Raw genomic sequence first — 57,671 nt, forward strand, 5'->3', positions numbered from 1 at the left:
TCCAAATGGAGAATTTATTTCGTTTAAAAGAAAAGCGCACTCTTACATGATTGGAGAGGAAATCTCGTTTAACGAACAAGAACAAAGAGCACTGCATTTTTCAATCCCTTCTTTCTTAAAGCCTGCATCATTACTTGTTGCTTGTTTTCTATGTGTGTTGCTGTTTTTCTACAACCAACCTGAAGAAAAAGTATTTGCTTATGTCTCAGTTGATATAAATCCAAGTTTAGAGGTGAGCGTAACAAAGGATCTTCGTGTTATAGATTTGCGAGCTTGTAATGATGATGGAAGGCGTATTTTAAATGAAATGAAGCGATGGGAAAATAAACACCTGCAAGACGTAATACGTACTATTATAAAGAAGAGTCAAGAGGATAAGTACTTAACGAATAATAAGCAAGTTATGCTAACAGCTGTTACAAAGGACAAGTCGCTAGAACCACAATTGGAAAAGGCTATGCAAGAATTAAAGAAAGAGTATGAGATAAAACATATTACAGTCGTATATCAAACCAGTACGATGCAAATGCGAGAGAATGCCAAGAAAGCAGGGGTTGGCACAGGTGTTTATATAAAACAAGAGAATGAGAAGCGGAAATCACTTACTCCTCCTGCGCCGCCGTCTAATCAAGAGGAGCGCGATGAGGAGATACATTCGCAACAAAAGTCATCTCCTGATACATCATCGAATTCGTCACCTGTAAAAGAAGAAGGATACGAGAAGCAAAAGTATATAGAACAAAAGCAATCCAAGGAACAGCAACCTAAGCAAATAAAAGAAAATAATAGATATCAGGAAGAAAACAACGGTAGAGGGTCTCAGCAAGGAAGTAATGGAAACCAGCAAGAAAACAACGGTAGAGGGTCTCAGCAAGGAAATAATGGAAACCAGCAAGAGAACAACGGAAGAGGATCTCAGCAAGGAAATAATGGAAACCAGCAAGAGAACAACGGAAGAGGATCTCAGCAAGGAAATAATGGACATCAGCAAGAGAACAATGGTAGGGGATCTCAGCAAGGAAATAATGGGCATCAGCAAGAGAACAATGGAAGAGGATCTCAGCAAGGAAATAATGGACATCAGCAAGAGAACAATGGAAGAGGATTTCAGCAAGGAAATAATGGACATCAGCAAGAAAACAACGGTAGGGGATATAAACAAGAAAATAATGAGAATCAGCAAGGAAATAAAGGTAATATAAACGAAAATAACGGGTCTGAAAATGAGGACGAAAACATTCCTGCCACATAACATCAAGGGAATGGAAAGAAGAATCCATAAAATGTTGAAGATGGGGATTCGTTTAATTTCAAAGCTAAAAGGAATTTATTATTCTATATTCCTATTAAGCTATTTTCGTATCCTATTAATATAGTTTGCGTTTGTACTTAGAATAAGGCGAAAAGGAGTATGTAGAAGATATAATGGAGAAAAAAATTCAACAAGAGAAAGATAAATCAAAACCTGTTTTTTATGATCCTAAAGGAAGAAGAAAAATAGCTTTTAGTTGGTTTCTATGTATCTCAATAGTTAGCATAAGTATTGTATTTTATTTTTTCTTTCAAAGTATTTTTTCAACACCAGAAATTCCAAATATGAATCCTACTGTAAAAGAGGATACTAAACTTGTACCTATTAATCAAAAACTTAGCGACCAGCAGTTAAAGAAAGAAGAATTCAAACCTAATACCGAAATGAAAAACGATGAAAGTTCGGTGAATTCAACGAACGATAGCAAACAACCTAAAGAAGTTTATGGTTTTTATGTAAACTGGGATGAAAATAGTACAGCTTCTTTAAAAGAAAATATCGATTCATTAACCACGTTAGTACCGGAATGGTATCACTTAAAAGCAGACTTAACAATTAGTAGTGAGATAAAAACTGAGATTGTAAAGTTAGCAGAAAAAAATAAAGTGAAAATTATGCCTTTACTTACTAACTATACAGAGGAAGCTTCTGGTCCTGATGGTGGGCTTATTCATAAGTTATTGAATTCCCCAGATGGTGTAAAGACAAAGTTTATTAATGATTTAGTAAAGCAAGTTGAAAAGAATCAATTTTCGGGTATTAATATTGACTTTGAGGCAATACCTGAGGGCGATAGAGAAAACTTAACAAATTTCATGAAAGAACTTACTACGGTCTTTCATAAACATCATTTGCTCGTTACGCAAGATGTCCCTGCTAATGATAAAGCTTTTGATTATGGTGCGTTAGCCAAAGTGATAGATCGAATGATTGTAATGATGTATGACGAGCACTATGGAGCAGGGGCACCAGGACCAATTGCTTCAAATAAATGGTTCGAACATACGCTTAATGAACTAAATATTCCGTCTGAGAAACTTATAGTCGCTTTCGGTAACTATGGATATGATTGGAAAGTAAATAGTAAAGAACCTGCGAAGCCTTTAACTTTCTCAGAAGTTATGACAATGGCTCATGATTCAAATATAAAAATTCAATGGGATAAGATTAGTGGAAACCCTTATTTTAGGTATAAAACAGAGGGGAAAGAACATAATGCTTGGTTCTTAGATGGTGTTACTCTTTATAATCAAGTGAAAATCGCAATGAACAACAATGCAAAGGGGTTTGCATTATGGAGATTAGGAGCAGAAGATCCTACTATATGGAAAGTGTTAAAAAATCCTATTGAGGTACAAAATAATCATGATGCATTACATAAAATCGCTAGTTTGGATGAAGTGAATTATTCTGGACAAGGTGAAATTTTACAGATTGAGAATGAAAGAAAAAATGGATTGAGAGATTATAAAGTAGATAAAAATGGTTATCTTACAGATGAAGTATATCAATCACTACCATCTGCATACGAAGTGCAACGTTATGGAAAACCAAAAGGAAAACAAGTAGTATTAACATTTGATGATGGACCAGATCCTAAATACACACCGGAAATTCTAGATATATTAAAAGAGAATAAAATAAAAGCAGCTTTTTTTGTACTTGGTGAAAACGCTCAACTAAATCCTAGTATTGTTAAAAGAATATACGATGAAGGGCATGAAATTGGCAATCATACCTTCAAGCATCCTAACGTAGCTAATACGTCTTTACTACGAACAAAAGTAGAACTGAATACGACACAACGTTTAATTCAGGAAATAACTGGACATTCTACGGTTTTATTTAGGCCGCCATATGAAGCAGATGCTAACCCGCATTCATCAAATGAAATATTGCCTATTTTGCGTGCACAAAATATGAACTATACAATGGTGGCAGAAAAAGTTGATCCTGAGGACTGGGCAATGCCATCAACCAATGAATTGGTAAAGCGTGCTCTTAACCCCATTTATAAGGGAGAGGGAAATGTTATTCTTCTTCATGATGCAGGAGGGAATCGTACCCATACGGTAGAGGCGCTACCGATTATTATTAAAGACCTTAAAAAGCATGGATATAGTTTTGTAACAATTTCAGATTTAATGAATAAAGAACGAGATGAAGTTATGCCTCCTGTTTCTTCTGAGGGTAAGCAATATTTACTTTACAATAAAGCTATCTTTTCAGGAATGGGATATGCAAAGCATATATTAACAACTATTTTTTATATTGCTATTGGATTAGGTATTTTCCGATTCCTATTTTTAATATATTTTGCATTCAAGCAGAAAAAGAAAGTAAGCGCTCGCTTATTTACTAATTCTTCTTATCAACCTTTCGTTAGTGTTGTCATAGCAGCATATAATGAAGAAAAGGTGATAGCCAAGACGATTCGCTCAATTTTGGATAGTGATTATAGAGAGTTTGAAGTTATTGTTGTGGATGACGGATCGAAAGATGGTACGTCAAAAGTAATTCAAGAAACATTTTATAAACACCCTAAAGTTCGTTTAATTCAGAAAGAAAACGGTGGGAAATCATCCGCAATGAACTTAGGATTTCAACAATCACGTGGAGAAATCATTGTCACTTTAGATGCGGATACTATTATTGCGCAAGACGCTATTTCTCTAATGATTAGACACTTTGAAAATCATAACGTAGCGGCAGTTTCAGGGAATGTTAAAGTTGGAAATAGACGGAATTTATTGACTACTTGGCAACATGTTGAGTATATTACAGGATTTAATTTAGAACGCAGAGCTTTTGATGAGTTAAATTGTATTACAGTAGTTCCTGGAGCTATTGGAGCATGGCGTAAAAAGAATGTAGTTGAATCTGGATATTTAAGCGAAAATACATTAGCAGAAGATACGGATCTTACTATTACGTTTTTATGTGAAGGACATAGAATTGTATATGAAGAAAAAGCATATGCTTTTACGGAATCACCTGAAGATGTGAAAAGTCTTATTAAACAGCGATATCGTTGGTCATATGGTACACTTCAATGTCTTTGGAAACATCGAAAAGCATTGTTTAATACAAAGCATAAAACATTAGGATTTATTGCGTTGCCTAATATGTGGTTGTTCCAATATGTTCTGCAATTCATTGCTCCTTTAGCAGATATATTAATGATTATGGGGATTTTTGGTAGCAATCCGCTCAAAGTGTTAGGATTTTATCTTGTATTCTTTGTCATAGATCTTCTTGCTTCACTATTTGCATTTAAATTAGAGAAAGAGAACCCTAAACCATTAGTATGGTTAATTTTACAACGCTTTATTTATCGTCAATTTATGACTTATGTTGTCATTAAATCTATATTCTCATCGATTCGAGGAGTAGCAGTAGGATGGAATAAACTGAAGAGAATGGGGAGTGTTAAACATTCTCCAGAACATAAGGAGGCATCATAAGAGAGCAGATTATCTGCTCTCTTTGTCATTGATTTTAGTTAGTTGAATCTAGAGTAGATGTAACATAAAACCTTCTGCTCCCATAACGAAATTTCTATTCATTACTGATTATTGATAGTGAGACATTATGCTAAGGCCCCCCTTTAGTTTCGGACTAAAGATTTTTTTATAGTTTTTTTAAAAATGACGGACACAAAATCGTGTATCCTTTCGAATTATATATATGGATATCATTAATGTTTATATAAAAGGGGAGAAAAAATATGAAAGAAACAAAAGAAATGTATGAAGAAATCTCTGAAGTATTAAAGGTATTGGCGCATCCTGTCCGTTTATCCTTAGTAAAAATAATGCTTGCAAAAGGCCCTACTAATGTAACGACAATGTATGGGGATTTACAAATGCCCCAAAGTACAATTAGTCAACATTTATCCAAATTAAAAGCTGCTAAAATGATTACAGGTACTCGGAAAGGATTAGAAATTTATTATGAGGTAACGGACAATCGTACAAAATCAATATTATCATGTTTAGTTTAAATGCTGACTTACTAGATTTCAAAGTAACAAATTATATAACTATCCATAGCACTAATTATGCAAATAGCACAGTCGTCCTGTTGAACAGTTTTTCTGTTTTTCTTAGCGTGAAGCTAGCAAAATTAAACTATTTCAAAATGAAAAAACGCTATTCTTTCTGTAGAATCATAGGAAAGAATAGCGTTTTTTCATTTTAAGGAGTATCTTTTATATTAGCTTGATAGCGATATGGTATTATCTCTAAAATACAAAAATATTGATTTTGCTTTCATTTTCTTAGCTGCATTGGGTATATGCTTTAACATGATTTCGACAAGTGTTTTTATATATTGATTTTTCAATTATTTCACCTCTATTAATAGTTTCACAGTATCGTTGTAATTAATCTGCTTTTCTAACAAACTAATAATAAAATATAAACATCACTTTCCGTAATTATTGATATTTATTTGATTATTACATATATTATAACATTTCTCCTTATTCTGTTGGTAAAATGGCCTTCATATTCACTAAGCTATCTATTCTGTATGTACAAAATTTATGAAACCTCAATTGGCAGCAATAAAATTCATCAAGTTGATGATAATGAGGAGTAACAAATGACCTGGCAAGTGGAACTCATATTTTTGGATAGAGAGCATTATATGTTTTTGATATATTAATAGTTAGGGAACATAAATAAGGGGTGAAGATATAAAAATGGAATTATTTGATTACTATAAGCGAAAAGGGAAGTTTAAACTGCTAATTGGAACGGGTATTTTTATTCTTGCTTTATGCGCTGTATATGACGATTGGGGACATGTTAATTGGGGGCAGATTATCTTTATTGTTATCGCTTCTTCTATCTTTTTTGGAATTGGATTTTGGCAGTTAAGAAAAGGAAATTTGATACAAAAGAATACTATAAGAAGTAATGCAACGTTTTGGGATGTTGATACTTTTGTCGTATTAGAATTACCTAAACGGAACAAGCAATTTGGTTTATATCATCCTGATGGTGAATATATGGCAGGAACAAAGATTGTTTCATCTAACATTCTTTTTTCAGTGATACCTTTTTTACATAATAAAGATGTTTACGGATTAGAAACGAGTAGTGGGGAAATTATAGCATATTTTCATACTGAAGTGGATGGATTTGATTGGGTAATCTATGATTCGAATTATCACCAGATTGGTATGTTTAAAGAAAAAATGATACAAGGATTTACTATGATACGTGGTACTTTGATGACTGATAAAGCTACAAAACTGTCAGATGTAGAAGTTGAGTTTGATTTTATTCAAAGTACTCTCCGTACAATAGATGGACGTACATTAGCGATCGGTAAGCAAGGATATATGCCTATAGAATGGAGTGAAAGGTTTATGGGTTTAAATGTACCGACTATTACATTAGGTTCTAATGCGTCTAATAATGAAAAAATTCTCGGTTTAGGGGTGCTCCTTTATAGCTTACGTACAATTGATATTAGAAAAAGTAGAGCGAGCGTTTAATGAGGAAAATGTAGTATTTATAGACGAAGCCTTATAAAAATTTCATCTTTTAATTATTTTTTGGGGTTGCTATCTTCTTAGCTTGGTGGATGTGGGGGTACATCCACAGTCCAGCAACTTAAGAAAACAAGTTACCCCAAAAAACGATAAATATACAAGTTTTCCATTTTGGGGGATTTACAACTTTAGGTTAATGGCATGTTACAGTACTCTATTATAAAGTTTCAGAAGAATTCTTGTCATAAAAAGATGTAATAAAGTTTGGAAAGTTCTTTTATTCATTTAATCTTTTGATCTGATGATCTTTTCCCCATTCAAATAGTTCATCCATAATTTGCATTAAAGATTTTCCATATTCGCTTATTGTGTACTCAACCTTTGGTGGTACTTCTTGATATACAGTACGATGGATAATTCCATCAGCTTCAAGTTGCCGAAGTTGTTGTGTAAGAACTTTTTGCGTAATGTTTGGGATTTCTCGTTTTATTTCATTCGTTCGCATTTTTCCATCCATCAAAACACATAATATATGAACTTTCCATTTTCCACCGATTACTTCGAGTGTCGTTGCGATTGGACAATCATCATTTTGATTCATATAACACCTCCAAAGGTACTTTAAGGTTCCTATAGCACTTGAAAGTACGTACTTTCCAATTATATGTGACTCATTCATACTAATACTAAAGGGTTTGAATTATTTATAAGGGGGAAGAAAATATATGAAAACACTTGTAATTGTAGCACATCCTGATATTGAAAAGTCTCGAATTAATAAAAGATGGGTAGAAGAACTTGAGAAATATTCGGATGAAATAACGGTACATGAACTATATAAAGTGGCACCAAATTGGGAGTTTAATGTTGAAGAAGAACAAAAGTTGTTAGTAGAGCACGACCGATATATATTTCAATTTCCGCTCTACTGGTATAGCTCACCACCATTATTAAAAAAATGGTTCGATGATGTATTAACATATGGATTTGCCTACGGATCAAAAGGGGATAAAGTGAAGGGGAAAGAATTTGGTGTAGCTATTTCTATAGGTGGATTAGAAAAGGACTATAAAAATAGCGGAATTACGATGGATGAGTTGACGAAACCATTTCACGCTACGTGCTTATATACAGGAATGGAATTTATGCCATCATTTTATTTATATGGTGCGGAGTATAAACTAAGTGATGAAGAGATTAATAAAAGTGCACCGGAGTATGTGCGATATGTGATGAATAAGGAGTATTCTAATATATAAGAGGAAATAGCCATTTACTTGTTAAGTAGATGGTTATTTTTTTATTCACTTTATATTAACTAAGTGTAATCTTTAGTGAATTAATAATTAATCTGGTAAAATAAAACCTAACATATATAAAGGGGAGTTTTACTTGAGAACGATGCAGCAATTATTACAAAAAAGATCCATGCAATCACCAAATTTGGAAGCGCTTGTTGGGGGGGAGAAAAGATATTCGTTTCAACAATATAATGAACGAGTAAATCAACTTGCGCATTACTTGTTACATAGCGGTGTGCAAAAAGGGGATCGCATAGGAGTTTTATGTAAAAACAATCACCCGCTTCCAACAATTATGATGGCAAGTTTAAAAATTGGAGCGGTATTTATTCCGCTTAATCATCAGCTTACTGCTTATGAATTAGAATCGATTGTAAAAGAAGCGAGATTAAAAGTATTAGTTATTGATGATGAATTTAGTGAAGTTGTATTAAAGGTTGATGCAGTTAAAGAAATTCCTAATGTAATTGAAACAACAAAAGAAGGTTTCGGTGCTTTTGAATTAAAACTACAAGAACAGCCAATAACAGAACCGAACGTGGCAGTTCATGAAGACGATGATGCTATTTTCTTATTTACTTCAGGAACGACTGGAAGTGCAAAAGCCTGCGTAATTGGTCATAAAAACTTACACCGCTATTTTACCGAGATTGCGGGGCAAAGAGAAATTCCAGCAGGTGAACGCTTTTTATCAGTGCACCCATTGTTTCATATGAGTGGCGTGCTTTCTATTTTAAATTGTATTTATCATGGCATTACGATGATCTTCTTAGCTGATTCGAATCCTACTCTTATTTGGGATAAGATTGAAGAAGAGAAAATTACTACGATGCTTGCGTTCCCAGCTGTTTATAGTTATATGCTTGATGAACTGAATAAAAAAGAGCGTAACATTTCGACTTTGAAAGTAGCACAAAGCGGTGGTACAAAAGTACCAGAAACGCTCATTCAAAAATATATGGAAAAAGGAATATATATGGTGCAAGGCTATGGTAGTACAGAAGGTTGGGTAGTAACCTCATGGCATCCAAATATGGGGAAAGAAAAAATGTCTTCTGTAGGGAAAACACTTAAACATGTAGAGTTAAAAATTGTTCATCCAGAAACGGGTGATGAACTAGCAACGAATGAAGTTGGAGAGATCCACGTAAGAAGTCCTTACATGTTTAAAGGATATTGGAACAACGAAAAGGCGACAGAGAAGGTAGTGAAAGATAATTGGTTTAACATGGGTGATGCCGGCATGATCGATGATGATGGATTCCTACATATTATGGGAAGATATAAAGATGTTATCGTGCACGGTGGTGACAATGTATATCCAGATCAAGTAGAAGATGTAATTCATGAAATAAATGGTGTTCTAGAAGTTGCAGTAGTTGGAGTCCCAAATGACTTTTGGGGGGAGATTCCAACAGCTTACACTGTAAAAGACATTAAAACATCTTTAACAGAAGAAGAAATTATTCAACATTGTAAAAGAAAACTAGCAAATTATAAAATACCAGAAGTTGTATTTATGGATGAATTACCGAAAAACGCTTTAGGGAAAGTGTTGAAGAGGGAATTAAGAGGAATTGTACTTGTAAAATAAAAAATGATTAAACGATGAGGAATCCAGTTATGTACAAAGCATAACTGGATTTTTGTTTATAAAGAACATAATAATTTACTAGATTTTGTATTTTGTGTAAGATAATAAAGAATATTCAATTAATAATCGAGGGAAGAGATATAAATGAAGCTGCCACTATTACAAGTAGAGACAGAGAGACTTATTATTCGTCCATTTCAAAAAGAGGATTATGAAAGTTGGTTAGATGGATTCAATAAGAGGTTACCATCTCAACATAAATATGATGATGGCTATCATGATATGTCGTCTTCAACGAAAGAATGGTTTACGGAATGGATAAGAGGTTTTGATGAAGCGGCACATCGAGATGAAATGTATGTATTAGGTATATTCCGAAAAGAAGATGGAGCGAATATTGGAAAGCTAGAGCTCATTAAAATTTTACGTATGGACTATCAATGGGCAATGATGGGGTACTCTATTCATAATCAATATTGGAAAAATGGATATGGAGTAGAAAGTGTAAAAGCTGCACTACCGTTATTTTTTAATAGTCTTCAATTTCATAGAATCGAATTACATATAAATGTTGAGAATGAGCCATCCGTTCGTCTTGCAGAAAGAGCAGGATTTTCCTTTGAATGTAAGAGAAAGGCTTTTTCTCTTGAAAATGGTAAGTGGGCAGATTTTCTTATTTATTATAAAAATAAGGAGATGGATATATGAGGGTACTTATTACAGGTGGAAATCGTGGATTAGGGGTTACAGTTAGTAAAAGTATTTCTGAAAAATGGTTGTTCCATCAAAAATGATGAATTTCCATCGGTATTAAAAGAAATACCAAATGTCTCTATTCATCCACTTTGCATAGAAACATATGATGCAGAAGCAAAAATGCACGGTCGTCATTTTTCATCACCTTATTCTGGAACGATTGAAGATCCGGTGACAGAAACGGCTTCAGGTGTAATGGGAGCGTATTATGCGACGTATTTGGAGAAAGATTTTGACCACGAATTGGAGTTAATCGTTGAGCAAGGACAGGAAATAAATAAAGATGGTCGTGTAACGGTTTATGTAACGAAAGATGTAGAAAATGAGAAGTTACAAATAGATATTGCTGGAACTGCTGTGTATGTGAAGGAGTTTGAAGTTTCAATTTAAAAGAGAAAAGCCGGTCGTATAGCCGGCTTCCTTATCTGTTCAACACTTCAATATACGAAGCGTCTCCAGTTGTTCTTATAGTAGAGCGGAAATTGTTATTTTCTAATGTTTCAGCAACTTGTTTTAATTGCTGTGCATCATCATGGTGAATGAGTAAACTATCTGCACCACTTTCTTCTATATGAATATGTTCGACATTTCCAATCGCTTCATGTATAGCTTTTAAAAATTCTGGTTTCATAATGTCCTCCTATATGTATGTAACGTTGTTATTTAGTATTTCCTTATTTATGAAATATAAAAGTAAATGAAAGGAGAAATGAAAATGAATATAACGCAGTTTAATGAACATATTACATCACTTTTTCAAGAACACCTTAATAAATACGGTGATGATGAGTATGGTTTTACTCACATAAGTAAAGAGGAATTTCACAAAATAGGTTACACAACAAATTTGACGCTAGAAACAATTGAAGAAGCATGCAGAAATGGTGTCGATATGATACTTACACATCATGCACCGTGGAGCTTTTTATTCGGTATGGAAGAGGCTTGTATTGAGAAACTAAAACAATATGAAATGAATCATTTTTGGATTCATTTGCCGTTAGATTTCGTAAAGTTTGGCACGTGTACGTCGTTGTTTAAAGAAATTGGGATAGATACAATACTGGAATATTCCACGTATGAGGAGGAAGAGCTACCGGGAATAGGAGAATATGAAGAAGCGATTCTATTTTCAAACTTAGTTGAAAAACTTGAAGAGAGAATGGAAGAGAGTGTGAAGAGTTGGGAAAATCACGATAGACCAGTGAAACGAATTGCGATTTTAACGGGTGCAGGGAACAATACAAATCTTATTGAACGTGCACTAGCAAAAGGTTGTGATACGTACATAACAGGAGAAAAAACATTATATACAGTGCAACATGCAAAATTTAAGGGGATTAATTTAATTATAGGTAGCCATACGTTTACAGAAGTATTTGGTGTAGAAAGTTTAGCTCGTAAATTAAAAGGAAGAGATTCTACAATTGAAATTACTAGATTAAATGAAGAGCATTTGGAGTAAAGAAATAGCATCGCATTATCATAAATGGAATGAATTATGTGATGAAATATTGAAAGAGGCAGTCTTAATAAAATAAAAATCAATCTTTGTTATATTAAGATTTTAGGAGGTTTTTCTTTATATTTGTCAAATAATAGTAGGGGTGTCTTTTGAATTGAGGGAATCTTCGGAATTAAGGGTGGGAGAAATGGACATTTCAATAATCGCTGAACAACTAGTTAATGAGAAGATTATTTCATATTATCCGAAAAGCATTAAAGTGTTGAACGGGGGAACGACAAGTACTGTATATTTGTTGGACGAAAAATACGTTGTAAAGTTAAATAAATCGGAAGTGGTACGTGAAGAAGCTGATTTTCTTTCTTTTTATGATGGGAATACTTTATTTTCAACACTTTTGTTTAAGGATCCTTTAAACAGATATATTGTGTATTCCTTTCTTGTAGGGACTACCTCGTGCGAACTTGGGTATAAGAGGAGAACACTTTGTACACTTGTAAAAGAAGTAATTAATACGTATGAAATAGTTCCAGAGGAAGATGGATGGGGATGGAAAGATAGTCCGGTTCAATCTTGGGCAGAATTTTTATTAACAAATGTAATGGAAGCTCGTGAAAATTTGAGGCAGTACATAAGTGATGAAGAACATCAGCTTGTTCTTACACTTGTAAATAGTCCAAAAAGAAGTACTGGAATGGATAGGCCGTTTTTAATACATGGTGATCTTGGATTCCATAACTTTATATTTCGGGATAATAAGTTATATGGTGTGATAGATCCTTTACCAGTCTTAGGAGATCCTATATACGATTTAATTTACGCGTTCTGTTCAACTCCGGAAGATTTAACAAAAGAAGCGATTGGTTATGCGATAAAACCATGTATATTTCATAAAAAAGAACGAGATTTATATGAGGAAATAGTCATAGGCTTATATTTACGTATAGATACGTGTATAAGACACCACCCAAAAGATTTAGAAGATTACTTAGTAGCTTGGCGTTATTGGATGAATGAGATTTAGCTTATCAATTGAAAATAAAAAAGCAAAAAACTATCAACAAATATCGGCTTAGTAAAAAATATCGAGATAGGAGAATAACTATGAAAAATTTTGTTTGTACAACGTGTGGCGTTCAGTATGCAGCGAGTGTGGAAGAACCAGTAAGTTGTCTTATTTGTGATGAGGAGAGACAATATATTAATCCGAAAGGGCAGTCTTGGACGACTTTAGAAAACTTGCAAACTAGTGATACATATAAAAATGAAATTATAGAAGAAGAAAATGGGCTTTATAGTATTACGACAAAACCAGAATTTGCGATCGGTCAAACGGGATATGTAGTAAAAACGGAATCGTATCGTTTACTATGGGATTGTATTACTTATTTAGATGAAACGACAATTGAGAAGATAAAAGAGTGGGGCGGATTAGATGCGATTGCACTATCTCATCCGCATTATTATTCAACCCAAGTAGAATGGGCAGAAACATTCGATGTACCAATTTATATACACGAAGACGATAAAGAGTGGGTTATGCGTCCGAGTAGTCGTATTATTTATTGGTCTGGTGAGTCTTTACAATTAGCGGATGGAATTACTGTACATCGTCTCGGAGGACATTTTAGTGGCGGTTCTGTATTACATTGGGAAGAAGGAAATGATGGGAAAGGTATTTTATTAACAGGTGATATTATTCAAGTTGTAGCGGATCAGCAGTGGGTAAGCTTCATGTATAGCTATCCAAACTTAATTCCATTACCGGCGAGAAAGGTTGAGGAAATGGCGAATCGAGTGAAGCCGTTACAATTTAATCGTCTATATAATGCTTTTCATCGAGTAGTAAAAGAAAATGCAAATGAGGCAGTTGAACGTTCTGCGGAAAGATATATTAAAGCGATAGAAGGAAAGCTGTTTCATACGTAAAGGAGTGCTAGATTAATGAAAACGTTAGTATGCTTTGGTGATAGTATTACAGCTGATGAAACATTTTTTGATGGAACGCCAAGATTAACACCACGTTTGCAAGAGATGTTTCCAAATTGGAAGGTGCTTAATGCAGGTGTTCCAGGTGATAATACGTTTGATGCACTACAAAGGATTGAAGCGGATGTATTATCGCATGAACCAGAGACTTTGTAACAGTTTTTCTTGGTACGAATGATGCAGTTTCTTTTGCTCAAGTGTCATTACAAGCATATAAAGAAAACTTAGAGAAGATTGTAAGCGCGATTTCATCAGAAAAAGTACTACTTATTAGTCCTGCGCCAGTTGATGAAGCAAGGCAACATAATAGAACGAAGGAAGTACTCGGCCAATATGCAGACGTGGTTGAGGAAGTGGCGAAAGAAACAGGAAGTCATTTTTTAAATTTGTATGCTGAAATGATCCAAGAACAGCATTTTGAACTACCCCCACTTAACACGCTAACGAGCTGTTTGAAGTGGGGGATTCCTACGAACACCAAGGTATCCCTCAGTTATATGAGTAGGCTATCTCCGTAGTCCCTACGGTTAGAAGCCTTAAAGCTTCTTTTCTCAGATTTTGTCCTGCATTCACATCCCTGTCATGATGCATACCACAAGAAGGACACGTCCATTCACGCAGCTTCAAATCTTTCACGCCTTTGTTTTTGTTGCTACAATGTGAACAAATTTGAGAACTAGCGAATGTTTTCGATACTACAACCACTTGCTTTCCATACCACTGTGCCTTGTACAACAGTATCGCTCTGAATTGTGACCAAGATACTTCTTGAATCACTTTCGCTAATTTACCGTTTTTCAACATATTGGTTACTTGCAGATCTTCTACCCCAATCACATCGTGGTTTTTGATGATCATAGTAGAGAGTTTTTGTAAGTAATCCGTTCTTGCATTTTTGATTCGTTCATGAATGCGAGCGACTTTGATTCGCTGTTTATACCAATTCGCTCCTCCTTTTGTACGCCGAGACAAAATACGCTGAGCATGAGCAAGTTTATTCTCTAATACCCGAAACCATTTTGGATTGTCAAATACCTCGCCAGTTGATAGCGTCGCAAAGTGTTTCACACCAACATCTATACCAATAGAGGAACCTGTCTTCTGTAATTTTTGTACTTCTACTTCAACTTCAACAAGAATGGAGACAAAGTATTTTCCACTTGGATTCCTTCTAACAGTAGCGCTCAAAATTCGTCCTTCTACCTCACGACTTTTGGCAAATTTGACAAGACCAAGTTTTGGTAACTTCAATTTATTATCTATAATCGCGATGTTCCCATTTGTGTGTTTCGTTGTATAGGATTGGACTTTATTACTTTTCGACTTAAACCGTGGGGCTTTGTTTTGTTTTTGGAAGAATTTTGCATACGAGTCAGCGAGGTTGTGAAGAGAAGATTGAAGAGCAATACTGTCCACTTCTTTTAGCCACACAAATTCTTTTTTGAGCGTAGGTAATTGCGACGAACAAGTACCATACGTTAATCCTTTTCCTGTTTCTTTATATCTATCATTCCACTTTTCCAAAAAGTAGTTGAATACAAAACGAGAACAACCAATTGTTTTCGCAATTCGTATTTTTTGTTCTACACTAGGATAAATCCGAAACTGATACGCTTTATGGGCGAGCACTACTTTTCACCTCACTTCCTATTTTTATTTGTTTACAATCTTTTTCATGATATGTATGAGAACGATATCAGAATATAGCAAAAAAATACTGCTCACGTATTATTTCTTCTTTTTTGTCGAAAGTCCTCTGTCCCTTTCAAAAAATATACAAATGAAAGAATTTTTACAATGGAACAATTCCATAGATGTAAGAATACTTCGGATATACAGCATTTTCTTTCTATAGGAACGAACGGATACGGATACCTTATACTGATTCTTCAACAAGAAGAACCTTTAGGCTTTTGCCTAACCGCCATTCATCTCCCACCTACTCATTGGACCATGCCCTATCCATTCCTTGAGGTGGGAGTTTTCTGTCGGGAAATGATAAAAAATTTGTAGAAAATGATGAAAAAGACGGTTTACACTTTGGACCACAAGGTTATGAATATTTAGCGAAGTTAATTTGTAAAAAGTTAAAAGGGATTCTGTAAGAAGCAAAGCGTGGGCGCTTTGCTTTTTTTGTATTTCTTATAATGAATTTTACCAATGTATGCGACTCGTAAAGTAGCAGTACTAGCATTGTAGCACTGCAAAAATGCAAACAACTTAATATATTTTAATTAATCAAGGAAGTAGGCAATTCCTGTACCAAATGTTTAGTACCTATAGCACTTTAAGTACATACATTTTTAACGTGTTAAATATAATTCATAATAGCACCAGTAAGAAAAAAACAAGCTTTATGGTACTAGTTACTAACGAAGTTACAGCAGTTTATTTAGATTCAGAATTATTGAAAGGCGGTACTATAGAGTCTGGTAATTTCAAAAAATGCCAATGTGGTATAAAACGATTAGGGAGGTTAAAGATATGAGTACTTCAAATATGAATGAAATAAGTAAACAAATTTTAATGGAGGAGGAAACACTTCAATTTTCCTCTTTTACAAATGAAGATGCCTTGCAATTAGGTTTATTTATCGTTGAAACAGCGAAGCGAGAGGGGAAATTGATTGCTGTTGATATAGCCAAAAATGGTGTGCAATTATTTCATTTCAAGATGACAGGGACAACTGAGGAAAATACTAAATGGATTGAGCGTAAAAAACGGGTCGTTTCTCTGCATAATCATAGCTCGTATTATATGCAGATAGAAAGTGAAATAAGCGGAATTCCATATCATGAAAAATACCGTTTAGATGGCTCGGAATATGCTGCGTTTGGTGGATCCTTTCCTATCCAAATAAAAAACGTAGGGGTTATTGGAATGGTAACAGTCTCGGGATTACCACCAGAAGAAGATCATGAATTGGTTATAAGAGCAATTAAAAATCATTTAAATCAATAATAGAAGTAATTATAATGGTTACATAAAAAGGCGGAAATGAACATATTCCTGTTCGTTTTTGCCTTTTTATTATTTGTTTACTGTAATAAGCAAGGACGTATTCCTATTCTTTTCGAGATGATATTCTTAAAAAAGTACAAAGAGAATCTAGTATGGATTCTAGAGGACAACCGTAATCAGTTAAAGAATATTCTATTTTCGGTGATACGCTATTCTTTGGATTACACCGTCTTCTTCTAATACATAGACAAACACTGAAAGATATTACGGGATAAAAAATCTTCAATTCAAGATGTTTTTCTTGACGATAATAATATATGTAGTTAATATACTAGACATAACGTAATCTAATTACTAAAAGTAATTAGATTACGTTATGTAAGGTAGGGTGGATAAGTAGGATGTGGTAGAAATGCTTTGAATTGCCACTATTAATATTGGGGACAATTAGAAAGCGACAAATATAAAGATTTGAAGTTAATAACTCTTTACTTTTTTATAAACCGTGCATTTAGAAGTTAAGAAGCAAGAATGAATCAACAAGAGTATTAGCTTCTGTACAATTCATTTTTACTATATTGACAAGGATTAAACACCAAGAGGGGGACTGAAAGTGGAATCAATGACCTTTGTTTTATTTGGAGCGACAGGGGATTTAGCGAAACGAAAAATTTACCCCGCACTATATAACTTATATAGAGATCAAAAGCTTCCAAAGCAAATATCCGTTATCGGGCTTGGAAGACGTGAAGTATCTCATATAGATTTTCAAAAAAGAATAAAAGAATCAATAGAGACGTTTTCTCGTCATAGGGAAGAAGGTACTCCAGAACTAGAAGGTTTTTTAGATAATTTTCGCTATTGTCCATTAGATGTGAGTAAGCCAGAAGACTATGAGAGGTTATTACAAGTCGTTCGTGAAAGGGAAGAAGAACTACATATAAAAGGTAATAGAATGTTCTATCTTTCAGTTGCTCCTGACTTTTTCGAAACAATTGCTTTAAATATTAAGGAAAGCGGACTGGATAGAACGGATGGATGGAAACGCCTGATGATTGAGAAACCGTTCGGGCACAATCTCAAATCTGCTCGTGAGCTGAATGATAAGCTAAGTCGAACGTTTGAAGAAGACGAGATATACCGTATTGATCATTATTTAGGTAAACCGATGATCCAAAACATTGAAGCACTAGAATTTGCAAATCCTGTTCTCCAATCAATTTGGAATAAAGAACATATAGCGAATGTACAAATAACAGCTAGTGAAACGGTTGGGGTTGAAGAAAGGGCAGGATATTATGATCAGGCGGGAGCCATTCGTGATATGGTTCAAAATCATATGTTACAAATATTAATGATGACTGCTATGAATCTGCCGGAAAAAATTAACGCATCTGAAATTCGAGAGGAAAAACGAAAGGTAATGGAGACGCTTCGTAAAGTGAAAAAAGAAGACGTTCAGAACCATATCGTTCGCGGACAATACGGCTCAGGAGAGATAAATGGTCAACAAGTTGTAGCATATAAAGAGGAGCCAGGAGTAAATCCTTCTTCTAACATAGACACATTTGTTGCCGCTCGCTTATGGATTGATAATCCATTTTGGACTGGCGTTCCCTTTTATATACGAACAGGAAAAAGAATGAAAGAAAAGTCTACTCGTATTGTAATCGAATTTAAAAATACGTTAAAACAGCAATATCAAGATAATAATCCAAATGCAGAGCCTAACTTATTAATAATTGAAATTAGCCCAGGTGAGAATGTTTCATTACAGTTAAATAGTAAAAACCCATTGAAAAATGGAGAGATTGAACCGATCCGTATTAACTTTACTTGCGAGCAAGCGGATGTGGGAGTACCTGAAGCATATGAAAGACTCATCCATGATGCTGTGAGTGGAGACTCTACATTCTTTGCACATTGGAGAGAAGTAGAATTGTCATGGGAGTGGGTGCAGCCAATTCTTGAAGCGTTCGAGGAAAATTTATTGCCACTTCATGAATACGAGTCTGGTTCATATGGCCCAGATGCGGCTAATGAATTATTGCAAGAAAGTGAATTTAAATGGTGGTTAGATCAAAGAACGGAAAAATAAGTACATTCTGAAATGAAGGTATTTAGGGGGACGATTACTATGACACAAAACATAAATCAATTAGCAGTTAATACACTTCGTACGTTATCTATTGATGCTATTAATGCGGCAAATTCAGGTCATCCAGGTCTTCCAATGGGAGCAGCACCGATGGCTTATGCATTATGGGCGAATCATTTAAATTACAATCCTAATCACCCGGAATGGTTTAACCGTGATCGTTTCGTTTTATCGGCGGGACATGGATCGAGCCTATTATATAGCTTACTTCATTTAGCTGGATATGACGTTTCAATTGATGACTTGAAAAGTTTCAGAAAGTTAAATAGTAAAACACCGGGACATCCTGAATTTGGTCATACTCCTGGAGTTGAAGCGACTACAGGACCGTTAGGACAAGGGATTGCAAATGCTGTAGGGATGGCAATGGCAGAAGCACATTTAACAGCGAAGTTTAATAAGGATGGTCACTCTATTATAGATCACAGTACGTACGCTTTAGTTGGAGACGGTGACTTAATGGAGGGTGTTGCTTATGAAGCAATGTCAATGGCAGGGCATATGAAACTTGGCAAGTTAATTGTACTATACGATTCAAATGAAATTTCACTTGATGGAGAATTAAACATTGCTTTCTCTGAAGATATTCAGAAAAGGGCAGAATCTGTACATTGGCAATATGTAAGAGTTGAGGATGGAAATGATGTTGAGGCTATTACAAAAGCTATTCAATTAGCGAAAGAAAATACGGACCAACCTACTCTTATAGAAGTACGAACGATTATTGGTTATGGAAGTCCAAAAGTTGCTGGAACAAACAAAGCACATGGTAATCCGCTTGGAGTAGAAGAAGCAACAGCGACAAAACAAGTGTATGGTTGGCATTATGAGGAAGACTTCTTTGTGCCGGAAGAAGTAACAGCTCATTTTAATGAACTGAAACAAAAAGGTATTGAAAAAGAAAACGGCTGGAATGAGCAGTTCAATCTATACAGAGAGTCGAATCCTGCACTTGCAGATGAATTAGAAAAAGCGATTACAGGTGAGGTTTTAATTGAAGCGAAAGACATTCTATCCTTTGATACTGAAAAAACGATTTCAACTCGTGTTGCAAGTGGGGAAGCTATTAATCATTATGTGAAATTGATTCCTTCTATTTTCGGTGGAAGTGCAGATCTTTCTCATTCCACTATGACAGATATAAAAGGTGAAGCTGTGTATGCAGTAGAATCGTTTGCTGGCCGAAATATATACTTTGGTGTACGTGAACATGCAATGGGAGCGGCAGCGAATGGACTGGCTCTTCATGGAGGAGTAAAACCTTTCGTAAGTACATTCTTTGTATTTAATGATTACCTTCGTCCATCAATTCGACTTGCTGCATTGCAAAAATTACCTGTTACTTATGCATTTACACATGATTCGATTGCTGTGGGAGAAGATGGTCCAACGCATGAACCAATCGAACACTTGGCAGCTCTTCGGGCAATTCCTGGTCTAATAGTTATCCGCCCATCAGATGCAAATGAAACAGCGAGTGCTTGGGCTTATGCTTTACAGCAAACGGATGGTCCAGTCGTTTTAGTACTTAGTCGTCAAAATTTACCGGTGTTTAATGAAACTAAAGCGAACATAGAGAATCTTTCTAAAGGAGCTTATGTATTAACGCAAACAAATGAAAATCCGGATGTGATTTTAATTGCGACAGGTTCTGAAGTTTCTTTAGCTGTTAGTGCGAAAGAAAAATTAGAAGAAAAACATGCTTCTGTTCGTATCGTTGCAATGCCGAGCTGGGAGTTATTCGATCGCCAATCGAAAGAATATAAAGAATCGGTTCTTCCGTCTTCTGTAACGAAACGGGTATCTCTTGAGATGGGTGTATCTCTTGGATGGGAGCGCTATGTAGGACAAGAAGGAAAAGTATTATCGATTGAAACATTTGGAGCTTCAGGAACTGGGGCTGAAGTCATGAATCTATTTGGATTTACGACAGAAAATGTTGTTCAAATTACACAAAATGTATTGAATTCTTAAACTATGACTGTGAATACCTTTCTGAAAATACCAACTTATAAGTGTTGAAAATGATATGTCAAAAAGGTATTCAAGATTATAGTGATATCTATTTTTAATAAAAGGTGATTTGAGGAGGAATTATATTATGCAAGTAGGATTAATTGGTTTAGGTAAAATGGGATTAAATTTAGGGAAAAATTTAATTGATCATAAACATCAAGTAGCAGCATTTGATTTAAATACGAGTGCAGTGGAAGAAATGAAAGAGTATGGGGCTACAGGTGTATCTAGTTTAAATGAACTTGTTCAGTCGTTAGAATCACCTAGAGTTCTTTGGGTTATGGTACCGCACGCTGTTGTTGATTCTGTTATTGATGAGGTTACACCATTGCTTTCAAAAGGAGATATTTTAATTGAAGCTGGTAATTCACATTATAAAGAGTCGATTCGCCGATATGAGCAACTAAAGCAAGATGGCATTCACTTTATGGATGCAGGAACTTCTGGCGGAATGGAAGGCGCTCGTAATGGTGCTTGTTACATGATCGGAGGAGATCAAGAAGCTTGGGACATCGTTGAACCTATCTTCCGTGATACAGCTGTAGAAAATGGATACTTATATGCTGGAAAAGCTGGTAGTGGTCACTTCTTAAAAATGGTTCATAACGGAATTGAATACGGTATGATGGCCGCTATTGGTGAAGGATTTGAGATTTTAGAGAAAAGTGAATTTGATTACGACTATGAAAAAGTATCAGGAGTATGGAACAACGGTTCAGTAATTCGCTCTTGGTTAATGGAATTAACTGAAAATGCATTTTCTAAAGATGCAAAACTGGATGACATTAAGGGCGTTATGCATTCTTCTGGTGAAGGAAAATGGACAGTAGAAACAGCATTAGATCTTCAAACAGCGACTCCTGTTATCGCAATGTCTCTATTAATGCGTTACCGCTCATTAGACAATGATACATTTACAGGAAAAGTTGTAGCAGCTCTGCGCAATGAATTTGGCGGACATGCAGTAGAAAAGAAATAAACATCTTAAAATTATAACTCATTAACGTTTAAAAACTGGAGGGAATTGATCATGAAATTTTTTATTGATACTGCAAATCTTGAGGACATAAAAAAAGCATATAAACTTGGAGTTTTAGCTGGTGTTACAACGAATCCTTCTTTAGTAGCAAAAGAGGGCGTTAAGTTTGAAGACCGTATCGCAGAAATTTGTCAGGCAGTACCTAAAGTTGAATCTGTTTCGGCAGAAGTAACGCCAGATGCTGTTACAGCAGAAGAAATGATCGCTCAAGCAGAAGAATTAATTAAAATTAATGGTGGCGATAAAAACGTCACGATAAAACTTCCGATGACGTTAGCAGGATTAGAAGCTTGTCGTTATCTTACTGAAAAAGGTGTGAAAACGAACGTTACACTTATTTTCACTGTGAACCAAGCTCTTTTAGCGGCCCGAGCAGGTGCAACGTATGTTTCTCCATTTTTAGGTCGCTTAGATGATATTTCTGAAGATGGCGTATTATTAGTTGCTAAAATTGCTGAATTATTCGATGTTCATCAATTAGATACACAAATTATTGCGGCTTCTGTCAGACACCCAGATCATGTAACTCGTGTAGCAATGGCAGGTGCTCACATTGCAACAATTCCTTATAAAGTAATTGAACAACTTGCTATGCATCCATTAACGGATCAAGGTATTGAAAAGTTTGCTGCGGATTGGGCAAAAGCGCCTAAGTTATAATGAAATGAAGCTTTCACTAATTGCTTTTTCAAGAGAGAACCGCTCCCTATGTAACTTTGTTGTTTTCGGGTTTGAAGTCTTATTACATGAAAACAGCAAAATAAAAGGAGTCATTCATTTTCCAAAAGTATTAGTTTCGTTTTTCAAAATAGCACTATAGTTATGAAAAGGACCCCTTTATGAGAGAGAAGTTTGTTAAAAACTCACATAAGGGAGAGTCTTTTTTCGTATAAATCATGGTGCTCTCAAGTATGTATATTTAAATATCCTTCCAGCTCAAGAAAGAACTTTGTGTGGGGGGTTTTTTGTTATAGGAATATTTCGAAAGGGGTTACATAGTGAACTCAAAATATATGATTGGTGTAGATATTGGGACAACTAGTACAAAATCAGTTTTGTTTTCAATTGATGGATCTGTTATTGCAAGCCATGGGATTGAATATCCTTTACATTCTCCCACGCCAGAAACAGCAGAACAAGATCCAGAAGAGATTTTTCAAGCAGTGATACATACGATTAAAGAAGCTATACGATCAAGTAATGTACAACCGATTGATATTCTTTGCGTCTCTTTTAGTTCGGCAATGCATAGCGTCATTGCTGTAGACGAAGAAGGGAATCCGTTAACGAGATGTATCACTTGGGCAGATAATAGAAGTGCAAGCTGGGCAGAGAAAATAAAAAGTGATATGAATGGTCATGAAATATATCTTCGTACTGGGACACCAATTCATCCTATGTCACCACTTTCGAAATTAGTTTGGCTTCAGAATGAGCATGCAGAATTGTTTGCAAAAAGTTATAAATTCATTTCTATTAAAGAGTATGTTTTCTATAAGTTATATAAGGAATATGTAATTGATTATTCTATAGCATCAGCAACAGGAATGTTCAATTTAAAATCTTTAAAATGGGATGAAGAGGCTCTACATGTTGCAGGGATTTCAGAAGAAAAGCTTTCTAAACTTGTTCCAACGACACACAGCTTAATAGGATTAAATGAAGAACTTGCAAGAGAGATGAATTTACTTGTGTCTACTCCTTTTGTATTAGGAGCGAGTGATGGAGTACTATCAAACTTAGGTGTAAATGCAATAGAGCCTGGGGTTGTAGCTGTTACAATTGGTACGAGCGGCGCGATACGTGCTGTAACAAATCGTCCTGTAACAGATCCAAAAGGTAGAATTTTTTGTTATGCCTTAACTGAAGACCATTGGGTAATTGGTGGACCAGTTAATAACGGTGGTATGATTTTCAGGTGGGCTCGTGATCAATTAGGTACTTCAGAGATTGAACTTGCAAAGCGTTTAGGAAAAGATCCATATGAAGTGCTTACTGAAATAGCAGGAAAAGTTAATCCTGGATCTGACGGTTTATTATTTCATCCGTATTTAGCAGGGGAAAGAGCTCCTTTATGGAATGCAAATGCGCGAGGATCTTTCTTTGGACTTGGATTGCATCATAAAAAAGAACATCTTATCCGTGCCGTATTAGAAGGGGTAATTTATAATTTATATACCGTTCTTCTCGCTTTAAAAGAGCTAATTGGTGAACCGAAAAAAATTCAAGCGACAGGCGGTTTTGCAAGGTCGGAACTTTGGAGACAGATGATGGCAGATATCTTTCATCAAGACGTATATGTTCCGGAAAGTTTCGAAAGCTCTTGCTTAGGAGCTGCGATTCTCGGTTTATATAGTCTAGGTGAAATAGATTCATTACATGTAGTTTCTGAAATGGTTGGGGCAAATTTTTATCATAAACCAAACATGGAAAGTGTGGAAAAATATAAAGATTTAACACCAATCTATATTCGTCTGTCCCGTCACTTGGAAGAAGAATATGAAAGTATAGCAGCTTATCAGAAAAAATGGGTTTAAAGGCTATTTAGCAGGAAAATATGGTAACGTATAAAGAGGTACCCTAATTTTTTAGGATATTCTTTCAATATAAAATAGTTTAAGGCTACTTAGTAAGAAGTTTGATGAACAAAAACTATAGGGAGAGGGTTATGAAAATGATGGATAACAAAGAGTTTATTGGATATGTTGGAACTTACACGAAGGAAAATAGCGAAGGAATATATACTTTTACTTTAGATACGGAAGCAAAAAAAATTAGTAGTGTAACACTTGCCGCTAAGCTGGACAACCCTACATATGTAACGATTAACCGAAATAATGAATATCTCTATTCTGTTGTTAAAGAAGGCGAATCTGGTGGTGTAGCTGCTTATTCGATTGACAGTCATACTGGAGAACTAAAGGCGGAAAACAGACAAGTAGTAGAAGGTGCTTCTCCTTGTCATATTAGTGTTGATAGTAAGAATCGCTTTGTAGTTACAGCGAATTACCATAAAGGAACGATTGAGTCTTTTGAGGTAAATGAAGAAAATGGAACTGTAAATCCTGCTTCATCTGTTATTACACATGAAGGTTCAGGTCCGAATAAAGAAAGACAAGAAAAACCACATGCACATTACGCGGGATATACCCCTGATGAAAAATATGTGGTGGGTGTTGATTTAGGGATTGATAAATTAATTACGTATGAAATAAAAGATAGTACATTAATAGAAGTGAATAGCCTGTCTGTAAAACCAGGAAGTGGTCCAAGACATATTACTTTTCATCCGAATGGAAAGTTTGCGTATGTGATGACTGAGCTAAGTTCAGAGGTCATTGTGCTAACATATAATTCGGAAGAAGGGTCCTTTACAGAAGTACAGTATATTTCTACTGTTCTAGAAGAATTTGATGAAAATAGTCAAGGAAGTGCTATTCATATTTCTTCTGACGGCCAATTTGTGTATGCAGCCAATCGAGGTCATAACAGTATCGTTGTTTTCAATGTGGATCAAAATTCAGGTCAGCTTACATTTGTTGAACATACATCTACAGAAGGAAATTGGCCGAGGGATTTTGTATTAGATCCTACTGAAAAGTTTCTTGTTGCTACAAATGAAAAGTCACATAGTCTTGTGCTATTTTCAAGAAATGAAACTACAGGGAAGCTAACTCTTTTACAATCGGATGTTGTTGTACCAGAGCCTGTTTGTGTTAAATTTTTAAATGTTTAACGTGCGTTGATAAAGGGCAAGGGATGGAAGCTCAATTCATGTAGAAATGTAGTTCTTTGTCGAAATGTCGATATAATTTCATATATCAAAAAAGAAACGTAAAAAGCAAAGCGATCATCGCTTTGCTTTTTATTGTTTCTTTTTTGGTCTACGTACTAACTCGCCACCACAGTTCGGGCAAACATTTTGTCTTTCTTCTGTACATGGTGCACAAAATGTACATTCATACACGCATATGTATGCTTCAGAATCGGGCTGAAGGGAATCGTCGCAAATTTGACAGTTTGTTTTCATTTCTAGTGCCATAGTATCTCTCCTTGTTATTTGAAAGTTCTTAATTTAATTATAATTAATATTGTAGAGGAAGTCCTTTTTAAATGAAAGGAAATAAACGGATTAAGTTGTTGTTTGAGATGAAATATGCCGGTTTATTTTAAAATTGATTATTTAGTGCAGTTGGAATATTATGAAATAGTCAAAAGACAACAGGGGGTATATATTTTGACTAATAATAACGATTATTTTTATGTAGAAGAGACTATAAATTACAATAGTTTAAAAGCAGACTGTGAAAAATGTTTTGGTCTATGCTGTGTAGCATTACCGTTTGCGGCATCAGTAGATTTTGCGGTGAATAAAGATGGTGGTAAACCTTGTTCAAATTTACAATCAGATTATAAATGTAGTATACATAAAAGTCTTAGAGGAAAAGGGTATAAAGGTTGTACTGTATTTGAATGTTTCGGCGCTGGGCAAAAGATTTCTCAAGTTACGTTTAATGGAATTGATTGGCGGAAAGATGCTCAGCATGCTAGAAAAATGTATGATGCTTTTCCGGTTATGCATCAGCTTCATGAAATGCTTTGGTATTTGAAGGAAGCCGTTCTTTTAAAGGCGACGCAAACGATTCATCATGAGCTTAGTAAAGAGATTGAAGAGACGGAACGACTTTCAAATTTAAGTGCAGATGAGTTAATGAAAGTAAATGTTCCATTACATCGTACAGAAGTGAATGTTCTCCTTCTGGAAACGAGTGAACTCGTTTGGAAGGAAATAAATACTGCAAATAAGAAAAGAATTAGTCACCGAGGTGCGGACCTAATGGGAGCAAATCTTAAAAAGAAAGATTTACAAGGAGCGAATTTAAGGGGAGCTTATCTTATTGCGGCAAATTTACGCGATGCTAATTTAAGAGGTGCAGACCTTATAGGCGCTGATTTGCGTGATGCAGACATTAGAGGAGCAGATTTTACAAATAGTATTTTTCTTACGCAAGTCCAGATTAATGCAGCAAGAGGGGACAAATATACGAAATTGCCGAAAATGTTGTCCCGTCCAGGCCATTGGACTGCGTAAATTGCATGTAGTGGTTTGCAAAGTAATATACCAATTTGTACTGGATTTCACAAACAAGATCCAATTATACGAACAGGCAGAGATTAAATCTCTGCCTGTTTTTTCTTTTCAAGAGTAGTAATTATAACGCTGCATATAATAAGAATACCACCAATGAAAAAGTTACTGCTTAACGTCTCATTTAAAAGAAGCCAGCCGAGTAATGATCCAACGATAGGTTGGAAGAAGAAAAATAATGAACCGATGCTAGCATCCATTAACTCTAACCCTTTATTCCAAAGGAAAAATGCACCTGCGGTTGAGACGATTCCTAAATAGAGTACGCCTAATAATACGTACATGTTCACATGTTCAATAGGAGTTGATTGAAATTCCCACACCATACAAGGTGTTATAAAAAAGAGTGAAAAGAATATAGCGTACGTTGTAATAACTAAAGATGAAAATCGAGCTGAAGCGATTTTTACATAAATGGATAGTAAAGCCCACGTAATAGCGGCTCCAACTAAAATGATTGTACCGATAAAATAGGAGCCAATTTCAATATCCCATCCGATAACGATAATGACACCGATTGTTGCGATGGTAGTTGATAACAGTCTACGAGCAGTTAGTTTTTCTTTTAAAATGAGCGCTGCAAATATGACCATAAATGCAGGTGTAGCTGACGTTACTAAAGAGCCTGTATGAGCGTCGGATAATTTTGTTCCGATAAATTGACATGTGATCGAAATGAAGTACCCGATGAATCCAATCCAAGCGAATAGTAACCAATCTTTTTTCTGGATGGTTATTTTTTTCTTTTGCTTTCTTTCTGTTGTTTTCAAAAGCACGTATAAAACAACAAAAGCGATAATAAAGCGTAGCCAAACGAGTGTTAGTGGCGGGATAAAGTCGAGTACATATTTGCTAACAACATACATACCGCCCCAAATACTTGCTGCTAGTGATAAACATATAGCTCCTAAAATTGTTTGTTTCATTTGAATTACCTCCGTCTATTTTTAGGGTGATGATAGATTCCCTAAGACGAGGCATAGTGTATGTGTTATATGAATGCCCGTCTTAGTTTATAGACGGCCTACAGGTTGATCGTTTTCGAATGAAGTGTTGTAGTACATATGCATATTCCTCCTCCTGTATTTATAATGATATTATAACTTAATTTTCAGATTATTGGAGGGTGTTATGAAATATATTGTTATGAAATCACATGTTAGTAACTATCCTGACCCAATTTGTTTAGATGAGGGGGATTTCGTTTCTATTGGTGAAAAGTATAAGGGACCAGAAAACTGGGATGGCTGGGTGTATTGTTCAGAAGAGAAATATAAAAGAAAAGGTTGGGTACCAGAACAAATTATAAGTAAACGTACTGATGGAAGTGGAGCTATTATAAAGAGATATACTGCAAAAAAATTAAATGTGAGTAGTGGAGAAATACTTATTGGGTTAGAAGAATTAAATGGATGGCTCTGGTGTGAAAAGATAGATGGTGAAGTTGGATGGGTGCCGAAAGAAAAATTGAGGCGAAATTAGGACACATATCTTTTGTTCATGAGGATATTAGTTGTAGATTAAAAAAAATAGATTGCTAGAGAAAACGATAGTTTATATAATTTTTGAATAGTAATAAGATGAGAAATGAAATTTTGTATCTCGTGAATAATAAACCGTCACGTTTGACTGTACAGTTTATGTATTGTATGATGTTAGTAATATAAACAAGGGGGGAAGATCGTTGGGAAGGTGTATCGAATCGGACAGTTGGCTCTCATGGCTCACGTGTCGAAACGAACGATTGATTATTATACGAATCTAGGTATCTTAAAAGCGGAGCGATCTCAATCTAATTATCGCTATTACGACGAAACAGCATTTGAAACATTACAATTTATTGAGAAGTGCAAAGAAATGCATATGCCGCTTTGTGAGATTAAAGAGAAAATCGAGGAGAAGAAGAAGCTGCTCGGTATCAATGAACACGTTTCGAAACAAGTGAATGAAGTGACAGACCATATTCATAGATTAGAAGCAGAGCTAACGGAGTTAAAGCCTCTTTTAGATGAATTGACTGATTCACAACGTGAAAAAATATCGAAATCTTTATCAGGTCAAACGACAGCTTTAATACAGACACTTGCTCTATTATTATAGAAAAAGTGAAATCCGACCTCTTTAATTTTTGTATCGGGCTATGTTTTCTAACGAATAAATAAGAAAACATTATAGTATACAGGAGGTGGACACCTTAGTTTTTTAACTAAGGGTATTCATTGGAAATATTTAATTTAGTCATGGTTGCGATTTTAATCGCATTTACTGGATTTTTCGTAGCAGCAGAGTTTGCGATTGTAAAAGTACGTTCAAGTCGCATTGATCAGCTTGTTGCGGAAGGAAAACGCGGTGCATTAGCAGCGAAAAAGGTAACAACAAATTTAGACGAATATTTATCTGCTTGTCAATTAGGTATTACAGTTACAGCGATGGGACTTGGTTGGTTAGGTGAACCGACGATAGAAAAATTATTACACCCGTTATTTGAGAAATTGAATTTAAATCCTTCTATTTCACAAGTATTAACGTTTGGTCTTGCATTTATGACGATGACGTACTTGCACGTTGTAGTCGGGGAATTAGCTCCGAAAACGATGGCAATTCAAAAAGCTGAAAAAGTGACATTGTTATTTGCGGGTCCGTTAATGATGTTCTATAAAGTTATGTATCCATTTATTTGGGTATTGAATAGTTCTGCTCGCGTTGTAACTGGCTTATTCGGTTTGAAACCAGCTTCTGAACATGAAGTAGCTCATACAGAAGAAGAGTTACGTCTTATTCTTTCAGAGAGTTACGAAAGTGGAGAAATTAATCAAGCTGAATACAAGTATGTAAATAATATCTTTGAATTTGATAATCGCATTGCGAAAGAGATAATGGTACCACGTACAGAAATCGTTGGTTTCTATCTTGAAGATTCAGTAGAAGAACACATGAAAGTAATCCAAAGTGAACGATACACACGTTATCCGATTTTTGGAGAAGATAAAGATGATATTATCGGTATGGTCAATGTAAAAGATTTCTTTATTCGATATATGAACAACGATAAAGAAGATTTATCATCGATTCGCACGTATATGCGTCCGATTATTGAAGTTATGGAAACAACTCCAATTCATGATTTATTACTGCAAATGCAGAAGAAGCGAATTCCAATGGCTGTTTTATATGATGAGTACGGAGGGACAGCTGGAATTGTAACGCTTGAAGATATATTGGAGGAAATCGTCGGCGAAATTCGTGATGAATATGATGAAGATGAAGCACCACCAATTCAGCATGTGAACGAGTACCATAAAATTGTTGATGGAAAAGTGCTCATCACAGAAGTGAAAGATTTGTTTGGATTACACATTGAAGAAGACGATGTGGATACAATCGGTGGATGGATTATGATGCAAAATCATGAAATTGAAGAAGGACAATACGTTGAAGCAGAAGGCTATGAATTTAAAGTGTTAGAAAAAGATGCTTATCAAATTAAACGTGTTGAAATTCGGAAAATGGACCATCAACAAGAGAAAGCAGTAACTGTGTAAGTTGCTGCTTTTCTTCTGACACATAATAAAATGTGAAATTAGGAGCGGATATTTTGATTCAAGTAGCCTTACGTGTATATCGATTACAATTGTATACGATCTTTAGTGGTTTACTACTAATGTGGGCGGTTACTCCGTTTGGAAAACAAGTGACAGGGTTTGGTATTGGTTTAGCGGTAAGTGCATATTGTCTTTGGTTATTAGCTCGCAGAGTGGAGAAAATAGGAAGAAGTATTGTGCTGAAAGAAAAGGCTCCTGGATTAGGAGTTTTAAACCGATTTGCAGCCGCGATATTAGGGGCTATCATTATGTATGAAATTGAGCATGAAATGGAAATGTGGGCATTTGGTACAGGGATTTTAGGTGGGCACTTTTTAATGATTGCGAATTTAGCCTATGCGAATATGCAGCTAGTGAAAGAAGAAGAGAAGCAAAAGAAGAATGCTTCACAAAAAATAGAGTTATAATGAAAGGAACCTTATCGGGTTCCTTTTTTGAGTTTGATAATAAATTGCACAATAGTTAATATAATGTGTACGATTCAATGGTGCAATCGAATTAAAGATAAATATAATACGCTCCTTTTTTAGGTTTTTCAATAGTATGGAAAATAATAAAAAAAAATTTAAAAACCCATCGATTTCTAAAGCTTATGTATGTTATCATGACAAAAGAATTTGTGAAAGAGGTGGATACCAATGTTACAAGCGTTACTTATTTTTGTGCTTCAAATTATTTACGTTCCAATTTTAACAATCCGTACGATTTTGCTTGTAAAGAATCAAACAAGATCCGCTGCTGGTGTAGGATTGTTAGAAGGAGCCATTTACATTGTCAGTTTAGGTATTGTGTTTCAAGATTTATCAAATTGGATGAATATTGTTGCCTATGTCATCGGCTTTAGTACGGGACTTTTATTAGGCGGTTATATAGAGAATAAATTAGCAATTGGATATATTACGTATCAAGTTAGTTTACTAGACCGTTGTAATGAATTAGTAGATGAATTACGCCACTCTGGATTTGGCGTTACAGTATTTGAAGGCGAAGGAATTAATTCAATACGTTATCGCTTAGATATCGTTGCAAAGCGTTCTAGAGAGAAAGAACTGTTAAAAATTATTAATGAAATTGCGCCGAAAGCGTTTATGTCATCTTATGAAATCCGCTCATTTAAAGGTGGATATTTAACGAAAGCGATGAAGAAGAGAGCGTTAATGAAGAAGAAAGATCATCATGCATCGTAAATAAAAGGGAGCAGCTGAAAAGCTGCTCCTTTTTATTTTATATAAACTAGCGGTCATCCAATAATTTAATTGGGGGTAGCGTCAGGGCTTTGCGCTTTTACAACTGTATATCTAACCTGTTTAAAGTTTATCATTAACATAAAAGTAAAACTTTCCGTTTTGTTGTTTCCAGCCATTTAAGTGGTACAAAACTTTGTTCAATAAGGAATCAGACTTTTTCCCGCACGAAGGATTTGCAGAATGGGAACGTATTCAAGGCTGCTGGATACAGATTACAGAAGGCATACCTTCTGCAGGTAGTGGACCTCTTCGTTTAGCGATAATGGATATTGAGGCTGAACGGACAAGGATAGTCAGGGAATTAAATGTAGCAAAATTCGAGATTCATTCTCGTAAAGAAGTACCTGTAAAATGGGGAACATTTAGTGAACTGTGGGGAAATCGACTAGGATTTTTTGAATACTTAGATAAAAAAGAACAAAATGAACGGATTAAGGCGATTTTCAAATTAACCTAATTAGGCTGCTGAATAAAACAATAAATTCGATTATAGTCTAGAGTTTAGGAAGATAGTTAAAGTTATAATAAAAATTTCATTTTAGCAGAAAGTGAGAAGGTGATAAGCGTTCTTTTTTCTAATTACTTTTTAATGGCTTTTCAAGTTAATATATTAAAATTTCATGTTCTGGTTCTAAATGTATTAGTATGTGAGCACGATTAAATTGTTTCTTAATATTTTGCTCTATCCGATCACATAACTCATGTGCTGTTTCAATGTTATAGTGAGATGAAACGACAAGATGAAAATCTATGTATTCAGTTGGACCTGAACGCCTTGAACGAAAATCATGAAACTCAATATATTCATCTTTATAATATTCTATAATTTTTATGATTTTTTGTTCTTCTTCTGGTAATAAACGTGCATCAATTAATGGGGGAAAGGACTCTTTCATTAATTTGAAGGCCTCAGTCATAATATAAACAGCTAAAATAATTCCAATGATTGGGTCTAGAAAACTCCATTCAGTTAGACTAACTAGAAATAAGCTAATTGCAACACCTAAGGAAGTGTAAACATCAGTGAGTAAATGTAGTGCATTAGATTTCATTGCAATAGAATTTGTTTTTTCAGCAGTTTTGTTAACAATTCGTGATACTACAAAATTGATGAGTGCTCCAATCAACATAACAACTATTCCTAAAAATGGGAGCCGAATTGGTTCGGGGTGTATCAATTTAAGGACACATTCATAAATAATCCAAAAACCAGCTATAAAAATTAGTAATGTTTCGATTGTTCCAGAAATATTTTCTACTTTTCCATGTCCATAGGGATGTAATTTATCCGCCGGTTTATTTGAAATTCGGACAGAAAAGAAAGCGATGATTGAAGCTAATAAATCTAAAGAGGAATGAATGGCTTCGGAAAGAATAGCTACTGAACCAGTAAATATACCAATAACAACTTTTAAAATAACAACAAAAGAGTTACTTAATACTGACAAAAAAGCTACTTTTGATGAATTCATTGTTACATATTCCTCCCATCTTTTATTAATTAATTTTTATGTTATCAGTTCAAAATACAGTGGGTCTATAGCAATCTTTTTGCAAAAGACAATAAAAATTGAAGCGGTTTCAATATGTTTCCCTTGGGCATATTTAATTATTAATGAAAAAATTGAAATATAAGTTAGTAGAATGAATTAAAGAAAGGCAATAAGAGGAGCCTAGTGCTTTTGATAAGTCATCTTCGGTGCAAAATTAAAAGCTAACTGCTCCAATCACGGCAAAAGGCGTTTCTAAAGAACGAGCTGTAAGGGAAATCTGCACTCAAAATAACATTTCTATGAGTAACATAATGGTCTTTGGAGACGATTGGAATGATTTTAGCTGCTGTGGGACCTGCGTGAGGGACTGCACTTAATCAAATAGCTGAAGAAAAGGCGAAAGTAAAATAAAAAAGGAAGTAAGGGGTGTATTATACTATCTCTTACTTTCTTTTATTTTAAATTTCGATGTAACGAATTGTTTCACTGTAGTGGAATTTCTAATAGTTTAAATATATCTTTATACTGTTGGGAAAGTTTGATTGCTCATGCCTCTAAGCGCTAACCATTGCGAATAAAGATGTCATGTATCAGTTATACTATGTAATATTTCTTCATTACAAAATATGGTGGTAAGTATGACTAAGCAAACAATTACTTTATTTCAAGTTTCTATGATACTCATTGGTAGTATCGGGATAATCAATCATGTCATTATGATTCCTATGTTATTAGATAGCTCGGGTAGAGATTCGTGGATTTCAATCCTATTAGTAAGCGTTATATACTTGATTTGGATTTCATTAATATTCATCATTTATAAAAACATAAAAAATGAACATTTGTTTTTGTGGTTAAAAATTAATTTTGGGAAATTCATTTTATATCCAATAATATTCATGGTTGTACTTTATTTGATAACAATTGGTGTCGTTGCACTAAAAGAAACATTAACCTTTTTCTCTTTTTATTTACCAGAAACACCTCGGTTTGTATTAGGAATACTTTTTTCAATGATTTGTTTCTACAATGCTGAAAGAGGAATTCAATCTATTGCACTTACAACAGGTGTTTTGTTACCTATTGTATTTCTACTTGGTTTTTTTGTAATGTTTGCAAATATTCCACATAAAGATTATTCTTTACTTCAGCCAATGATGGAAAATGGAATGAACCCAGTATTTAAGGGGATGGTTTATCCTGCAGCAGGATTTCTAGAGTTAATTTTTATTCTTTTTTTACAACATCATATTTGCTCGAAAATCAAATTATATCAATTGATTGCTTTGGGTATTGTTATTATTGGTATCACAATAGGCCCAGTTATGGCAGCTATTATAGAATTTGGTCCTTTCGTAGCAGCAAACCAACGATATCCAGCATTTGAAGAATGGAGACTTGTGTCAATAGGAAGGTATATTGAAAATTTAGACTTTCTCTCCGTGTATCAGTGGCTTGTAGGGATCTTTATTCGTCTGTCACTTGTTGTTTTTCTTATTCCAGATTTGTTATCAATTACAAATCGGAAAACGAGAAATGGGGTTATGTTTGCAATACTTTCATGTATTTTATTAATAAGTATACTACCCATCAGTGACTCTAGTTTCTATTGGTTTGTATCTCAAATTGTTTTACCAGTTTCAGCATTAGGGCTATTTTTGTTTTCTATCTTACTAATAGTGTTTGTATGGGTTGTTACATATAAGAAAAGCTCTTGAAAGAGTATGAGAATGTATTTTATATAAGGTTGCTGAGTTTGAAGGAGACAACGTAGATGAACAAACGAGTAGAATTAAACGAGAAGATAATACTAGAGTGGTTTGAAGGATGCAACGATGTAAAAGTAATAAAGCGTGAATTGGATGAGAAAGAAGAAACGAGGTCAGTATTGTTTATGTATTGTCAAAACTTAATTGACAATACAAAATTAAAACAAGCCACATCATCTCAAGTTTGCAAAGAGCTTTTAAGTAATTCGATAGAAGAATTTAACCTTTCAACATTAATTCCCCAGTTATCAGTAAAGAAATTAGATATAGTAAATTCGAATGAAACTATCTCTCAGATTATATTTGAAGGTAACCTCCTCATTATTTTTGAAGAATCTAAACAAGGATATATAGTTGATATTGCCCAAATACCTACAAGATCCGTTGAACAAACAAATACAGAGATGACCATTCGTGGTGGACGTGATGGATTTGTTGAAGAGTTAAAAACAAATATAGGATTAATTAGAAAAAGACTAAAAACGAGTTCTCTTAGTTATGAAGAATTTATTATTGGAGAAAGAACACAAACTAAAGTAGCACTCTTGTATTTAAAAGATATCGCATCCCAAGATATAATCAATCAAGTTCGATTAAAATTAAGACAAATTAAAATAGACGGGGTTGTTTCAAGTGCACAAATTGAAGAATTAATCACAAATAATCAATTTAGTGTCTTTCCTTTAGTTGAATATACAGGGCGACCCGATTATGCTGTGAATTGTTTGTTGTATGGGCGTTTTATTTTACTAGTTGAAGGGTCACCAACAGCCACTATTGCACCAGTTACATTTCCTTTTTTTGTGAATACATCTGAAGATCAAGATTCTTTCTATATAATCGGTAGCTTTGTACGACTTGTAAGTCTTTTGGGGATAGGAATATCTATATTTCTTCCAGGGATTTGGATAGCGCTAATTACATATCATCCGGATCAGATTCCCTATACATTATTAGCTACATTAAGTTTATCAAGAGAAGGGATTCCTTTTCCTGCTCCTTTAGAAGGGCTAATTATGATGACCTTATTTGAAATTTTGAGGCAAGCGGGATTGCGCGTTCCTGCCGTATTTGGTCAAACACTATCTGTTGTAGGGGGATTAATTATTGGACAAGCTGCTATTAGTGCTGGAATTGTTTCAGCATCTATGGTCATTATAATAGCAATCTCGGTTGTTTCGACATTTGCTTTAACTAATCAGTCAGTAACAGGGATAATAAGTATATTGCGATATGTAGTATTCTTGATATCTTCTTTATTAGGAATAGTAGGATTTATATTCTGTATCTTTGTGATTGTGATACATGTAGTAAATTTACGTTCTTTTGGAGTTCCTTTCTTTACACCATATTCTCCCCCTGTGTTTAAAAGTATGCTAGCAGCCACATTTAGAATTCCTTTCACGTATATGAAGAGAAGACCTAAAGAATTGCATACTCAAGATAATACAAGGAAAAGAGAGAGTACTGATGAAAAAAAATAAAAGAACTGTTTTATTTCTTTTTATGTTGTGTACGTTTCTAACAGGGTGTTGGGATCAAAGAGAGTTGCATCACGTCTTGTATATAAATAGTCTAGGCATCGATTTTAAAGATAATAATTATATCATCCGTCCACAATTTATTAATTTTTCTAACATAGCTAAACAAGAAGGGAGCACTACCCGTAATTATAGCCCGGCTTATATTGGAAAGGGAAAAGGACTCATTTTAGATGAGGCAACATTTGATTTTTATAAGAGTGCTCAACAAGAGATCTCATGGGAACATATCAAAACGATTGTTGTAACAGAGAGGTTTCTAAAACATGGTGATTTTAATCAATTTAATGATTTTTTCTCTCGTTTTTTTCAGTTTCGAGATACTATGTGGATATTTGGAACTAAGGAGCCTTTAGAAAATATATTAGCGAGCAATAATATTTTAAATATTTCTCAATTATATACAATTATTAATTTGCCACAAGAAATAACCAAGCAATATTCAATTATAGATCCTTTACCTTTATATAAATTCCAAAGAAATTATTATGAACCTGGGATGACAACTCGAATTCCTTTCTTAGCTACGACTAAAACAAATTGGAAAAAAGGGCATACATCATTTCCGATGTTAAAATTTAATGGTTATGGTTTTATAAGTGATAAATCCTATATAAATCATTTAAATAGCCACGATATTGCTGGAGTTCGATGGACGGATGAAAATACCAAACGAGCTCCATTGCTATTAAAATTTAATAAAAAAATAATTGGACAAATAATATTAAAAAACCCAAAGATAGATACGGATTTTTTTACAAAAAAAGGGAAGTTGCGCATACTTATGAACATCCATTTCGATGCTGATATTTATCAATTAATAAATTCTATGCCTGTAAATAATTTAAAAAAAATTGCAGAGGACCAAGTTGAAAAAGAAATTAAAAAAACGTACCGAAAAGGAATCGAAAAAGGGATTGACACGTATCAGTTATCACAAACATTATATCGTCAGAATTTTAATTTGTGGAAAAAATATAAAGAAGAGGGGAGAATATCCCTTCAAAATAAAGAAATAGATTTTAATGTCTCGATTAATATAGCTACAAATGGAAAATCTAAAAATATGCGTAATATCATCGAGCATTAGAGTGATTGAAAATGAAAGAAAACGTAAAATTGCGACTCTAAATAGGAGATTCGAAAGGACACACGTATTAGAACTCCTATGTAAATGTAGGCTAACGCAGTAGAAACCGGCTCTGTAATCGGAGTCGGTTTTATTTATTACGTATTTAAATTGGACTAAGTGGGGAATAGGGCAGGAGTTTCTCTCCTTTTCTACCCGTTTCCCAATCAAATTACCGAAATATTCTTTCTTCATTGTATAGGATAATAATAAAAGATGGAATGATTTCCAAATTCACATTATCTTTTTTAAACAACTATTATATTTTTTAATCTATCTTTGGAGTATATATAAGGTGAAATTTTTGTTATGGGGGTACTTTACAATCTTTGCTTGATGGGCATGGAATCCCGCCACATTGCCTATCAATTTAAGAAAAATAAACATTCCTAAAACAAAAAAATGAGCTGATTTCTCAAAATAACTAACTGTGAAGAAAGAAAATTTTCATTTAGGGGCTACTTTAAAATCTTTGCTGGATAGCGCGATGTGATTCTGCCCCAATTGTAATTTATTAAAGATGTTCCGTACCTTTACATAGGGACATGTTTTCTTTAGAGAAAAGGTTTTTCTTATTTAAAATATGTAGTGAAAGAAAGCCAATCAATCCACATGCACCGAAAATAAGCCATGGTACGAACGTTTTCTGTAAGTTCGATGTAAACCATGTCCCTGTGTAATTACCAATAATAAAACCAAATGCGAGTGAAAGTTGATAAAAGCCGAAATATGTAGCTGTGTATGATTCGTTACTGTAATTCGCAATAGCGATGTCAGCGTTAGGTAATACGAGTGTCTCTCCAATTGTAAATAAAATTACACAAATAAAAAGCCAATATGGGTGCTGGAATAAAGGAATGAGTGAAAAGGAAATTCCCATTAATAAAACACCGTATTTAATGATAGAGAGTGTATTGTATTTATGAAAAATCTTTCGGAATAATATCATAAATATGACGCCTGTTATTGCATTTATTGTAATAACTAAAGTAGCGAGTTGGTTACTATGACTAATGTTTTTCATATGAAGTGGAAGTGCGACAGTAAGCTGAGTAAACATAATGTAGAAGAAAATCATAATAAATGAAAATGAAAGAAAAATTTTATTTTGTAAGATGGCTTGTATTCCTAATGTAATAGACGTGTTTTCAGTAGAAACTTGGAAGTGGTTTTTAAGAAAATAAAAAATAAGAGCAAATAATAGCATGAGAAATCCGGCTAGTGCGAAAGCATATATCGGATCTAATAGGAGTAAGAAACCTCCTGCAATTGGTCCGATTATCGCACCGCAATTAAAACTAAGGTTTAAGTATGTAAATAAACTTTTTCTCATATGAGCTGGTTGTGAACCGAATATGGCGCGAGCTGCAGGTTCGTAAAATGCAGTCCCAAATCCAATGAGAGCGGAAGAAATAGAAATTGTATAGAAATCTGAGCATATTCCTAAGAAAATAAATCCAATTCCTCTTAAAAATAATCCGGCTATCATCATAAAGATATAGCCTATTTTGTCAGCGATTAATCCTGAGAATAAAGGGATAACTCTAGATGTAATTGTCATAATCGTTAAAACTGTTCCGACTTGTACAGCTGAAAAGTGTAGAAAATTTAATAGATAAATAGTTAAAAATGCATATACCGCAAAATACCCAAAAGCCATAAAAAATGAAGAAATGAGCATAAAACGAATCGGAATTGAGAAATTTTTCATAGAACTCCTCCTAATTATGTAACCATTAAAATTAATTACTGGTTAACGATTTTATATTATAATTATACATAAAGTCAGAAAAAAGTAAATTTTAGAAAGATGGTGAATATATTTGAGCCAAAATCAAGAGGCACCTGATCAACTTGAGATAATGAGAGAATTTTTAAATACATGGAGAATACCAAATGATACAAGAAATCCTATAGATCAGTTTCAGACGATAGATGATGTTATAACATTTAGGGAGAAATATTGGAAAGAGGAGCTATTGTTTCATACCTTGGACGAGTTAAAGCAATTTAGAGAGGATATTCGTCGTACTGTTGAAGAGCAGGGAATGTTGCAAAAGTGGTTTGAGAAATATCCATTCCGAGTATGTGTGGCAGAAAATATGGAGGATATCGCATATGAACCGATAGGAGAAAATAATTTGTATACGAAGATGTTACAAATTATTTTGAAGGCTATTAATCAAAAACAATGGGGGCGATTAAAAGCGTGTCCAGATTGCCGCTGGGTCTTTTACGACCATTCCCGTAATGGAAGTAAAAGATGGTGTGGCATGTATGCTGGAGGGGAAGAAGGCAGAGCTTGTGGTACAATCGCAAAAGTGAAAAATTATCGAGCTAAAAGAAAAGGAAGATCAGGTTATAACGGTTAATTCGTATAGGAGAAGAAAAAAGAGAGGGGAATGTAAAAGTGGTGGAACAAACAAAAATGTTAGAGCTAAATAAAAAGTGCTGGGACGTAGTAGCACCTCATTTTTTTCAAGTAGATTGTTTACCTAAATACGGACCGTATACGGCATCAGAGGACGAAATCCATTTATTTGATTCAATTGAGAATAAAACTGTTCTCGATATTGGATGTGGTAGTGGGCATTCTTTGCGATACATGGCGGAACATGGTGCAAAGGAATTATGGGGACTTGACCTTTCGAGTACGCAAATTAAAACAGCGAATGAAACGTTAAAGTCTTGGAATCCGAAGTTAATATGCGGAGCAATGGAAGAGGAAGTAAATATTCCGAAAGGGTATTTTGATATTGTATACTCCATCTATGCATTAGGATGGACTTCAGATTTAGGGAGAACATTAGAAATTATTTATTCATATTTAAAGCCAGGAGGGAGTTTTATTTTTAGCTGGGAGCATCCGGTATATTCAAACTTACAGTATGGTACAGAAGAAATTGTTTTAAAGTCTTCCTATCATGAAGAAACTCCTATTACGTTTGAAACATTTAAAGGAGAAGCAGTACAAGCGACATTATATAAAAGAAAAATGAGTACATACATAAATGAGTTAAATAGAGCCGGATTTACAATTGAGAGAATAGAAGAACCTGAACCAGCCAGTAGGTTTGATGAAGAAATGGCAGAGCCTTCTACAAAATACTATTCTTTATATAAAGCTAGAATGGTGCCGACTACTTTTATTGTGAAGGCGAGGAAGTAACTAGTGCTACATAAAGAAGGGGAAGAAATGGATCATATTCATATGGTGAAGATTGGTGAAGTGCGATCTTCTATAGATGAAAAAGTGTACAGTAATTGGGGAAGTGTTATTTCTAACATTAAAATATATCCAGAGTATATTGGAGGATTAGCTGGGCTTGAGGATTATTCTCATGCAATTGTTATTTTTTATATGAATGATTTCCAGGAAGAAAATAACGAGTCGTGGGTTAGAAAGCCAAGGGGATTAAGTGATTTTGATGAAAAGGGATGTTTTGCGCAACGGACAAAGTATCGTCCAAACCCTATTGGAATAACTACTGTTGAAATATTGTCGATTAAAAATAATGTTATTACTGTGCAAGGATTAGACGCTAATGATCGAACGGCTATTTTAGATATAAAACCATACATTACTGCTTTTGATGCAAGGGAAAATGTATGTGTTCCAGATTGGATGAATAAATTAATGCAAGATTATTTTTAGTGGTAATACAAAAGGCTTTGCAATTATAAATTGCAAAGCCTTTTGTATTACATTATATCGTACGTATAATCTATTTATCTTTTCGGCTGAAAAATATGTTGGAAAAAGTATTTGTGATGTAAATTATCGACCATTTTGTTTGCTTGATACGTACGTTGTTGTTCTAATCGAATGCGTTGCTCCATCATTTTTACTTCGTGATCTGATAAACGTAACATTATACATGTCTCCTTTTCTATAAATATAGGTTTCTGTTTGATATCGATTCCATAATTTATAGTTAAGGAGGTATACTGTGTAACATAGGCAAAAAGCACCTTCCTCTCCCATTACGCTTACGAGGTTAGCTGTCGGACTCGGGAAGTGAGAGTTTCCCTACTTAAAAAGATTCGCCCCAAGTAGCAAAAAGCTACATAAATGGTTCCCCCGCTCCAAAAAAATGGACTCAGCAAAAGGTTGTATAAAGTAAAAAATAACATAAAGAAACAACTAAGTCAAATTATTTCGTATTTTCTGTCTTTTTGAGTTGTGTAAGAATCATACCATCAGGGAGTGTTGTATCTATTACTTCAATGAAGCCGTGTTTTTTATATAATGCGATAGCGGGAGTATTTGCCTTACCTGTTTGTACAATATACGTTTCAGAAGAGGAGAACATGTCAAATATATGTAGGAGCAGCTTGGTTGCAATCCCTTTATGAAAATGATCGGGTGAGACTACTAAACGATGAATATCAACTACATCTTCATCAATTTTAAAAGAAATAAATCCGGTGAGTAAGTCTTCATAAAAATATCCGTAAAAAGTTTCATCACAATTTTGAATATCAGTTACAGTATCATATAAACGGGGGATGGCTGTACTATTTATATATTTTGCCTCAATTTCATAAGCGGGAATTTGAATTTTTAAAATAGACGTAGCTGTATCGTAAGAGTTTACTATTAATTTTTGAATCATAGTTTATAATCTCCTTTTAGGCTGTTTTTTCATGCGTTTGACAAGATTTTTCTTTTCTGGATATAATAAATATAAGGATTAAGTAATAAGTTGGTAGCTAAATAGAGTCATACTATTATAGGTACAATTGCAGTTTCTATAACAGGTAAAGATTTTCCTGCTCGTATGTTCGGAAATATAATCGCTTGTTTACTAGGGGTTTGGCTAGGTGATGAATTATTGTGCTTAGTGTCCTTTGTTAGATGGTGTGTATACATAGGGGCGATTGTTCTAATTCTCATTGTATCATTTATCGTAAAGGTCGCAAGAAGATAAATTTATAATATATACAATGATGAAAAGCCCTTTATAAGGGCTTTTCATCATTAACTGAGGTGGTATAGTTGGAGAAAGTAAATTTGAGAAAAAGAGATAAGCTGAAAAAGTTTTTTAAAGAACAAAATTATTTAGCGGTGTTACTTGGATTTGCATTATTGTTCATTAACATATTGTTGCTAACAAAAATTTCATTTGTCTTTACACCGTTTATTGTCTTTTTGAAAACAATCTTCTTCCCAGTGTTATTGGCGGGAGTCCTATTTTACATCTTGCATCCTTTCGTTTCATTTCTAGAGAAGAAGGGTGTTTCAAGAATTGTATCGATAGCTTCTATATATATACTTGTATTAGGGCTATTTGTGTTTTTAGTTGTAACGGTTATCCCGATTATTAGGGACCAAATTGATGCGTTAATAAGTAACTTACCGTATTTCGGTCATGAGATTGAAAGAGCAGCACGTAGACTTGGAGAAAGTAATTTACTTGGTAAAATTCAAGAGAATTTAAATGTTGATGTTGCGAATATAGTAAAAGATTACACAGTAGATTTTACAAAATCGTTATCATCAGTAACGGGAAATGTAACAGGATTTTTAAGCACAGTAACTGAGGTCGTCTTAACATTTGTGATGGTTCCCTTTATATTGTTCTATCTTTTAAAGGATGGCGAACAGTTACCGAATCACTTTTTAAAGTTTATATCTGAGCAAAGGCAACCAGCTGCGAAGAGAATACTAGATGATATGCATTATGCGATTAGTTCGTATATTAGGGGACAAATCATTGTTAGTCTATTTATCGGAATTATGTTATTTATCGGGTATTTAATCATTGGAATTAAATACGCCGTATTACTCGCTATTTTGGCGATGATTGTAAACGTTGTTCCGTATGTAGGCCCTGTTATTGCGATAACACCAGCATTAATTATCGCATTTATTGACTCACCAGCAATGATTTTAAAAGTAATTATTGTAATGATGGTTGTACAACTAGCAGAAGGGAAATTTATTTCACCACAAGTAATGGGGAAAAAGTTAGATATTCATCCCATTACAATCATATTTATCATTTTGACCGCAGGGAATTTATTTGGAATTATGGGGGTTATTTTAGCAATTCCGGGATATGCGATACTAAAAGTGTTAGTGACGCATGGTTATAGATTTGTTAAGTTGAATACGTGAAAAAAGAGCTGAAACAGATAAAACTGTTTTAGCTCTTTTTCATTAACAATTGATTTGCATATTGGCGCGCCCATTGATCAACTTCCAATATGGCATCTAAAGAAGGATCTTTTACGTTATGATGAGCCTCAACTGTTTTGTAAATTGTTTTTTCAATATCGAAAAATGCAATTTCATTTTTAAGAAATAGTGCATTTGCAATTTCATTCGCTGCATTTAATACGGCGGGAGTAGTACCACCGATTTTGCCACATTCATATGCGTATTGTAGACATGGGAACTTCTCTAAATCTGGTTTTTCAAAATGTAAACTACCGATTTCTAGTAAATTTAATTTTTCATAGGAAGAAGGTAGTCGAGTAGGGTAGTGAAACGCATATTGAATCGGCATTCTCATATCAGGAGCACCAAGTTGTGCCATGACTGATCCGTCAATAAATTCGACTAAAGAATGAATAATACTTTCTTTATGGATCATAACATCAATTTTTTCGTAAGGAATATCAAATAACCATCTCGCTTCCATCACTTCAAACCCTTTATTCATTAATGTGGCAGAATCGATTGTTAGTTTTGCCCCCATTAACCAGTTTGGGTGTTTTAAAGCATCCTTCGCTTGTAATAGTTTCATTTCTTCACGTGCTTTATCACGAAAAGCGCCACCAGAAGCTGTAACAATTAGTTTTTCGATTTCTTTATTATTTTCTCCGTTTAAACATTGGAAGATGGCTGAGTGTTCGCTATCAACTGGAATTAAGCGACATCCGTTTTGTTTCGCTAATTCGGTTACGATATGTCCAGCTGCAACTAAAGTTTCTTTGTTAGCGATGGCAATATCTTTCTTTGCTTTTAATGCTTCAATCGTTGGAAGTAATCCTGAAACACCGACAACGGAACTTAATACAAGATTTGTATCAGGATGAGTAGCTACTGCAATTAAACCATCAGTCCCATATGTAATTTTCGTATTTGTTGAAATACGAGAACGTAATGTATCTGCTAATTCTTTTGTCGCAACGTTTACAATATGAGGTTGAAACGTTTCAATTTGTTTTTCGAGAAGATCGACATTATAATTTGCGGTTAAACCGACGATTTTAAAATGTTCAGGATGAGCTGAAACGACATCTAATGCAGATGTGCCGATGGACCCTGTTGAACCTAAAATTGATATATATTTTACCATGAAAAAAACCTCCAAAGATGTTTCAATTATTTCTATAAACCTATATACTATTAAACAATTAAAGTGGAAATTCCTGCTATATAAAACAGAAAATTAGGGTTTATTTGGAAGCGAAGTGTGATAAACTGTGGAGAATAAGTGGAAAAGCAATGAAAGAGAAGAGTACATATTCGAAACTTTTCAGAGAGCTGATATGTGGTGAGAATCAGTAAGGGATGAATATGGAATGGGCTCTGGAGCTTCTAACTGAAATGAGTAGGTTAAAGACGGTTACTTCACGTTATCGAAGTATGAAGTGAGCTAATGATAGCTAATAAAGGTGGTACCGCGGGAGTCTCTCGTCCTTTTTAAGGATGAGGGGCTCTTTTTATTTTGAGAAAGGAGGAGTTAGGGTGAATGGGAAAATAATGTTAACAGGAATTAAGCCAACAGGATATCCGCATTTAGGAAATTATATTGGAGCGATTAAACCTGCATTACAAATGTCAAAGAATAATGAAGGAAAAGCATTGTATTTTATAGCTGACTATCATGCATTAAATGCTGTGCATGATCCGAGTCAGTTTAGTAGTTATACGAAAGAGGTAGCAGCTACTTGGTTATCACTTGGACTTGGAGAAGATGTGATTTTCTATCGACAAACAGAAGTACCAGAGATTTTAGAATTAGCTTGGATATTAGCTTGTCTAACTCCGAAAGGACTTATGAACCGTGCTCATGCGTATAAAGCGAAGGTAGAGCAAAATAAAGAAGCGGGTTTAGAAATCGATGCAGGAGTTAATATGGGGTTATATACGTACCCGATTTTAATGGCGGCTGACATATTATTATTTCAAGCTACTCATGTACCAGTCGGAAAAGATCAAATTCAGCATATTGAAATCGCTCGTGATATTGCGACGTATTTTAATCATACATTCGGCACGACATTTACGCTTCCAGAGTATGTGATACAAGAAGAAGGAGCGATTTTACCCGGACTTGATGGAAGAAAGATGAGCAAGAGCTATGGAAATGTTATCCCACTATTTGCAGAGCAAGAAAAACTCCGAAAGCTCATTTTTAAAATAAAAACAGATTCTTCACTTCCAAATGAACCGAAAGAACTAGAAACGTTATTTACAATATATAAAGAATTTGCGACAGAAGATGAAATTCAGTCGATGCGTGAAAAGTATGAGACTGGAATTGGATGGGGCGATGTGAAAAAAGAATTATTCCGCGTTGTAGACCGTGAATTAGCAGGCCCTAGGGAAAAATACGCAACGTATATGAATGAGCCGCACTTATTATATGAAGCGTTAGAAAGAGGTGCTGAGAGGGCACGGGCTATTGCGAAGGCAAATTTAGCGGGAATTAAAAAACGGATTGGGTTTGAGAGGGAACGTTAAGCGTTCCCTTGTTTTTGTTTGAAATCTGTAATAACTCTTTCGATTACAGGAGGAAGATTACTAGGTAACTCATCAAGTGAAAAGAAGTGCAGTTCTTTCGATTCAGTATAGTCGCATACAAGCTCACCTTGGAATTCGCGGCAAATATAAACAACGAGTACACCATGCACTTGATCACCGTTTGGATAGATTTGAAAAAATTCTGGGCCAGAATATGTACGGAACATTTCTGGATTTTTGATAATAAGCCCAGTTTCTTCAAATACTTCTCGTTTTAAAGCGTCTTCTAATGTTTCGTTATATTCTAAGGCCCCGCCGATAATACCCCAGCGGTTAAAATCTGTACGGAGCTGCAGTAATATTTCATTTTTCTCATTTAATACAATTGCGTGTGATCCTATTAAAATAAGTGGATGATTTCCTACTCGTTTTCTCATGTCTTCAATATAACCCATAATTTTTCTCCTTATTTTTAATAATAGTTAGGAAGTTCTTTTAACATTCTTTCTGTGTTATGTGCTGTAAAGGCTAGGTTATGATCATCTTTTGTTCTAAAAAATATTGTGCGTAAAAAGGTTTTAATGTTGGCACCTAAAATACAATACTCATTAAGCGAAAGGCGTTTTCTAATTTGAGGAAGCCTTTTTATTTTTTTATGAATAATTGAAATTAACTCATCTTGCGGGAAGTCATGATACAACATCGATACTAAGGGGGTAACAATTCTCTCATCTTCATTGTTATGGTAAATATCCAATGGAGAACCTCCTTCGCACTTTAAAGATGCGATATTTTCTAGTATTCTAGATATTCAAGGACAATCCTGCTCATGCAAGGAGAACAATTAGAAATTCGAGTATGATATAGATGAGGGAAGAATATGACGAATATAGAACAGTTAGAAAAATATTTCAAAATAAGAAGAAGTGCTTCTTCTATAGTGATAAAAGAAAATAATGCAGAGGTTTTGACAGAAGAGCAATTAGAAGAGATGATGCAACGTTGCGTTGCTGAGGTAGAAAAAGATGGATTAGAAAAACTGCATGTTGAGATTTCTTCAAAAAGCCCAAATTATGATGCGTATAGGAAATGTTTCGGAAAGCATTCATTTGAACATTTTGCTGAAAACATAATTGTATTTAAGGATATATATGAAGTGGATGATATAGAAAGTGATATCGATTTTAAGCTTGTTGAGGAAGTAGGAGAAGAAGCCTTTCACTCTCTTTGGAATGAAGTGACGGAAGAACAAGTAGCGTATGATCAATTTGTACATATGATGGAGCAAGAAATTGGTGGGCAATGGAAAGAACATTGTTTAACAGCGGTTGTAGGTGAAGAGCTAATAGGAATTGTAATCCCGTATATTGAGAGAGGTACGTTAGAAGAAGGGAGACTCATGTATTTTGCAGTTGCTCCAAATATGCGAAATAAAGGGTATGAAGCAGCATTATTTACAGGGGCGATGTTTGTCTTAAAAGAAATAGGAGCTTCTTATTATATTGGCGAGACAAATGTGAAAAATGAGTGGATGAAGGATATTTTTGAAAAGAACGGATGTCAGCTGCTAAGTTCTACTGAGCGATATGTGAGAAAGTTTTAGAAGGATGAATGACATACTCTCCCGAACTCATTTAGCGGGAGGGAGTATATATGTTGAAGCAAACATTGCATTCATTCACTTTACTGTATCCGAAAATATTGTTAGAAGGCTGGAAAATTGAAAAGTTTTCAGAACGTAATGAAGGGGAAAAGTGGGAAACTTTTTGTTTTCAAGTTATTACCCCAACTAGCAAGTTTCGAGTTAAGGAATTTTTTCTTGATATAATGGAACCGGTGTTTCCAGATAGTTGTCTTTCTCAGGCAAAAGGAGATTGTTTTCAATATAAAGGGCTTGTGTATTGGAAAGGTGTAAATTATAAGGGGAAAGAAAGTTATGTAACATCTAAATGGAAAACGCAAATTGAAATTTCTATTGATCTTGGATATGTAAACCAAGATCAAATGGAAAGGTTCTTATTCGAGTTACAGCCGGTAAATACGGAGTTTGCGAAAACGATATTACATACACCGTTTCACCATTTAAGCTTTCAAGCGAAAAGAGGTGAAGTTGGTGAGATAGGAAGATGTCATGAATGGAATTCTCCAGATGACGTATCATATTCGCAATTGCCAATTCATAAAAAGTTAAGTTGGAAGCTCGAATCGATTGGATTCGGAAATGATGAAATGCAGTATGTATACTGGGACGAAGAGAATAAACTATATGCACTTTGGGTTTGTAGGCATAAAAATAAAGCGTACTATCCTATTTCTTCATGGACAACGAATTATGGCGCGAAACAAGTAGTAAATGGTTTAGAGTTTTATTCACACCAGGACCGAGGCACAGTTGTATATGAAGATTTAGGTGATGAGCAAATCGCTTATGTTTTTCGCGGTAATCCGTGTACAACTTATGAACAAATAAAAGAACTTTTTGTATGTTTGTAAGATAAACAGAAAAATCAAAACGACAAAGTAAGCTTTCCTATAATACAATAGAGAAGGATTTGACTATACGAAGAAAGCGTTGGTGAAAGTATGAAGCAACAAAAAAATTGGTTACAAGCAACTGTAGAACGAAATGAAGATAATACGTTACATATAGAGTGGGAAAATAATATAGAAGAAGTTCGTATTTATTGGAGTACTTCACCAGAACATATTGAAGAAAATGGAGAGTTACTTGTAACGGTAATTGGAGAGTCATCATGTACAATTGAAAACCCGAGCGAAAATGAGCGTCCATATTTTAGGTTAGTAGGAAGTAATGGACAAGTGGTAACTGTAGCGGAGCGCAGATTACCATTACAAGGAGCGTTTAACTTCCGTGATATGGGAGGATATGAAACGACAGAAGGCCGTAAAGTAAAATGGGGCAAATTGTATCGTTCTGAAGAGTTAGCAGGATTAACAGAATGGGATATCGAGTATTTACAGAAGTTGGGATTAAAACTAATTTGTGATTACCGTACAGATTTTGAAGTGAAGCATAAGCCGAACCCAGGCATTAAGGGTGCTCGTCAAGTATGCATACCAGTTATGCAAGACTTAGCGAAAGATTTAAATATAAATGAGTTTTTCCAGGTTGGTGACTTATCTGTATTAGGAAAACCTGGTGAATATTTAGTGAAAATGAATCAAGATTTTGTGAAGGGTAATGAGGCGTTTGTGAGCTTTTTACAGTTAGCACAAAATCCAGAAAACTTACCGTTAGTGAATCATTGTACAGCCGGTAAAGATCGGACTGGCTTTGGCTCAGCATTATTATTACTTCTATTAGGTGTATCAGAAGAAACGGTAATGCAAGACTATTTACTAAGTAACGGTTTCCGTGAAAAGTTAAACGAAAAAATGATGGCATTTTTAGGTGCCAAATTACAAAACGATGAAAGTAGAGCAATATTAGGGGCGATGTTTGAAGCACGCGCTGAGTATTTACAGGCTGCGATTGATGAAATTAAAAAGCAGTATGGATCTATTGAAGCATATGCTGAAAAAGGACTTGGCTTTACGAAAGAATCATTAGAGGAAATGAAAGAATTACTTTTGGAAGATAAATAACAAGAAGGGAGGCTGATTTAGATTAGTCTCCTTTTATTATTGTTGATATAATTTCGTTTATGAGGATGTTGTGCACCGAGGGGGAAATGGGTGAAAAGAACTTACGAATCGGGGGATAAAATGATTCATACACGTTTAAAAGCAGAAGAGTTAAGGGGAAAGCTAACAACAATATTAAGTCAAGAATATAAGGATTTAGCTGTTCAGGATTTAAAGGTGATTGGAACAGGAGTGCAAAATATTGTTTTTCGAGGAGATTCAGAAAAAGGACCTTTAGCATTTCGAGTGCCGTGGGAACGTGAAGTGGAAAATATAAATGAAGATTTATTTAATAGTCGACTCTCGTTGCAAAAGGAAGCAGAGCTTTCTAAGTTTTGTAATTCAAAAGGTATTCCAGTACCAAGGATATACGGATTGCATCTTTCTACCGACCTTGATTTTTTAATTTCGGATTATGTGGCTACGGATCATATGCCTATTCCTGCGTATAAAATAGGAGAGCTAGTTAACAAGCTTCATAGTATGTCACTTGAAGGTTTACATTACGAGCAAAACATTAGAGAGCCAATTAGTAAGCGTATAGCGGAACGAATTGTGAAAAGAGTAGAAGGTTTTAATACAATTACGAACTGTAATATTAAACTTCCAGATGCACAATCAATTGAACATATTCTTAGTAGGGCGGATCATACGAAAAGTTTATTGCATATGGACATTCGACCAGCAAATTTAATTGGATATAACGGAGAAGTTAAAGCGATAGTTGATTGGGATAACGCTCTAATTGGTAATCCATTATTGGAGCTTATGAGAATAGCTGAAACGAATGAGGTTAGTTGGGATGAATTTAAAGATGGATATAAGAATGATAATATCTTTAACGCTACTCCTCATATCGTTAGTTTGTTTTATAGATTAGATACCTCGGTTATGCTTGCAAACTTATTTATAGCACATTTGAAAATAGAAGATAAAGGTGTATTCTATAAAGAGCGAGTCAAAGCACTTTATAATGAAATATATAAAAGCTTATAATTAAGCTATAAGAATGAAGTTTTTAATATAGGAATTGAGGAGAACATCATGAAATACAAAGTTATATTATTTGACGTAGACGATACATTATTAGATTTCCCTGAAACAGAAAGAAACGCATTACATAATGCGTTTGTACAGTTCGGAATGCCTACAGGGTATGATGATTATCTTGCAAGTTATAAAGAGATTAGTAATGGATTATGGAGAGATTTAGAAAATAAAATGATTACGCTAAGTGAATTAGCAGTAGATCGATTTAGACAATTATTTGCTCTTCATAATCTAGAAGTGGATGCACAGCAATTTAGTGATGTATACCTTGAAAACTTGGGGAAAGAAGTACATCTTATAGAAGGTGCAGTGCAATTATGCGAGAATCTTCAAGATTGTAAGTTAGGTATCATTACGAATGGATATACAAAAGTGCAACAATCTAGAATTGGAAATTCGCCTTTAAGTAACTTCTTTGATCATATTATTATTTCAGAAGAAGTAGGCCATCAAAAACCAGCTCGTGAGATTTTTGACTATGCATTTGAAAAGCTTGGCATTACTGATAAATCAAGTGTACTAATGGTTGGAGATTCGCTAACTTCTGATATGAAAGGCGGAGAAGATTACGGTATTGATACTTGTTGGTATAATCCTAGTTTAAAAGAGAATACGACAGGCGTTAAGCCGACTTATGAAGTGGAGAGTTTGTTACAAATTTTAGAAATTGTGGAAGTGGCGGAAGAAAAGGTAGCCTCATTTTAATCATGTTGATATTTGTCGATAAATCGATATATCGATATATCGAAAAAATCGTTGATATATTGTAAGTTGTGTTAGATATATTTGAAAAATCGTTCAACTAATATATGGATTGAAAAATAGCGCTACTATACTAAGGTCATTCATGTGTTATAATGCATGAATTAAATATACGTATATGCATAGTTTTTCAGAGTGATTCGATGTCAGGTTTGAGCTGTGTAACAACTAGAGGTGAGTGAAGGATGTTAACGTTTTTATTTGAGTTAGACAAGGCTATTCCGCAGAAGGATGAGCCACGATATGTCTCTTATACAAAGGGTTTTATTGAAGGGGATTTAACAATTCGTGTCGGTGACAGAGTACTTTTTCAGAAGTCATGTATGAAGGTCGCAGAGCTCGGCATTTATTTAGGACAGTGGATGGAACAAGTTCAACATGGGCAGAACGTACAAATGAATTATGAAACGAGTGACCGTGATGAAGTAATTCTCGGATTCTTCTATGAAGAGGACGATCAGTGGGGAGTTTCTTCCAGTTGGCAACAATTTGAACTTCAGGAGCGTATATCTACTGCAACATTAGTAGAGAGCGTTCAACGCTATTTATATGAGCTAAATAAGGAACTGCGCGCGATAGAATATCCTGTGACGTTTGATCAGTACTTAAGAGGAGAGCGAATGATGCAGCTTTCTTACAAACGACCGTGTGATAGTAAAGCGGATACGACGTCGATAGAGGTTTACAATGGAAGCAAACAAGTAGGCGTAGTACGGGGCTATTATAAAAATACGTTGATGAAAGTGCTAGACTTCATTCCAAAAGTTGGTAGTAATATCATTTACGAAATAAAGGATAGTAAGGACAATATTCGCGTCATTGCAAAGGATGTAAGTAGGCAGCGCCAAAGAAAGATTTTAGTAACGTACATCGATAATAATGATGCAGAGCATGAAATGCTTGTATGTGACGGAAAGTTATTGGATGCAAATTTCTTATTTACCTTTACATATAACACAGAAGAATATGTTGTTCACAAAACTTCACTTGGGCTTGGAAAGTTATTACGAAACGGCTATGTAATTGCAGATTGGAATATTCGTCTTGAGGAAGACATGTATCACATCGAGATGAATGTATATGATGATGATTATATTGAGGATCAATACTTACTGTTAGGCGTATTTCATGCGGTTTTGTATGGGTGATAAAGTGAAACTATAATTAGTGGGGTAAATGGGAAGTACCGGTATTCTTCATGGGAAGGATGCCGGTACTTTTTTATGGTTCTGAAAAAAGGACGGTATTTTCGTTGCAACCTATTTGTCGATTTGATAAATGTAGTGATAAAAACTATAAAAAATAGGCGTATCAAGCAAAGTGTTGATACACCATAAAACTACATTGTTAAGCAATATGCGTCGTTGTGTAGTATATCTTTAATTACTTTAGATTCAGTATTACATATTAGACTTGGTGCCTTTTCTTAATCATCAAAAATAAAGATTTCATCAATAGAACTATGAAGTGTCTTCGCTATATCGTGAGCAAGCTGCAATGAAGGATTATACTTTCCTTTTTCAAGATGGCTAATCGTTTCACGACGTACACCAACTTGTTTCGCTAAATCTTCTTGTGTCATATTCAATTTGGCACGGTATTCTTTTATCTTCGTTACGAACGCCATGGTGCATCTTCCATTTCATCAATTGGTTTATCGTAAAAGAAAATAGAGAAGCCGAACGTAAGAATGAGTGTGCCGAAAATAAGGGCGATATCAATCTCTTGTAATGTAGGATTCGGAAATAACATTTCAATAAACATAATGATAGCGGTTGTTAGTAATGTAACGATAAAGGCATTTCGGCACGATTTATTTACAATCTGTTCAAAAAGCTCATCATGATGAACTTTTCTATACGTTGTGAAAAAGGAGAAAAAACAAAACATAGTAAACAAGCCTTTTTCATAAAAAAATCCTAGAAAGCCAAAGAAACCGAGAAATCCTAAATATTTAATCCAAGTTGTTTTCACGATGGATTCTCCTTTCGGTGTTAGAAATAAATCACTATATGTTATAAATATATCACATGTAGAAATGAATGGTAATAATAGTTTTACAGTTTGTTTCATAATAATAGTAAAAAAGGATAAATATTCTGTAAAATAAAAAGGAAAATATCGTAAAATGTTTGTAAGGAGGGGGAGAAAAAAATGCTAACTTGGATAATGATCGTTATATTACTTGTAGTTATTACTGTAATTGGTACGGTATTAATTGGGCGAAATGGTGATGCGAATTATAGTAAAGCGACAAAAGGAAATATTAAAAGGCTTACGATGATTTATATTATATTAGCCGTTGTTTTAATAGTTGGACTTGGTGCTTATATTTATTTTAAAGGATAAAAGTACAACTAGATAAAACTGAAAAATAATAAAAATCTAAAAATATAAGTATGCTATAATGTTAATATAGTTATTTGGTAATTAAGGAAAGGATTGGATGTAATGATTGAAATTACGAATGTGTCAAAAAGTTATAATGGATCTTCATATGCAGTGAAAGATTTAAGTTTAACAGTACCTAGCGGAGAAATCTTTGGTTTTTTAGGACCGAATGGTGCCGGTAAATCAACGACAATTAAGATGATTACTGGTATTCATGGGGTGGACAAAGGGACCATTACGATTAACGGCAAAGATATTATGAAAGAGCCGATGGAAGCGAAAAAGACGTTCGGTTATGTTCCAGATAGTCCAGATATGTTTTTACGATTAAAAGGAATTGAATATTTAAACTTTATGGCTGATATGTATGAAGTGCCGAAAGAAGTACGACAAGAACGAATAGAGTCTTTAGCAAAGAAATTTGATCTTTATAATGCTTTATCGGATCAAATTCAAAGTTATTCACACGGTATGAGACAAAAGATTGTTATTATTGGTGTGCTTTTACACGAACCGGATGTGTGGATTTTAGATGAGCCATTAACGGGGCTTGATCCGAAATCTGCCTATATTTTAAAAGAAATGATGAGAGAACATGCAGATAAAGGGAAGATTGTATTTTTCTCTACACACGTACTAGAAGTAGCGGAAAAAATATGTGACCGCGTTGCTATAATTAATAAGGGGAATTTGCAGTTTAAAGGGAATTTAGATGAAATGAGAGATCATTTTAAATCCAATGAATCACTTGAAAAAATGTTCTTGGAGATGACGGGCAATGAGTAAAATTTGGACGTTAACAAAGGTATTATTGAAATTAAATTATGCAGATTTCATAACAGATAAAAAGAAAAGATGGGCGTATTTATTTTCATTTGCAGCCATTTTATTTGTAGGTTTTTTAATATTCGGTTCGATGACCCATGGAATATATGAAGGAATGATACACCTCGGACAGCATCCAGGAATTGTTATTGCGATGGGATTAGCAGTTGCTAGTATATGGGTATTTTTGATGAGTATTATGAACATTTTAACAGTGTTTTACTATAGTAATGATGTTGAAATGTTGCTACCGTTACCGTTAAAACCAGCGCAAATTATTTCGGCAAAGTTCTTTACAGTGTTAATTACACAATACGTAATGAGCTCGTTTATTTTATTGCCTATCTTTATTACTTACGGTTTAAAGAGTGGTGCTTTCATTACATATTACATTTATATGATTGTCATTTACTTATTCTTCCCGATCATTCCGCTAGTTTTAGCTTCGTTAATTATGACAATTATTATGAGGTATACGAATATAGCGAAAAATAAAGATCGAGGAAATATATTCATTGGAATTGTAAGTATATTATTTATCGTAGGAATTAATGTGTTTATGCAATGGAGAAATAAAAGTGCAGTATCTGGAGCTGGAGATTCGGTTGCGAATTATCTTGCAAATAATCAATCCTCACTTTTCATACAAATGACAAATTATTTTCCAACTACATATTTTGGAGCGATGGGATTAGTAGAAAGTGCAGCGTGGAAAGGCCTATTATACGTTCTTATTTACATGCTTATTTCTATCGCGTTTTTCGGGCTGTTTTATTACATTGCAGAGCGCACCTATTTGAAAGGGGTTATTGGGCTTTCAACGAGTACAGCAAAGAAAGAGGTAATTTCAGCAGAAGGTTTACAGAAATCAACGGTACAAAGTTCTCATTTAAAAGCATATGTGAAAAAAGAATTTAAAACGTTATTCCGTACACCGCAATTTTTCTTAAATTGCATTGTGCAAACTTTTGTAATGCCGATTATGCTGTTTTTTATTTTATTTGTACAAGATGGAAATTTAAAATGGATTACGGGGTATATTGATAATCCGGAATCAGCAGGTTTTGCAATTGGTGCTGGCCTTTGTGCATCTTTATTTTTAATGGGAAATAATGTGATTGCAACAACGTCATTTTCTCGAGATGGAAGCTCTTGGTTTGTGAATCGTTACTTACCAGTAAAGGCTTCCGATATCTTTTTCGCAAAAACATTAACAGCTTGGCTAATTAATATATCAATTTTAGCGGTATTCGGTATTACGATGGCAGTTGTAGCGGGGGTTTCTCCAGTATTTATGGTACTATGGTTCTTACTAAGTGCGAACGGTTTATTGTTAATCAATTTAATCGGTACACGCTGGGATGCACAAACTGCAGATATTCATTGGGATACAGAGCAGAAATTATTTAAAAGCCGATATACGACTTTGTGGAATTTTTTAGCTAATATTTTAATAGCTTTAATTATTGTAGCGGGAGTAAGTGTATTATACTTTGTCCTTCATGTAGGACTGTGGGTTATGTTTATTATTTTATTTATACTGTTTACCATTGCCAATTTAATTTTAATTAGAATTTTAAAATTAGGTGCAAAACGTATATTGTCAAATATTAATTAAGAAGATAGATCCTCTGTATTCGTACAGAGGATTTATCCATAGATGGAGGAGAAAAAGTGAAGAAAATAGCAATTGTAACAGGGGCAACTCGTCTTAATGGAATTGGTGCAGCTGTATGCAAGGTGCTTGCTCAAAAGGGGATAGACATTTTTTTCACGTACTGGCCTCGGTATGATAAAGCAATGCCGTGGGGAATGAATGATCAAGAACCTTTTTTATTGAAAAAGGAAATTGAAAGTTATGGCGTTCGATGTGAAATGGCAGAAATCAACTTATCGCAGTCTTATTCGCCTAATCGTGTATTGTATATGGTATCAGAACGATTAGGCGAACCATCTATTCTTATTAATAATGCAGCTTATTCTACTCATACGAAAATTGAAGAGCTAGATGTAGAACAGTTAGATAAACATTATACGGTTAATGTTCGTGCTACTATGTTATTAAGTTCATTATTTATTAAACATTTTTCACTCAAAACGAGTGGAAGTATCATTAATCTTACTTCAGGGCAGTCATTAGGGCCAATGCCCGATGAACTTGCATACGCAGCAACGAAAGGAGCAATAGAGGCATTTACAAAGTCAGTTGCACCAGTTGCTATGGAGAAGGGGATTACAGTCAATGCTGTGGATCCAGGGCCAACGAATACAGGATG

Annotated in this window: 57 protein-coding genes, 5 pseudogenes, 1 riboswitch and 1 other annotated feature (1 of these 64 running past the window's edge); of the genes and pseudogenes, 47 read left to right on the forward strand and 15 right to left on the reverse strand. The window is 34.5% G+C overall.

Features of this window, described 5'->3' with window-relative positions; translation table 11 throughout:
* From MR109_RS21535 to MR109_RS21550, 4 genes are all read left to right on the forward strand, one after another.
* Window positions 1-1,252, forward strand: a 1,252-nt coding sequence (locus tag MR109_RS21535; protein ID WP_242273814.1) for an anti-sigma-I factor RsgI family protein, incomplete at its 5' end; no start/stop codon positions are given.
* Window positions 1,253-1,425: 173 nt separating this feature from the next.
* The gene (locus MR109_RS21540) at window positions 1,426-4,776 is read left to right on the forward strand and encodes a trifunctional glycoside hydrolase family 18/polysaccharide deacetylase/glycosyltransferase family 2 protein (protein WP_242273815.1); all 3,351 of its coding nucleotides are present in this window, start codon (window positions 1,426-1,428) and stop codon (window positions 4,774-4,776) included.
* Between the two features lie 263 nt (window positions 4,777-5,039).
* Window positions 5,040-5,315: an ArsR/SmtB family transcription factor gene (locus tag MR109_RS21545; RefSeq protein WP_048373208.1), complete on the forward strand. Its 276-nt coding sequence runs from the start codon at window positions 5,040-5,042 to the stop codon at window positions 5,313-5,315.
* A 702-nt stretch (window positions 5,316-6,017) separates the two neighbouring features.
* Window positions 6,018-6,818: an ABC transporter ATP-binding protein gene (locus MR109_RS21550; RefSeq protein WP_071719090.1), complete on the forward strand. Its 801-nt coding sequence runs from the start codon at window positions 6,018-6,020 to the stop codon at window positions 6,816-6,818.
* Between the two features lie 274 nt (window positions 6,819-7,092).
* Here the strand turns inward: MR109_RS21550 and MR109_RS21555 are convergent, their stop codons facing one another.
* Window positions 7,093-7,416: a winged helix-turn-helix transcriptional regulator gene (locus MR109_RS21555; protein ID WP_048373205.1), complete on the reverse strand. Its 324-nt coding sequence runs from the start codon at window positions 7,414-7,416 to the stop codon at window positions 7,093-7,095.
* A gap of 124 nt (window positions 7,417-7,540) precedes the next feature.
* Here MR109_RS21555 and MR109_RS21560 point away from each other — a divergent pair, with 124 nt between their 5' ends.
* The 4 genes and pseudogenes from MR109_RS21560 to MR109_RS21575 all read left to right on the forward strand — a co-directional run.
* The gene (locus MR109_RS21560) at window positions 7,541-8,074 is read left to right on the forward strand and encodes an NAD(P)H-dependent oxidoreductase (RefSeq protein ID WP_098304943.1); all 534 of its coding nucleotides are present in this window, start codon (window positions 7,541-7,543) and stop codon (window positions 8,072-8,074) included.
* Window positions 8,075-8,207: 133 nt separating this feature from the next.
* Window positions 8,208-9,710, forward strand: coding sequence for a class I adenylate-forming enzyme family protein (locus tag MR109_RS21565; protein WP_048373201.1), 1,503 nt, complete (start codon window positions 8,208-8,210; stop codon window positions 9,708-9,710).
* 144 nt (window positions 9,711-9,854) lie between these two features.
* The gene (locus MR109_RS21570; protein ID WP_098475603.1) at window positions 9,855-10,418 is read left to right on the forward strand and encodes a GNAT family N-acetyltransferase; all 564 of its coding nucleotides are present in this window, start codon (window positions 9,855-9,857) and stop codon (window positions 10,416-10,418) included.
* 81 nt (window positions 10,419-10,499) lie between these two features.
* A pseudogene (locus MR109_RS21575) lies at window positions 10,500-10,856 on the forward strand (PhzF family phenazine biosynthesis isomerase); the annotation flags it as partial.
* Window positions 10,857-10,887: 31 nt separating this feature from the next.
* Here MR109_RS21575 and MR109_RS21580 read toward each other — a convergent pair.
* Entirely contained in the window at window positions 10,888-11,097 is a 210-nt protein-coding gene (locus tag MR109_RS21580) for a hypothetical protein (RefSeq protein ID WP_025149224.1), read from the reverse strand.
* A gap of 84 nt (window positions 11,098-11,181) precedes the next feature.
* Between MR109_RS21580 and MR109_RS21585 the strand changes: the two genes are divergently transcribed.
* From MR109_RS21585 to MR109_RS21600, 4 genes and pseudogenes are all read left to right on the forward strand, one after another.
* Entirely contained in the window at window positions 11,182-11,931 is a 750-nt protein-coding gene (locus MR109_RS21585; protein WP_242273816.1) for a Nif3-like dinuclear metal center hexameric protein, read from the forward strand.
* A 187-nt stretch (window positions 11,932-12,118) separates the two neighbouring features.
* Window positions 12,119-12,955: a phosphotransferase gene (locus MR109_RS21590; protein ID WP_242273817.1), complete on the forward strand. Its 837-nt coding sequence runs from the start codon at window positions 12,119-12,121 to the stop codon at window positions 12,953-12,955.
* Between the two features lie 80 nt (window positions 12,956-13,035).
* Window positions 13,036-13,860: an MBL fold metallo-hydrolase gene (locus tag MR109_RS21595; protein WP_242273818.1), complete on the forward strand. Its 825-nt coding sequence runs from the start codon at window positions 13,036-13,038 to the stop codon at window positions 13,858-13,860.
* Window positions 13,861-13,875: 15 nt separating this feature from the next.
* Window positions 13,876-14,438 (forward strand): annotated as a pseudogene (locus tag MR109_RS21600) (SGNH/GDSL hydrolase family protein).
* Here the strand turns inward: MR109_RS21600 and tnpB are convergent.
* The gene (tnpB, locus tag MR109_RS21605) at window positions 14,410-15,549 is read right to left on the reverse strand and encodes an IS200/IS605 family element RNA-guided endonuclease TnpB (RefSeq protein WP_242273819.1); all 1,140 of its coding nucleotides are present in this window, start codon (window positions 15,547-15,549) and stop codon (window positions 14,410-14,412) included. The pseudogene MR109_RS21600 and the gene tnpB sit on opposite strands and share 29 nt — an antisense overlap.
* 365 nt (window positions 15,550-15,914) lie before the next feature.
* On the opposite strand from tnpB, the pseudogene MR109_RS21610 reads away from it, so the two are divergent.
* Together MR109_RS21610 and MR109_RS21615 are read left to right on the forward strand one after the other, a co-directional pair.
* Window positions 15,915-16,025: pseudogene (locus MR109_RS21610) on the forward strand (esterase); the annotation flags it as partial.
* Window positions 16,026-16,404: 379 nt separating this feature from the next.
* The gene (locus MR109_RS21615) at window positions 16,405-16,881 is read left to right on the forward strand and encodes a heme-degrading domain-containing protein (protein WP_242273821.1); all 477 of its coding nucleotides are present in this window, start codon (window positions 16,405-16,407) and stop codon (window positions 16,879-16,881) included.
* Window positions 16,882-16,950: 69 nt separating this feature from the next.
* On the opposite strand, the pseudogene MR109_RS30440 reads toward MR109_RS21615, so the two are convergent.
* Window positions 16,951-17,095 (reverse strand): annotated as a pseudogene (locus MR109_RS30440) (winged helix-turn-helix transcriptional regulator); the annotation flags it as partial.
* Window positions 17,096-17,494: 399 nt separating this feature from the next.
* Here MR109_RS30440 and zwf point away from each other — a divergent pair.
* The 6 genes from zwf to MR109_RS21650 all read left to right on the forward strand — a co-directional run bounded on the left by zwf (window position 17,495) and on the right by MR109_RS21650 (window position 25,830).
* The gene (gene zwf / locus MR109_RS21625) at window positions 17,495-18,979 is read left to right on the forward strand and encodes a glucose-6-phosphate dehydrogenase (protein WP_242273822.1); all 1,485 of its coding nucleotides are present in this window, start codon (window positions 17,495-17,497) and stop codon (window positions 18,977-18,979) included.
* A 39-nt stretch (window positions 18,980-19,018) separates the two neighbouring features.
* The gene (gene tkt, locus MR109_RS21630) at window positions 19,019-21,013 is read left to right on the forward strand and encodes a transketolase (protein ID WP_242273823.1); all 1,995 of its coding nucleotides are present in this window, start codon (window positions 19,019-19,021) and stop codon (window positions 21,011-21,013) included.
* Window positions 21,014-21,140: 127 nt separating this feature from the next.
* The gene (gnd, locus tag MR109_RS21635) at window positions 21,141-22,034 is read left to right on the forward strand and encodes a phosphogluconate dehydrogenase (NAD(+)-dependent, decarboxylating) (protein WP_242273824.1); all 894 of its coding nucleotides are present in this window, start codon (window positions 21,141-21,143) and stop codon (window positions 22,032-22,034) included.
* A 51-nt stretch (window positions 22,035-22,085) separates the two neighbouring features.
* Window positions 22,086-22,754: a fructose-6-phosphate aldolase gene (fsa, locus tag MR109_RS21640; protein ID WP_000667692.1), complete on the forward strand. Its 669-nt coding sequence runs from the start codon at window positions 22,086-22,088 to the stop codon at window positions 22,752-22,754.
* 353 nt (window positions 22,755-23,107) lie between these two features.
* On the forward strand, window positions 23,108-24,631 hold the full coding sequence (gene gntK / locus MR109_RS21645; protein ID WP_242273891.1) for a gluconokinase: 1,524 nt from the start codon (window positions 23,108-23,110) through the stop codon (window positions 24,629-24,631).
* A gap of 131 nt (window positions 24,632-24,762) precedes the next feature.
* On the forward strand, window positions 24,763-25,830 hold the full coding sequence (locus MR109_RS21650; RefSeq protein ID WP_472926446.1) for a lactonase family protein: 1,068 nt from the start codon (window positions 24,763-24,765) through the stop codon (window positions 25,828-25,830).
* Window positions 25,831-25,959: 129 nt separating this feature from the next.
* Here MR109_RS21650 and MR109_RS21655 read toward each other — a convergent pair whose 3' ends face one another.
* Entirely contained in the window at window positions 25,960-26,136 is a 177-nt protein-coding gene (locus tag MR109_RS21655; protein ID WP_002172718.1) for a DUF1272 domain-containing protein, read from the reverse strand.
* A gap of 195 nt (window positions 26,137-26,331) precedes the next feature.
* Here MR109_RS21655 and MR109_RS21660 point away from each other — a divergent pair, with 195 nt between their 5' ends.
* Complete coding sequence (locus tag MR109_RS21660; protein WP_242273825.1) at window positions 26,332-27,186, forward strand: pentapeptide repeat-containing protein; 855 nt, start codon at window positions 26,332-26,334, stop codon at window positions 27,184-27,186.
* A gap of 83 nt (window positions 27,187-27,269) precedes the next feature.
* Here MR109_RS21660 and MR109_RS21665 read toward each other — a convergent pair whose 3' ends face one another.
* The gene (locus MR109_RS21665; protein WP_071719063.1) at window positions 27,270-28,169 is read right to left on the reverse strand and encodes a DMT family transporter; all 900 of its coding nucleotides are present in this window, start codon (window positions 28,167-28,169) and stop codon (window positions 27,270-27,272) included.
* 205 nt (window positions 28,170-28,374) lie between these two features.
* Between MR109_RS21665 and MR109_RS21670 the strand changes: the two genes are divergently transcribed.
* The 6 genes from MR109_RS21670 (at window position 28,375) to MR109_RS21695 (ending at window position 32,549) form a co-directional block, all read left to right on the forward strand.
* Window positions 28,375-28,725 (forward strand): SH3 domain-containing protein, encoded by a 351-nt coding sequence (locus MR109_RS21670; protein WP_242273826.1) that lies wholly within the window; start codon window positions 28,375-28,377, stop codon window positions 28,723-28,725.
* A 210-nt stretch (window positions 28,726-28,935) separates the two neighbouring features.
* Complete coding sequence (locus MR109_RS21675; protein WP_025149265.1) at window positions 28,936-29,343, forward strand: MerR family transcriptional regulator; 408 nt, start codon at window positions 28,936-28,938, stop codon at window positions 29,341-29,343.
* A gap of 119 nt (window positions 29,344-29,462) precedes the next feature.
* Window positions 29,463-30,785: a hemolysin family protein gene (locus MR109_RS21680; protein ID WP_242273827.1), complete on the forward strand. Its 1,323-nt coding sequence runs from the start codon at window positions 29,463-29,465 to the stop codon at window positions 30,783-30,785.
* A 53-nt stretch (window positions 30,786-30,838) separates the two neighbouring features.
* A complete protein-coding gene (locus tag MR109_RS21685) occupies window positions 30,839-31,252 on the forward strand; it encodes an ATP synthase subunit I (protein WP_002172713.1) in 414 nt (137 codons plus the stop codon).
* Between the two features lie 231 nt (window positions 31,253-31,483).
* On the forward strand, window positions 31,484-32,032 hold the full coding sequence (locus MR109_RS21690; protein ID WP_242273829.1) for a DUF2179 domain-containing protein: 549 nt from the start codon (window positions 31,484-31,486) through the stop codon (window positions 32,030-32,032).
* A 193-nt stretch (window positions 32,033-32,225) separates the two neighbouring features.
* Window positions 32,226-32,549: a VOC family protein gene (locus MR109_RS21695; RefSeq protein ID WP_242273831.1), complete on the forward strand. Its 324-nt coding sequence runs from the start codon at window positions 32,226-32,228 to the stop codon at window positions 32,547-32,549.
* Window positions 32,550-32,694: 145 nt separating this feature from the next.
* Here MR109_RS21695 and MR109_RS21700 read toward each other — a convergent pair whose 3' ends face one another.
* Window positions 32,695-33,564, reverse strand: a complete 870-nt coding sequence (locus MR109_RS21700; protein ID WP_025149268.1) for a cation diffusion facilitator family transporter — start codon at window positions 33,562-33,564, stop codon at window positions 32,695-32,697.
* A 254-nt stretch (window positions 33,565-33,818) separates the two neighbouring features.
* On the opposite strand from MR109_RS21700, the gene MR109_RS21705 reads away from it, so the two are divergent.
* The 4 genes from MR109_RS21705 (at window position 33,819) to gerXC (ending at window position 37,985) form a co-directional block, all read left to right on the forward strand.
* Window positions 33,819-33,962, forward strand: coding sequence for an HAD family hydrolase (locus MR109_RS21705; protein ID WP_308197288.1), 144 nt, complete (start codon window positions 33,819-33,821; stop codon window positions 33,960-33,962).
* A gap of 261 nt (window positions 33,963-34,223) precedes the next feature.
* Window positions 34,224-35,303: a spore germination protein GerXB gene (gene gerXB / locus MR109_RS21710; protein WP_242273832.1), complete on the forward strand. Its 1,080-nt coding sequence runs from the start codon at window positions 34,224-34,226 to the stop codon at window positions 35,301-35,303.
* A 56-nt stretch (window positions 35,304-35,359) separates the two neighbouring features.
* On the forward strand, window positions 35,360-36,838 hold the full coding sequence (gene gerXA, locus MR109_RS21715; protein WP_242273834.1) for a spore germination protein GerXA: 1,479 nt from the start codon (window positions 35,360-35,362) through the stop codon (window positions 36,836-36,838).
* Entirely contained in the window at window positions 36,825-37,985 is a 1,161-nt protein-coding gene (gerXC, locus tag MR109_RS21720) for a spore germination protein GerXC (RefSeq protein WP_242273835.1), read from the forward strand. The genes gerXA and gerXC overlap by 14 nt, the downstream gene beginning before the upstream one ends.
* A gap of 553 nt (window positions 37,986-38,538) precedes the next feature.
* Here gerXC and MR109_RS21725 read toward each other — a convergent pair.
* Complete coding sequence (locus tag MR109_RS21725) at window positions 38,539-39,735, reverse strand: MDR family MFS transporter (protein ID WP_242273837.1); 1,197 nt, start codon at window positions 39,733-39,735, stop codon at window positions 38,539-38,541.
* Window positions 39,736-39,886: 151 nt separating this feature from the next.
* Between MR109_RS21725 and MR109_RS21730 the strand changes: the two genes are divergently transcribed.
* From MR109_RS21730 to tsaA, 3 genes are read left to right on the forward strand one after another with little or no spacing between them, the layout of a single operon-like run.
* Window positions 39,887-40,396, forward strand: a complete 510-nt coding sequence (locus tag MR109_RS21730; protein WP_071719109.1) for a CGNR zinc finger domain-containing protein — start codon at window positions 39,887-39,889, stop codon at window positions 40,394-40,396.
* A gap of 41 nt (window positions 40,397-40,437) precedes the next feature.
* On the forward strand, window positions 40,438-41,193 hold the full coding sequence (locus MR109_RS21735; protein WP_071719108.1) for a class I SAM-dependent methyltransferase: 756 nt from the start codon (window positions 40,438-40,440) through the stop codon (window positions 41,191-41,193).
* Between the two features lie 27 nt (window positions 41,194-41,220).
* Window positions 41,221-41,679, forward strand: a complete 459-nt coding sequence (tsaA, locus tag MR109_RS21740) for a tRNA (N6-threonylcarbamoyladenosine(37)-N6)-methyltransferase TrmO (protein ID WP_071719107.1) — start codon at window positions 41,221-41,223, stop codon at window positions 41,677-41,679.
* 74 nt (window positions 41,680-41,753) lie between these two features.
* Here the strand turns inward: tsaA and MR109_RS21745 are convergent, their stop codons facing one another.
* Entirely contained in the window at window positions 41,754-41,897 is a 144-nt protein-coding gene (locus tag MR109_RS21745) for a hypothetical protein (RefSeq protein WP_002172701.1), read from the reverse strand.
* A gap of 98 nt (window positions 41,898-41,995) precedes the next feature.
* Window positions 41,996-42,140: riboswitch (cyclic di-AMP (ydaO/yuaA leader) on the reverse strand.
* Between the two features lie 38 nt (window positions 42,141-42,178).
* Window positions 42,179-42,640, reverse strand: a complete 462-nt coding sequence (locus MR109_RS21750) for a GNAT family N-acetyltransferase (protein WP_071719057.1) — start codon at window positions 42,638-42,640, stop codon at window positions 42,179-42,181.
* Between the two features lie 114 nt (window positions 42,641-42,754).
* On the opposite strand from MR109_RS21750, the gene MR109_RS21755 reads away from it, so the two are divergent.
* Together MR109_RS21755 and MR109_RS21760 are read left to right on the forward strand one after the other, a co-directional pair.
* Window positions 42,755-42,955, forward strand: coding sequence for a GlsB/YeaQ/YmgE family stress response membrane protein (locus MR109_RS21755; RefSeq protein WP_242273894.1), 201 nt, complete (start codon window positions 42,755-42,757; stop codon window positions 42,953-42,955).
* A 68-nt stretch (window positions 42,956-43,023) separates the two neighbouring features.
* Entirely contained in the window at window positions 43,024-44,145 is a 1,122-nt protein-coding gene (locus tag MR109_RS21760) for an AI-2E family transporter (protein WP_025148681.1), read from the forward strand.
* A 28-nt stretch (window positions 44,146-44,173) separates the two neighbouring features.
* Here MR109_RS21760 and MR109_RS21765 read toward each other — a convergent pair whose 3' ends face one another.
* Window positions 44,174-45,331 carry a 1-deoxy-D-xylulose-5-phosphate reductoisomerase gene (locus MR109_RS21765; RefSeq protein ID WP_242273839.1) on the reverse strand — a complete coding sequence of 386 codons (1,158 nt, stop codon included), beginning with the start codon at window positions 45,329-45,331 and terminating at the stop codon, window positions 44,174-44,176.
* 140 nt (window positions 45,332-45,471) lie between these two features.
* Window positions 45,472-45,680: a binding site (T-box leader), on the forward strand.
* 4 nt (window positions 45,681-45,684) lie between these two features.
* Between MR109_RS21765 and MR109_RS21770 the strand changes: the two genes are divergently transcribed.
* A complete protein-coding gene (locus MR109_RS21770; RefSeq protein WP_242273841.1) occupies window positions 45,685-46,722 on the forward strand; it encodes a tryptophan--tRNA ligase in 1,038 nt (345 codons plus the stop codon).
* Here MR109_RS21770 and MR109_RS21775 read toward each other — a convergent pair.
* A complete protein-coding gene (locus MR109_RS21775) occupies window positions 46,719-47,177 on the reverse strand; it encodes an NUDIX hydrolase (protein ID WP_098307984.1) in 459 nt (152 codons plus the stop codon). The two genes, MR109_RS21770 and MR109_RS21775, sit on opposite strands and share 4 nt — an antisense overlap.
* Window positions 47,178-47,194: 17 nt before the next feature.
* Window positions 47,195-47,482 (reverse strand): annotated as a pseudogene (locus MR109_RS21780) (DUF2785 domain-containing protein); the annotation flags it as partial.
* Between the two features lie 120 nt (window positions 47,483-47,602).
* Here MR109_RS21780 and MR109_RS21785 point away from each other — a divergent pair.
* The 6 genes from MR109_RS21785 to MR109_RS21810 all read left to right on the forward strand — a co-directional run bounded on the left by MR109_RS21785 (window position 47,603) and on the right by MR109_RS21810 (window position 53,327).
* Entirely contained in the window at window positions 47,603-48,325 is a 723-nt protein-coding gene (locus tag MR109_RS21785) for a GNAT family N-acetyltransferase (RefSeq protein ID WP_071719053.1), read from the forward strand.
* 50 nt (window positions 48,326-48,375) lie between these two features.
* Window positions 48,376-49,215, forward strand: a complete 840-nt coding sequence (locus tag MR109_RS21790) for a hypothetical protein (protein WP_071719052.1) — start codon at window positions 48,376-48,378, stop codon at window positions 49,213-49,215.
* Between the two features lie 90 nt (window positions 49,216-49,305).
* Window positions 49,306-50,328, forward strand: coding sequence for a tyrosine-protein phosphatase (locus MR109_RS21795; RefSeq protein ID WP_242273842.1), 1,023 nt, complete (start codon window positions 49,306-49,308; stop codon window positions 50,326-50,328).
* 90 nt (window positions 50,329-50,418) lie between these two features.
* The gene (locus MR109_RS21800; RefSeq protein WP_242273843.1) at window positions 50,419-51,363 is read left to right on the forward strand and encodes a phosphotransferase family protein; all 945 of its coding nucleotides are present in this window, start codon (window positions 50,419-50,421) and stop codon (window positions 51,361-51,363) included.
* 48 nt (window positions 51,364-51,411) lie between these two features.
* Window positions 51,412-52,122 carry a YjjG family noncanonical pyrimidine nucleotidase gene (locus tag MR109_RS21805; RefSeq protein WP_242273845.1) on the forward strand — a complete coding sequence of 237 codons (711 nt, stop codon included), beginning with the start codon at window positions 51,412-51,414 and terminating at the stop codon, window positions 52,120-52,122.
* A 242-nt stretch (window positions 52,123-52,364) separates the two neighbouring features.
* Window positions 52,365-53,327 carry a tubby C-terminal domain-like protein gene (locus MR109_RS21810; RefSeq protein ID WP_242273846.1) on the forward strand — a complete coding sequence of 321 codons (963 nt, stop codon included), beginning with the start codon at window positions 52,365-52,367 and terminating at the stop codon, window positions 53,325-53,327.
* Window positions 53,328-53,605: 278 nt separating this feature from the next.
* Here the strand turns inward: MR109_RS21810 and MR109_RS21815 are convergent, their stop codons facing one another.
* Together MR109_RS21815 and MR109_RS21820 are read right to left on the reverse strand one after the other, a co-directional pair.
* Complete coding sequence (locus MR109_RS21815) at window positions 53,606-53,806, reverse strand: helix-turn-helix transcriptional regulator (protein WP_048373146.1); 201 nt, start codon at window positions 53,804-53,806, stop codon at window positions 53,606-53,608.
* Complete coding sequence (locus tag MR109_RS21820) at window positions 53,794-54,153, reverse strand: DUF3796 domain-containing protein (RefSeq protein WP_071719046.1); 360 nt, start codon at window positions 54,151-54,153, stop codon at window positions 53,794-53,796. Before MR109_RS21820 ends, MR109_RS21815 begins: the two co-directional genes overlap by 13 nt.
* 180 nt (window positions 54,154-54,333) lie before the next feature.
* Between MR109_RS21820 and MR109_RS21825 the strand changes: the two genes are divergently transcribed.
* From MR109_RS21825 to MR109_RS21840, 4 genes are all read left to right on the forward strand, one after another.
* Window positions 54,334-54,528, forward strand: a complete 195-nt coding sequence (locus tag MR109_RS21825) for a hypothetical protein (RefSeq protein ID WP_002172685.1) — start codon at window positions 54,334-54,336, stop codon at window positions 54,526-54,528.
* 102 nt (window positions 54,529-54,630) lie between these two features.
* Entirely contained in the window at window positions 54,631-55,356 is a 726-nt protein-coding gene (locus MR109_RS21830; RefSeq protein WP_048373143.1) for an ABC transporter ATP-binding protein, read from the forward strand.
* Window positions 55,349-57,013: a putative ABC transporter permease subunit gene (locus tag MR109_RS21835; protein ID WP_242273847.1), complete on the forward strand. Its 1,665-nt coding sequence runs from the start codon at window positions 55,349-55,351 to the stop codon at window positions 57,011-57,013. Before MR109_RS21830 ends, MR109_RS21835 begins: the two co-directional genes overlap by 8 nt.
* Before the next feature lie 56 nt (window positions 57,014-57,069).
* A protein-coding gene (locus MR109_RS21840) for an SDR family oxidoreductase (protein WP_071719043.1) crosses the window boundary here: on the forward strand, window positions 57,070-57,671 show its 5' portion. It continues 157 nt past the right edge of the window; only the first 602 of its 759 coding nucleotides appear in the window; the start codon lies at window positions 57,070-57,072; its stop codon lies beyond the right edge, outside the window.

Source organism: Bacillus cereus group sp. BfR-BA-01310, assembly GCF_022664325.1.
In the GTDB taxonomy this organism is placed as follows: Bacteria; Bacillota; Bacilli; order Bacillales; family Bacillaceae_G; genus Bacillus_A; species Bacillus_A paramycoides.

Excerpts from the sequence above, each read along its gene's own strand:
- MR109_RS21835 (WP_242273847.1), top strand. The coding sequence starts at position 55,349 with ATGAGTAAAATTTGGACGTTAACAAAGGTATTATTGAAATTAAATTAT.
- MR109_RS21670 (WP_242273826.1), top strand. The coding sequence starts at position 28,375 with ATGAAATATATTGTTATGAAATCACATGTTAGTAACTATCCTGACCCA.
- tsaA (WP_071719107.1), top strand. The coding sequence starts at position 41,221 with ATGGATCATATTCATATGGTGAAGATTGGTGAAGTGCGATCTTCTATA.
- MR109_RS21650 (WP_472926446.1), top strand. The coding sequence starts at position 24,763 with ATGAAAATGATGGATAACAAAGAGTTTATTGGATATGTTGGAACTTAC.
- MR109_RS21545 (WP_048373208.1), top strand. The coding sequence starts at position 5,040 with ATGAAAGAAACAAAAGAAATGTATGAAGAAATCTCTGAAGTATTAAAG.
- MR109_RS21795 (WP_242273842.1), top strand. The coding sequence starts at position 49,306 with ATGAAGCAACAAAAAAATTGGTTACAAGCAACTGTAGAACGAAATGAA.
- MR109_RS21540 (WP_242273815.1), top strand. The coding sequence starts at position 1,426 with ATGGAGAAAAAAATTCAACAAGAGAAAGATAAATCAAAACCTGTTTTT.
- MR109_RS21550 (WP_071719090.1), top strand. The coding sequence starts at position 6,018 with ATGGAATTATTTGATTACTATAAGCGAAAAGGGAAGTTTAAACTGCTA.
- MR109_RS21810 (WP_242273846.1), top strand. The coding sequence starts at position 52,365 with ATGTTAACGTTTTTATTTGAGTTAGACAAGGCTATTCCGCAGAAGGAT.
- MR109_RS21785 (WP_071719053.1), top strand. The coding sequence starts at position 47,603 with ATGACGAATATAGAACAGTTAGAAAAATATTTCAAAATAAGAAGAAGT.
- gntK (WP_242273891.1), top strand. The coding sequence starts at position 23,108 with ATGATTGGTGTAGATATTGGGACAACTAGTACAAAATCAGTTTTGTTT.
- MR109_RS21815 (WP_048373146.1), bottom strand. The coding sequence starts at position 53,806 with ATGGCGTTCGTAACGAAGATAAAAGAATACCGTGCCAAATTGAATATG.
- MR109_RS21580 (WP_025149224.1), bottom strand. The coding sequence starts at position 11,097 with ATGAAACCAGAATTTTTAAAAGCTATACATGAAGCGATTGGAAATGTC.
- MR109_RS21590 (WP_242273817.1), top strand. The coding sequence starts at position 12,119 with ATGGACATTTCAATAATCGCTGAACAACTAGTTAATGAGAAGATTATT.
- gerXC (WP_242273835.1), top strand. The coding sequence starts at position 36,825 with ATGAAAAAAAATAAAAGAACTGTTTTATTTCTTTTTATGTTGTGTACG.
- MR109_RS21730 (WP_071719109.1), top strand. The coding sequence starts at position 39,887 with ATGAGAGAATTTTTAAATACATGGAGAATACCAAATGATACAAGAAAT.
- MR109_RS21585 (WP_242273816.1), top strand. The coding sequence starts at position 11,182 with ATGAATATAACGCAGTTTAATGAACATATTACATCACTTTTTCAAGAA.
- MR109_RS21555 (WP_048373205.1), bottom strand. The coding sequence starts at position 7,416 with ATGAATCAAAATGATGATTGTCCAATCGCAACGACACTCGAAGTAATC.
- MR109_RS21770 (WP_242273841.1), top strand. The coding sequence starts at position 45,685 with ATGAGGGGCTCTTTTTATTTTGAGAAAGGAGGAGTTAGGGTGAATGGG.
- MR109_RS21665 (WP_071719063.1), bottom strand. The coding sequence starts at position 28,169 with ATGAAACAAACAATTTTAGGAGCTATATGTTTATCACTAGCAGCAAGT.
- MR109_RS21805 (WP_242273845.1), top strand. The coding sequence starts at position 51,412 with ATGAAATACAAAGTTATATTATTTGACGTAGACGATACATTATTAGAT.
- MR109_RS21790 (WP_071719052.1), top strand. The coding sequence starts at position 48,376 with ATGTTGAAGCAAACATTGCATTCATTCACTTTACTGTATCCGAAAATA.
- MR109_RS21595 (WP_242273818.1), top strand. The coding sequence starts at position 13,036 with ATGAAAAATTTTGTTTGTACAACGTGTGGCGTTCAGTATGCAGCGAGT.
- MR109_RS21570 (WP_098475603.1), top strand. The coding sequence starts at position 9,855 with ATGAAGCTGCCACTATTACAAGTAGAGACAGAGAGACTTATTATTCGT.
- tkt (WP_242273823.1), top strand. The coding sequence starts at position 19,019 with ATGACACAAAACATAAATCAATTAGCAGTTAATACACTTCGTACGTTA.
- MR109_RS21830 (WP_048373143.1), top strand. The coding sequence starts at position 54,631 with ATGATTGAAATTACGAATGTGTCAAAAAGTTATAATGGATCTTCATAT.
- gnd (WP_242273824.1), top strand. The coding sequence starts at position 21,141 with ATGCAAGTAGGATTAATTGGTTTAGGTAAAATGGGATTAAATTTAGGG.
- gerXA (WP_242273834.1), top strand. The coding sequence starts at position 35,360 with ATGAACAAACGAGTAGAATTAAACGAGAAGATAATACTAGAGTGGTTT.
- MR109_RS21765 (WP_242273839.1), bottom strand. The coding sequence starts at position 45,331 with ATGGTAAAATATATATCAATTTTAGGTTCAACAGGGTCCATCGGCACA.
- MR109_RS21745 (WP_002172701.1), bottom strand. The coding sequence starts at position 41,897 with ATGTTACGTTTATCAGATCACGAAGTAAAAATGATGGAGCAACGCATT.
- MR109_RS21700 (WP_025149268.1), bottom strand. The coding sequence starts at position 33,564 with ATGAATTCATCAAAAGTAGCTTTTTTGTCAGTATTAAGTAACTCTTTT.
- MR109_RS21655 (WP_002172718.1), bottom strand. The coding sequence starts at position 26,136 with ATGGCACTAGAAATGAAAACAAACTGTCAAATTTGCGACGATTCCCTT.
- MR109_RS21560 (WP_098304943.1), top strand. The coding sequence starts at position 7,541 with ATGAAAACACTTGTAATTGTAGCACATCCTGATATTGAAAAGTCTCGA.
- MR109_RS21725 (WP_242273837.1), bottom strand. The coding sequence starts at position 39,735 with ATGAAAAATTTCTCAATTCCGATTCGTTTTATGCTCATTTCTTCATTT.
- MR109_RS21615 (WP_242273821.1), top strand. The coding sequence starts at position 16,405 with ATGAGTACTTCAAATATGAATGAAATAAGTAAACAAATTTTAATGGAG.
- MR109_RS21825 (WP_002172685.1), top strand. The coding sequence starts at position 54,334 with ATGCTAACTTGGATAATGATCGTTATATTACTTGTAGTTATTACTGTA.
- MR109_RS21775 (WP_098307984.1), bottom strand. The coding sequence starts at position 47,177 with ATGGGTTATATTGAAGACATGAGAAAACGAGTAGGAAATCATCCACTT.
- MR109_RS21750 (WP_071719057.1), bottom strand. The coding sequence starts at position 42,640 with ATGATTCAAAAATTAATAGTAAACTCTTACGATACAGCTACGTCTATT.
- fsa (WP_000667692.1), top strand. The coding sequence starts at position 22,086 with ATGAAATTTTTTATTGATACTGCAAATCTTGAGGACATAAAAAAAGCA.
- gerXB (WP_242273832.1), top strand. The coding sequence starts at position 34,224 with ATGACTAAGCAAACAATTACTTTATTTCAAGTTTCTATGATACTCATT.
- MR109_RS21690 (WP_242273829.1), top strand. The coding sequence starts at position 31,484 with ATGTTACAAGCGTTACTTATTTTTGTGCTTCAAATTATTTACGTTCCA.